The sequence below is a fragment of the Nonomuraea sp. NPDC049400 genome, from assembly GCF_044466425.1.
GTDB lineage: Bacteria > Actinomycetota > Actinomycetes > Streptosporangiales > Streptosporangiaceae > Nonomuraea.
The window spans coordinates 1-56,081 of record NZ_JBITMP010000028.1; the positions used below are offsets into that span (position 1 = coordinate 1).

Here is a 56,081-nt window from a genome sequence, read left to right on the forward strand (position 1 = left end):
CCCGCGACGTCTTCCGTATTCTCACCCACGGCCACGAACCAGCGACCAAACCCGCTTCTGACTGTTGACAAGACATAGGAGCATCCCGTTGCCCGTCTGGGTGGTCGGCCTGCTGGACCCCCCGCCCCGAGCAAAAGGTCTTCGCGGGGGAGGCGCTTCGCGCCGAAGGGCTCAGGCGTTCCTTATTCAGGCGCCTGGCGGCGCAACCCCCGCGCCTTGCGGCGCCATCGCCCGCCCCTTACCTGGTTACCGGGTTGGCCTGCTGGAGCCCACCCGAAAACCCCGCTCGCCGCGCTCGCCAGGAGGTTGCCCGCCTTGCCCGATTATCGGGTTAGCTTGCTGGATCTGGCCCCACGAACCCGCTCCGCGGCACCGAGGTCCGTACTCCCGATTTGCACCACTCCATGGGGGACATGACCGATAGTTGCGCGCTCAGGCGTCTGTCAGCTTCCGCCGTCTGCGATGGCGCAGCCGCTCCCCCAGCGCCCTAAGTCTGTCCAGCTTGAGATCCATTGGATCACCTTCGGCCGCATCGAGCAGATAAGACTTGAACAGCGCCTCCGTGTCATGCGTCATGGCAAGCCGATCCTTAAGGGAGGAAAGCGCTTGGGAACGTGTGCCGGCATCGTCCGCAGAAGCGGCCGTCTCCCTCTCCGCCTCGTTCAGCAGCTTCCCAACGGCCTGATGTGACATGCCAAGCAGGTAACCAATGTCGCGGTGAACGTAACCTCTTCGCGCCAGATCAGCCACCGTAGCTTGCGTCGCTTCTGCAGCCTTTTGTTTGACGAGAGTCGCCGCGAGGCGGGTCACCAGCGTGGCCTCCAGTTCTGTAGCCACTTCATCGTCGGCCACAGTCAATTCGAAGCCGGCGTCAATCTCGGAGACGTCCACATCCAGCATCGTGGCCACCAGGTCACGCGCCATCTCCTCAGCTTGCTCCAAGCGCTTCACCTGTGTGTGGTAGCTGCGCTTGAGGCCCGGTCCGGAGATGGTCAAAGCCCACCAGCCGTCACTCCTGCTGGCGGTGATGGTGTAGGCGTCGCGCTTGCTCACTGCTCCTCCTGCTCCTTCGCGACCTCAGCGAGGATGCTCTCCCAGTTCTCCAGGATTCCTTTCGCCGTGCGCTCGTTGACCTCCGAGTGGCGAGGTACGGGCATCGCCTCCGAACCGGCATGCCACTTGGTGTGGCTGCCGCCTTCGGTGGAGTGAACGGGTACGCCATACTCCTTGGCGAGCTTGCGCATCCGCCGCTCCAGATCCCGCTTCCTCATCATCAGTGTAGGCTACCGAGGTTGCACGATGTAAGGCAACCGAGGTTGCATAATGACCATCTGAGCTCGTTTAGGCATTCCGTTAACCATTGATCCCGTAGAGAGCTCCAGTACCGAAGATGTGATCAATCAACCCGGAGCGAATTCGCGCTTGGACGGGTTCGGGGACGCGAGCGAGATGATCTTGCGGATAGCGCTGACACCTCGAAGCATCTCCGCAGCTCAGAGCGGGCGATCCCTCATGGTGAACTGCGACGCCTGACCCGTGATCGCTCGGTCAACGTACGGTGGTGGCTGGCCACATGGCCCACCACCCCGGAAGCCTGCTGTTATCGCGGCGCCGGCGCTGCCGGCTGATGGCGTCGGTCGGCTCCGGAGTCTCCGGCAATACGTCTCGTTCTGGGCGATCTCGCATCGAGTCCTCATTCGTTGCGGCATCTATGCATGATTACCTACAGTTACGGGCATAACGCTCTCCGTGTCATAGCAGACTCCCTAGTCTGAAATACGCCTATTTGTCGGGGGACTGGAGGCGTCGGCGATGCGAAATGGCGGGACCGTACTCGTCAGCACGTTCACGGTGCTGCTGCTCCTGGCCGCAGGCTGCACCTGGGGCGGCTCCAACACGCCGTCCGAGAAGCAGCAGGAGCAGGGCCTGGCGGCCAAGCTGTCGATCATGCCCGCCGACGGCACGGAGAAGGTCGCCCCCGATACCGGGATCGGCGTCAAGGTCACCGACGGCAAGGTCACCAAGGTGACCGTCGCGGACGCCAAGGGACGCGAGGTGAGCGGGAGCGCGGGCGCGGACGGGACCTGGCGGCCCAGGTGGCCGTTGAAGCCGTCAACGGCGTACACGGTGAGCGTGCAGGCCACCGGCACGGACGGAAAGCCGGTCACGGCGCAGGCCAAGTTCACCACGCTCAAGCCGAAGCGGGTGCTTGAGAGCGGCATGTCGCCGCTGGACGGCGAGAAGGTCGGCGTCGGGATGCCGGTGCAGCTCCTGCTCTCGCAGCCGGTCACCGCGCGCCAGGACCGGGCCGCGGTCGAGCGGTCGCTGGAGGTGCGGATGTCCAAGCCGGTCGAGGGCGCGTGGAGCTGGGTGAGCGACCGGGAGGTCCAGTTCAGGCCGCGGGAGTACTGGCCGGTCGGCGAAAAGGTCACAGTGGTCGCCCATCTGGCCGGGCTGCGGGTAGGACAGAATCTGTGGGGCACCAAGGACCGCAGCCTGACCTTCACCGTCGGTCCCGAGCACATCACCAAGATCCGCAACTCGACCCACAAGGCGGTCGTGCGGGAGAACGGTGAGGTCGTCAAGACCATCCCGGTCAGCCTGGGGAAGCCGGGGGACGAGAGCTATTCCGGCATCATGATCGCCCAGGAGAAGGTCGCGGACATGCTCATGGACTCGGCCACCATCGGCAGGCCGGGCGAGTACTTCGCGCACACCAAGTGGAACGTCAGGATGACCTACAGCGGCACGTTCTTCCACGCGGCACCCTGGTCGACCGGCGCGCAGGGCAACCGCAACGTCAGCCACGGATGCGTGAACGCCAGCCCCGCCAACGCTCGTTGGTTCTACAACTTCACGCAGCGGGGGGACATCATCAAGGTCGCGGGGACGTCGCGCAAGCTCCAGTTCGGCAACGGTCCGACGCCGTGGGACAAGTCATGGGAGGACTGGCTGGCGGGCAGCGCCCTCGGCACGTCGATCAACGCCTGACGCTCGTCTCTGACGTTTGAGGGCCGGTACTGCTCGACCTGCATCACACCCGCGGCCCGTTGCCGATCAGTGTCTTGGCTCGTCCCTAGATCCAGCGCTGGCCGTCATTGAACCCGCGCGCCAGCGGCCCTGCACAGCCTGGCCTACCGATACGGCGGGCGAGCTTCCCGCCGCCGAGGTCAGGCCCGGCGGGACGAGCAGGAACTCGTCGGTAAGGGCCTGGGGTGAGAGACGTCCTCTGTACTCGCCTCAGCGGGGCACGAAGCCGCGGTAGACGACGCGCCGCCGCCAGAGCACTGGCCACTGCCGGTCCCTGATGCCGCTCAGCACACCGGCGGCCACCGCACCGGTGAGGAGGCCGCCCACGATGACACTCATGACGACCATGAAAGCGATGTCCATGACAATTCCCGGGTGAGTAGTTGAATTCTAAACTTGTCGGCGTAACAGTGCCCTGCCGCGGTCTATTCCGAGGGCTCCACGTGGTCAGCTGCAGCGCGAGCCAGCTCAGGCCACTGCAGCATCAGGCCGGGCACGTCGCCAGCAACGCCGGCTGATCGACCGGAATCCGGTCGTGGTCATGCCGAATACGTCCGTGCTCCCGTAGGGCCTGGCCAAGCGGTCGCAGGGCGGCATGACACGGCGCTGATCGTCGGGCTCCGCCCGCCGACCGGCCTGCGGCGTTCGTCCGTGAGCAGGCGCGATCGCGGGGTGGCTCGGGCGGAGCTGGATGCTCCGGGGCCGGACGACCGTCGGGACACGGCGGCCGCACCCCATGCCCAACGTCGGATCTTGCCTGGAGTGGCCGACACGGGTGGCGTTCCGTGCAGGCGGTTGACGTCACGCCGCACAGTACGCGGGCTGATGTCCAGCCCCTCGGCCAGCAGCGCCTCCGGCCAGCCCCCGCGCACCTGCAGCAACGAGAGCAACGCCAGCAGCCGCGCTGAAGTTTTCGGCATGGCCCCCACATTGGCCCCAAGTAACGGCCACACCCTGTCCGCTTCGCCTGTCACGGTGGTCACCGGCAAGGGCCGGGCGAGCCGATCGTCGTCGGTGGCGCGGGGGGAGCAAGCTCCCGCCACCGCAACGCACCGGTCCTGCGGTCGACAGGACGATCGGACGTCGATGGCGACGCGTAAGACCGCCCAGATGGCAGGAATCGAAAGGCAAGGACCGCATTATGTCCGTCAATGTTGTGACCCACCTGAACTTCCGGGGTGACGCCCGCGCGGCGCTCACGTTCTACCAGTCCGTCTTCGGCGGGGACGTGGCCGTGGTCACGTACAAGGACGCCGGGAACGTCCAGGAGACGTCCGAGGCCGACCAGGTGATGTGGGGCCAGGTGGCCGCCGACAGCGGCTTTCGCGTGATGGCCTACGACGTGCCCTCGCGCCTGTCCTGGGATCAGGGCGAGAACGCGTTCTTCGTCTCACTCCGGGGTGAAGCGACCGAGGAGATCAGCTCGTACTGGGAGAAGCTCTCCGACGGCGCGACCGTCCTGCAGCCGCTGGGGCCCGCGCAGTGGGCGCCCCTCTACGGGATGCTGAAGGACCGGTTCGGCGTCACGTGGGTCGTGGACGTCGTCAGCGAGTACAACGCGTCCTGACCCCGGAGCCGCAGGGCGGTGGGCAGCCGCCGCCCCATCCACCCCACTACTCGAAAGCAAGGACGTAGCAGTGAAGATGCGCCCCTTGGGCCGGACCGGGAACCAGGTCAGCGCCTACTGACTCGGCACCTTGATGTTCGGCCGAGTCGGGAACCCTGACCACGACGACGCGTCCGGATCGTCCGCCGGGCACTGGACGCGGGGATCAGCTTCGTGGACACCGCCGACGTGTATGGACCTCGCGGCGAATCCGAGGAGATCGTCGGCAAGGCTCTCAAGGCCGGCGCGACGACGTCGTACCGGCCGCCAAGGTCAACGGCTCGATGGGCGAGTACCCCAACCGCGGCGGCAGCTCACGGCGCTGGATGAGGAGCCTGTGGAACTCAGCACCCGTGCCTGCTGCGCGATGGCGTCAGCCTGCGGGCTCCGCGCGGTGGTGGCGGGCTTCGGGGTCAACACCTCCGGGTGGGCCTGCTCGACGCGGTCGCGCCGGGTGTACATGTCCCAGTGATGCTCGGCGAGCTCCGGATCGACGAGGTCGCCCGGCAGGCCCTGGCTCCACGACGATGCCTGGGACGGCTTCGCCTGCTACATCGAGACGCTTGCGCAGCAGGCCGGTGCCCTGCGCGCCGACTTCGCCGGCGAGGACCTGCTGTTCGTCTTCGGCGCCTACGCCCCGCTGGCGGTCCGTCAAGGACATCGCCCCGATGCCTGGGCGCCGAGGCGTCGCCTTCGCCCTGGACGGCCTGCGCGCTGAAGCCGCGCAGCCGCTCCCCACCGCCCCGCTGGCCCTGCAGCAGGTCTACGAGGTGATGCGCAAACTCACCGGCACGCCGTGGCATCGAGCAGGCACCTGCCGTACGGGTTGATGTGCACCCAGAACAGCGAAGACAGGACCCGACGGTCTTCGTTCGGTGAGCTTGCGCGCTCGCGGTCAGCTCGGCGGCGGCCTGGTTCCCCGTATTCCGGTGTCGCCCGTACAAGGACCTCATGACGCTGGGCGCCGGGCGAATGGGCACCCGACGGGCGCAGGGAGCGAGGTTTTAGGGAGCGGTCAGTACGAGAAACGGGATAGTCACCCTGATGGGGAGTTCCAGCTCGAGGTCTGCCTGGTGTACCCGATGAAGCCTGTATTCGGAGGCTACGGCATCGAGATGGAACTCCTTCACCTCGATGATCTCGTACTTCTCGTCCAGCAGGATGAGCAGGTAGAGCGGGATGCCGGCGGCGGCATACTGCGTGCGTTTGTCGGTGAGATCTTCACGGACGGTCCCGGGTGAGGAGACCTCGACGACGGCCAGGGTCTGGGACGCATCCGGCTTCTGGCCGGGGTCGTCCAAACACCTGTAGACCACCACATCTGGATGTCGGAAGGTGAACTTGGGAACCCGCCAGAGCACCACGTCGATGTCGGTCTCAACGCTGAGGCACGGGCCGCTTATCGGGCGAGCGGCTTCCAGTGAGCCGGCGAGACGACGGGCTATGCGGTTGTGCTGTGGCGCGGGTGACTCGCACTTGATCACATGCCCGTGGACCACCTCGATGCTCCTGGCGACGTCCTCCGGCAACGCTCGATACTCTGCTTCGCTCATGGCTTCGGGAAGCGACTCATACCAGGGAGGGGTTGCCACGCCGGTCTCCCTCGCTTAGGGCTGACATCGACCATCGGCTAACTGGAAGACGTGGAGCGGGTACGGGAATCGACCGCGCTGTCGGCTCGGAACCGCACCGATCACGGCCACCGTACCATCGGGAGCCTGGCCAGCGGCGACATCGGCCCGGGAGCGAACAGCAGCACCTCGCCAGAGCTTCTAAGGGAGGGCCGACTGGGTCAGGGTGCGGATGATTTCCTCGAAACGCCGCGCCTCGTTCCGATCCACGTCAAGATCAATGATCTTCCCCTGCTTCCAGGCGGTGAGTGGCTCGGCCGGCGGATGGTCGACGAGCGCGGCGATCGGTGGCACGGCCTTGGCCACCGGCTGGGCGAATACCGCCGATGCCACCCGTACGATGCTGCGAAGCGGCTGATTGAAGGGCTCGTGCAGCCCTGTCGCCACGAACACCGGGTTATAGAGCATGTACTTCGTCCGCTGAGGGGCGTAGGCCGCCCCCAGTAGCTCGCTGGCCCTGGCTCCCTGCATGGTTGCGGTGACCGCCCGGTACTTGTCCTTCAGCTGGAGGTCGTCCCAGTGGATCTGGCCGCCCTGCCCTGCGCCGCACAGGTTGATGATCACCGGTGCCGACGCGTTCTCCAGCGGGTCACGCAGTCCTTCGACCATGAGCCAGCGGTTGAGCACGTAAAGGGCAAAGGTGTGCTCGAAACCCTCCTCGGTCTCGACTCGCGTCGGGTTGAACCGGAAGGCGGCGAGTACCAACGCGTCGATCACGGGGTGCTCGGTATTGAGACGTTCCACCAGGTCGCGGGTCTGGCGGAGGGAGCTGAGGTCACATCTGACGAAGTGGGCCTTCGGCACTTCCTCACGCAGGCGCCGCCCGCCCTCCTTGCTGCTGCCCACGGCCACGACCTGATCGCCGCGCTCGGCGTAGTGGCGGCCCAGGGCTTTGCCGATGCCGCTCGTGCCGCCGGTTATCACGATGGTACGGGCCATAAGTTGAGGTCCTCCTCAAGTTGAGATGGCCCTCAAGTTAGCTAAGCTTGAGGACATGCGCAAGGACGCCGTGCAAAACCGCGAGCGCCTCCTGCAGGCGGCCCGGCAGCTGTTCGCGGATCGAGGGCTCGACGTGCCGCTCGAAGAGATCGCACGTGCAGCCGAGGTGAGCATCGGGACGCTCTACAACCGCTTCCCCGCACGGGACGCCCTGGTGGAGGCGGCCTTCGCGGACCGGGCGGCGACCGTGACTGGGCTGGCTGAGGAGGCGCTGGCGATGGCCAACGCCTGGGAGGGGTTCGTCGGGTTCCTTACCGGCGTTTGCGAACTGCAGGCGGCCGACCTCGGCTACAACGACCTCGCCGCACGGATGGCGGCGGTGGGCGAGGATCGCGGGTACGGCCTGATGCGGGAGATCCTCGAACGCGCCCAGCGGTCCGGGGAGTTGCGGGCCGACGTCACACTCGCTGACATGGCCTTCGTGGTCTGGGGAGTGGCGGCGACCGTCAGGGCCACCCGCAAGGTGGCGCCGGGAGTCTGGCGGCGACACCTCGCCCTGGCCCTGGATGGCCTGCGCGCCACCGCCGCCCAACCCCTGCCTGCCCCGCCCATGTCCACCGCGCAGGCCCGCACCGCGATGCGGGAGTGCTGACGTCTCATGGGCCCTTCGGCGCCATCGCGCGCCCGTGGCCCTGATCGTCGTGCTCTACCGCTCGGCCGGCCTGCCATGCCTCTCCCCACCACGGGAATATCGCGTCACCAGGGGAGCCAACGCCCCAGAGTCACAGGCTCGCGGGATTGTCGTCGTTGACGACAACACACATCGACCCGCCGATATGAGTTAAGGGTTATATTGGCGAGGTGGCCTGGGACGTCATTCTCCTTGAACCGGTTGAGAGCTGGTTCCTCAAGCTGTGCGAGTCCGACGTGGACACCGCAGCCTTGATCGAACAAGCCGTCGACCGACTCGCCGAGGTCGGCCCCGCACTGGGACGGCCCCTCGTCGACACCGTCGAACGTAGTGAACTCCACAACCTCAAGGAGCTTCGACCCGGCAGCCGGGGCCGATCTGAGATCCGCATGCTGTTCGTCTTTGATCCAGACCGCGCCGCGATCTTTCTTGTGGCGGGGGACAAAGCCGGACAATGGTCCCGCTGGTATGAAGAAGCCATCCCACTGGCCGAAGCCCGCTACGCCGACTATCGGGCAGAGAAGGACAAGGAGGCCGGACGATGACCACCGGACGCCGTTGGCAAGACATCAAGGCCGAGGCGCGCCGCCGCCACCCTGAACTTGCCGACCCCGAACGCCAGGCACAGGCTCGGGCGGACCTGAATGCCTACGTAGCCGGCCATCACCTCAAGGAGCTTCGCAAGGCCATCGGCATGACCCAAGCTGAGGTCGCCCAGATCCTGGGGGTATCCCAATCCCGCGTTTCTCAGATCGAGAACGGTGACCTCGCGGCCATGGAGTTGGAGACCCTCCGCGCTTACGCCACCGCGCTAGGCGGACATGTGGACATTACCGTCAGCGTCGGACCTTACTCGATCAAGGTTGCGTAGCAGCGAGCGTATGACTGGCTGACGGCCACGGTGATGACGGCCGCCCACCGCCTGCTAGTCCTTCTGGACCAGAGCGATCGCCACACCAGACGTACTGCGCTGTAGGTCGCTCATGGGTGCACGAACATGGGCACCGAGAAGAAGACGATCATTGCGATCGCCACGCAGATCAGGAACCCGACGGCCTCCCAGGCCCAGTCCAGATGCCGGTCCTTGCGGCGCCGTACCTTCTCGGGCCGGGCCCGGTACTCCGGCCGCTTCTTGGGCATCGGCCGGGCACGGACCGGGCGCGGGGCCAGGAGAGAAGGCTGTGGAGCCGGCGAAGCCGAAGGAGCCGAGGGAGCGGACAGGGCCGATGGAGCGGGCGGAGCGGGGGTGCTCTGGGGTGGCTTCTGGCGTGAGGTGCCGGCGGTCGAGGGCTTCTCGCGGGAGCCGCGCGCGGTCGAGGGCTTCTCGCGCGAGGTGCGCGAGCTGAGCGAGGTGGAGGTGACTGAGGGCTCCTCGCGCAGGGCGGCTGAGGGTTTCTCGTCGTGCGGAGGTAGCCGGTAGATCGGCTCGGTGGGCCTGGCCGGGGTGGCGGGGGTGGCCGGATCGGTGCGTCTGGAGGTCTTCGTGCGGGGGCGGAACAGCGGTGCCGCATCGCGGGTTGGCTCGTCTGTCCGCGGCGGTTGCGGAAGCGGCCGGGCCGGGCCCTTGTGCACCAGGACGTCTCTGGGCGCGAGGATGTCACCGTCGTCCGCCGCGAACGGCTTCGGGAGGTCTCTGGGTAAGAGCACGTCGCCCGTCGCGAAGGGCTCGGGGGCGTCCTTGGGTAAGATCACGTCGCCGGTGGCGAAAGGCTCCCGGCCGCCGGCGGGCTCGGGCGGATCCAGGAAGAACGGGCGCTCGTCAGGCGGCACAGAGCCCCTCCCCGCGGTAGACGGGTAGGGCCGCGCGTCGTCGAAGGCTGCCAATGGGTCCCTGAGGGGCAGGGACGAGTCCGCGGAATCGCGGAGCTTGGGCATGGGGGCCGTGGTGGCCTCGTGTTCGGTGGGCCGCGAAGCCGAGGGTGGCGTCAGGAGCTCCGCCGGGAAGAGGACCGTGCTGGTCGCCGGGTCCGGGTCGGTCATGGGGGGGTGGGGCCAGACCGGCGGGCTGGGCCAGCGGGGCTTGACGAACAGCGGGCCGGGGGCCGCCGTACGGGAGCCGAGGAAATGGATGCGGAGCGCGCCCGGCGGCTGGGGCCAGGGGAGGCGGCCGAGTACGTCGCGGAGCGGGGCGACCCCCAGAGCGCCGTACACGTCGGCGACCGGCTTGGGGATGCGGACCCCCGTCGAGGCGAGCGCCGCCCCGAGGGCCTGCCTGAAGTGGTGGCCGGCGCCCACCGACAGCTCCTCGGCGGTGTCCGGCGCGACCTCGAGCACCCATGCCAGCTCCGCCTTGCTCAGCCCGCACACCGTGCGCAGCACCAGCACCTCCCGCTGGTGCGGGCGCAGCTCGCGCAGAGTGCGCTCGACCAGCGCGGTGGCCGGGTCGATCAGGGGATCGACGGCGGGCGGCGCGTAGACGATGTCCCGCCGGTGGATCTCGCGGCGGGCGAACGCGTAGAGAGCGGCGCGGGGCGGCTCCGCGGGGGAGGGGAACCCGGCGACGCTGGAGAACAGGGCCACCAGGACGTCGGACGCGGAGCCGAGGTCGCCCAGCTGGTCGGCGCAGTACGCGAACAGCCCGGCGGCGTGGCGGTCGTAGAGCTCTGCGATCAACTCGGCGCGTTGATGCTGATCGGTGAGCGGCTGGGACACAGGGCCGGATCCTCTTGCTTTGTGCGGACGCTGAGGGTGAGGGAGGTGAGGGATGCGCGTCAGGACTTGTGGAGGTATGCGTCAGATGTTCGTGGAGGTAATCATGCCAACACACCATGGTCCGGCGCACTATCAGTTCCGGATTTGGGGTAAATATCCAGGTCAACTGAAACGCTTCAGGCGGTACCGGGGACGACAGGGCACTTCAGACCGCCGTAGTCTGTGTCTCCAAGAGATCATGCGGCGGTCGTGGCAGGGGGCTGCGACCCCTGCCACAGAAGCCTGAAGCGAGAGTTCGCGCGTGATCACATTCGACGCTGTCACCAAACGCTATCCGGACGGAACGGTCGCCGTGGACCGCCTCGACCTCGAGGCGCCCACGGGTGAGATCACCGTGCTCGTCGGCCCCTCGGGCTGCGGGAAAACGACCTCGCTCCGGATGATCAATCGCATGATCGACGCCTCCGAGGGCCAGATCCTCCTCGACGGCACGCCCGTGCAGGGCATCGACCCGCCGACGCTGCGGCGCGGCATCGGGTACGTCATCCAGCAGGCCGGACTGTTCCCGCACCGGAAGATCGTCGACAACATCGCCACCGTCCCCTACCTGCTCGGCTGGGACAAGAAGAAGGCCCGCGCCAGGGCCATGGAGCTGCTCGAACGCGTCGGCCTCGACCCCGCGCTCGCCGGGCGCTACCCGTTCCAGCTCTCGGGCGGTCAGCAGCAGCGGGTGGGCGTGGCCAGGGCGCTGGCCGCGGACCCGCCCGTGCTGCTCATGGACGAGCCGTTCAGCGCGGTGGACCCGGTGGTGCGCACGAGCCTGCAGGACGAGCTGCTCAGGCTCCAGTCGGAGCTGAACAAGACGATCGTGTTCGTCACCCACGACATCGACGAGGCCATCAAGCTGGGCGACCGCGTGGCGGTGCTGCGGGTGGGCGGCAAGCTGGCGCAGATCGCCAGTCCCAAGACGCTGCTGTCCGAGCCGGCCGACGACTTCGTGCGGGAGTTCCTCGGGCATGACAGGGGGATCAGGCGGCTGCAGTTCGTCTCGACGGACGGGCTGCGGTTGCATACTGACCTGACCGGCGCCGACGACGAGCCGTGGCGGCTCGTCGTGGACGCGGACGGCCGGCCGACCGGGTGGGTCTCCGCGTCGCGGCCCGACGAGCTGGAGCCGTACGGGACCTTCGTGCACGGGCGTGACTCCATGCGCACGGCGCTCGACGCGGCGCTGCTGTCGCCGTCCGGCTGCGCCGTGGCCGTGGACGAGCAGGGCAAGGTCGTCGGCGTGGCCACGAGGGAGGCGCTCGACGAGGCGCTCGCGGAGGCGGCAGATGGCTGACGGTCCCCCTTCCATCTGGGAGTGGATCGGGCGCAACTGGGACACCGGCCGGGTCGACAGCATCAAGAACCTGCTCATCGACCACCTGACCATGTCCCTGGTGCCGATCCTGGTCGCGCTGGTCGTCGCGCTGCCGCTGGGGCTCGCCTGCGTGCGCTGGCGCTGGCTCTACCAGCCCACCTCCGGCTTCATGAACGTCGTCTACGCGCTTCCCTCGCTCCCCGTCTTCATGCTGCTGATCTCGGTGACCGGGCTGTCGCAGGCCACCGTGATCATCCCGCTGACCTTCTACGGCATGGCCGTGCTGATCCCCGCCGTCGTGGACGGTCTGGGCTCGGTGCCCGACCACGTGCGGCAGTCGGCCGTCGCGATGGGGTTCACGCCGCTGCGCAGGCTGATCGCGGTGGAGCTCCCGATCGCCGTCCCCGTGGTGCTGGCGGGGTTGCGGGTGGTGGCGGTCTCCAGCATCAGCCTGGTCAGCGTGGGCGCGCTGATCGGGCAGGGAGGGCTCGGCGGGCTGTTCACGCGGGCGTACCAGAACCCGTTCATGCCGCCCGTGATCGTCGGCATCGTGCTGATCGTGGCGCTGGCGCTGATCGCCGACGGGCTGCTGGTGCTGGCGCAGCGGCTGCTCACTCCATGGGTACGGGCACGAAAGGGGACGGGTTCGTGAGCTGGCTGACCGCGTTCTTCGGCTGGCTGGCCGACTTCTTCGGGAACGCCGACAACTGGTCCGGCTCTTCCGGCATCCCCATGCGCCTGCTGGAGCATTTCGAGTTCTCGGCGCTGGCGCTGGTGCTGGCCGCGCTGATCGCGGTGCCGCTGGGGCTGGTGATCGGCCACACGGGCCGGGGCGAGGTGATCATCGTCGTCTCCGCGAACCTGGCCAGGGCGCTGCCCACGCTCGGCCTGCTGGTGATGTTCGTGCTGCTGCTGGGCACGGCCTCGATCTGGCCGGTGATCATCCCGCTGGTGCTGCTCTCGATCCCGCCGATCCTCGTCAACACGTTCGAGGGCATCAAGGGGGTCGATCCCGAACTGCGGGACGCCGCGTACGGGATGGGGCTGCGCGGCGGGCAGGTGCTCGGACGGGTGCTCGTGCCGGTCGCGCTGCCGCTGATCCTGCTGGGCTGCCGGTTGTCGGCGATCCAGGTCGTGGCCACGACCACCGTGGCCGCGTACACGGGACTCGGCGGCCTCGGAAGGTACGTGATCGATGGTTTCGCGACGAAGGATTACGCGAGCGTTGTCGGGGGTTCAGTACTGATTGTGCTGTTCGCCCTCGTAGTGCAGGTACTGTTCACGCTCGCCCAGAGAATGACGGTCTCCCCGGGGGTGAGCCGGAGGCTGAAGGTTCGATAGTCTCCCCTATTACCTCCCGCTTTAGAAGGGAAAATCGAAATGGGACGCAAGTACGGCATCGCTGCGGTGCTCATGTCAGCGATGCTCGGGCTGGCCGCCTGCGGTGGTGGCGGCGGTAGCACTGGAGGCAATCCGCTCGACACCTCGAGCGCGGCGCCCAGTGGTTCGGCTTCGGGCGGGGGCGGGGGCAAGGCCGTCATCGGGTCGTTCGACTTCGACGAGAGCGCGCTGCTCAGTTCCATCTACGCCCAGGCGCTTGAGGCCAAGGGCGTGCAGGTCGAGGAGAAGGTGCGCATCGGCAGCCGCGAGGCCGTGTACGACCAGGTCAAGAGCGGCGGCCTGACGATCGTGCCCGAGTACAACGGCAACCTGCTGGCCTTCATCGACCTGAAGAACACGGCAGCGACCACCGACGAGGTCAACGCCGCGCTGAAGGAGAAGCTGCCGGCCGAGCTGGAGGTCCTCGACTCCTCGCCGGCCGAGGACAAGGACAGCCTGTCGATCAGCAAGGACACCCAGACCAAGCAGTCGCTGAACACCATGGAGGACCTGGCCAAGGTCTCCAAGAACTTCGTCGTGGGCGGCCCGCCCGAGTTCAAGAAGCGGTGGGAGGCGCGCTTCAAGGAGGTCTACGGGATCGAGTTCAAGGAGTGGAAGCCCACGGGCCCGACCACCGCTGACGCGATCAAGGACGGCACGATCCAGGTCGGCAACGTGTTCACCACCGACCCCAAGATGACGGCGAACAACCTCGTGCCGCTGCAGGACCCCAAGAACATCTTCCCCGCCCAGAACGTGACGCCGCTGCTCTTCAAGGCGGGCGCGACCGACACGATCAAGACCACGCTGAACGCCGTCTCGGCGAAGCTGACGACGCAGTCCCTCCTGGACATGATGCAGAAGATCTCCGTCAACAAGGACGAGCCCGCCACGGTGGCCAAGGAATGGCTGACCTCCAGCGGCCTCGCCTGACGCATATCGGTGAGGGCCCCCTCGTCCGGGGGCCCTCATTTCCCGTTGCGCCGTGACCTACCGGAGACTGTCCCTGTGAGTGAGTTCACGGAGGCGATGGCGCAGCTCGCGGCCGGGGTGTCGGTGGTGACCGTACGCGATGGGCGCGACGACCTGGGCGCCACGGTGTCGGCGCTGATGTCGGTCTCGCTGGAGCCCCCGCTCGTGCTGGTGAGCCTGGCCGGCGGCGGCTACCTCAACGAGGTCCTGCTCCGCCAGGACCGCTGGGCGGCCTCCCTCCTGTCGTCCGGCCAGGCGGCCATCGCCAGCCGCTTCGCCACCGCCGGCCGGCCCAGCGCCCGGCTGCTGCTGGCGGGCACTCCGCACCATCGGGGCGAGCACACGGACGCGCTGGTGGTGGAGGGCGGGGTGGCCGCCCTGGAGGCCGAGACCACCAAGGTGGTCCCGGCCGGAGATCACACGCTCTTCGTCGCCGCCGTCCTCGCCGTCCCTTACGTCAACCCCTCACTCCAACCGCTGGTACGGCTCCGCGGCCGCTACCGTGCGGCAGGGACGTGATGCGCGACATCGGCCCAGGTCGAGTCGAGGGTCAGCGGATCACGTACCAGTCGGGCAGGAGAAGGGGACCCGCGGCCGGGAGGCCGAGTTCGGCGGAGAGGCGGGCGAGCGGTCCCCACGCGTCGAGCCGGATCCGGGCCAGGGCGGCGGACTTGTCCTCGCTCGACTCGGGTCCGCGCAGCCGCTCCAGCGGGTTGAGCCGAGGATAGGTGCGGACGGGGGCGTCGTCGGCGAGGCCGGTGCGCTTCCTGGCCAGGGCCAGCGCGTCCTCCAGGCCGCCCAGCTCGTCCACGAGCCCGCCGGCGTGCGCGTCAGCACCGGTCCACACGCGGCCGCGGGCCAGCTCGTGCGCGCGCTCGCGGGTGAGGTCGCGGCTCTGGGCCACCTTGCCCACGAAGTCGTCGTAGATCCGGTCGAGCCAGGCGTTCACGCGTTCCCACTGTTCGGGGGAGAAGCCGCGGGAGGTGGAGAACATGCCGGCGTTGGTGCCCTCGGCAACCATTTCCGAATTTATCCCGATTTTTTCGAGCATTTCGGAAAGGACCGGCTTGCCGCCGTACACGCCGATCGAGCCCGTCAGCGTGCCGGGCTGGGCCACGATCACGTCGGCGGCCATCGCGATGAAGTAGCCGCCGGAGGCGGCCAGGTCGCCCATGGAGACGATCACCGGCTTGACCTTGCGCGTCAGGATCACCTCGCGCCACACCGTGTCGGAGGCCACGTACGAGCCGCCGGGGCTGTCCACCCGGAACACGACGGCCTTGACGTGCTGGTCGCGCCTGGCCGCGCGGAAGGCGGCGCTGATCGTGTCGGAGCCCATCGCCCCGCCACCGCCGAGCGGGCTGCGCCCGCTGCGGCCGGTCCTGATCATGCCGGTGCCGTGGATGAGCGCGATCCCGTCCGCCGTCGGGTGCGGCAGCTTCTTCACGGCCGCGCCTCTGGCGTACCGGGACACGTACAGGAGGTGCGCGTCGTCGCCCGCCGCCTGCTTGACCTCGTCGTACACCTCGTCCCGGTACGCGAGCCGGTCGACCAGCCCGGACTCCTCCGCCTCGCCGGCGGTGAACGGACCGCGGTCGATCAGCTCGCGGACCTTGCCGGGGTCGAGCCGGCGCCCGTCGGCGATGCCCGTGATGAGGCTCTCGGTGACCGACTCGACGATGCGGCTCATGGACTCGCGGTGCGGGTCGGTCATGTGGTCCTGGGTGAAGGTGTTGACGGCGGTTTTGTACTCGTGCCGCTGCCCCGCCTCGTAGCCCACTCCCAGCTTGGCCAGCGCCCCCTTGACGAAGCGCTGCTCCAGCGCCACCCCGGTCAGCCCGACGTCGCCGCTGGGCTGCAGGTAGACGCGTTCGAAGGCGGAGGCCAGGTAGTAGGGCACCGTGCCGCCGCCGAACTCCCCGAACGTCTCGGCGAAGGCGACGGTCAGCTTGCCCGAGGCTCTGAAGTGGATCACGGCCTGGCGCAGCTCCTGCACCATGGCCAGGCCCAGCGGGTTGCTGCCGATCTTCACCACCAGGGCCTTGACCCTGGAGTCCTGCCTGGCCCGCTTGAGGCCGGACAGGACGTCGGACAGGCGCGTCTTGCGCATGGACAGCACCGCGGAGAGCGGGTCCGTCGGCGGGCCCTCGGTGAGGCCCTCTGTGAGATCGAGCTCCAGCACCAGCGGGGCCGTGCGCCGCTGGCGAAGTTTTTCCACTGTTTCGAAGATGGCCTTGCCTGCCTCCATAGATGCCACCCTAAGCGACACAATTTGAGATGCGCTCAGCTGTTTGGAAGTGGGTCCCCCGGTGACCGCTATCGCCGGGCGACGTCCCTGTAGTCGCGTAGCGTGATGTTCTCGGCGGTCCTGCGGGCCATCTTGGCGACCAGGTTCTTCCCCGGCAGATACGGCATGAGCCTGTAGTAGCGGTTGAGCAGCCCGGCCATGAAACGGCTTGACGGAATCATGAGGTTGGCGACGCCGTCGCCCATCTTCTGGCAGCCGGCCGCGTACTCACGCATCTCCTCCTCGTAGCGGGCGAACGCGACGCGGTGGTCGCCGTGCGCGGCGGCCAGCTCTCCCGCCAGGACGTACGCACCGACCACGGCGAGCCCCGTGCCCATGCCCGACAGGGAGGAGGGGCAGTAGGCGGCGTCGCCGACCAGGGCGACCCGGCCTCGCGTCCAGGAGTCCATGCGGACCTGGCCGACCGAGTCGAAGTAGAAGTCGGGCGCGTGCCGCATGTCCCGCAGCAGGCGGTCGCTCTGCCAGCCGTTGCCGGTGAAGTGCTCGGCGAGAACTGCCTGCTGCCTGGCCACGTCGCGGCGGTCGAGGTCCAGCAGCGGGGAGCCGAAGTAGAAGACGGCCTTGGCCTCGGTGTTGTGGCGGGCGCTGTACATCGCGACCAGCCTGCCCGCGGTGCGGTAGGCGTGCCCGGTGTGGTCGAGCCCGAGGTGGTTGGCCGTGGTGAAGATCGCGCAGTAGACGCCGAGGTGCTTGACGAACCGCTCCTCCGGCCCGAACGCCAGGCGGCGGGTGTTGGAGTGCAGCCCGTCGGCGCCGATCACCAGGTCGAACCTGCGGGGCGGGGTGCGTTCGAAGGTGACGGTCACGCCGTGGTCGTCCTCGGTGAGCGAGGTGATGGAGTCTCCGAAGACGTACTCGGTGTGCTCCTTGGTGGCGTCGTACAGGATGCGCGCCAGGTCGCCCCGGAGGATCTCGATGTCCCCGGCGAAGAGGTCGGCGGGCATTTCGCCCCGTGGTTTGCCCGCGCTGTCGACGTACGACATGGAGCCCATGCCGGTGCGGGCGCGTTCGAGGTCGGTCAGTATGCCCATGCCGCGCAGGATCGACAGGTGCGCCTCGCCGCGGAAGTCGACGGCGTAGCCGCCGTCGCGCAGTGCGGGGGCGCGCTCCACGATCGTGGGGTTGAAGCCGTGGCGGCGCAGCCAGTAGGCGAGCGCGGGGCCGGCGACGGAGGCGCCGGAGATCAGGACGTTGCCGTTCTTCATGACGCAGAGCCTGCTCGGGAGGGCTCACCGCCGGCTCACCCCGCGCTCACACCGCCCGGGTGAAGCTCGCACGGTAGGCCGTGGGCGTGAGCCCGACCCGGCTGACCAGGTGCTTGCGGAGGGAGTCCGCGCTGCCCAGACCGCTCTTCCCGGCGACCTGATCCATGGGCAGCTCGGTGGTCTCCAGCAGTTCCCTGGCCCGGTCCACGCGCCGGTGCAGCAGCCACTGGAGCGGGCTCAGCCCGGTCTCTGCGTGGAAGCGCCTGGTCAGCGTCCGCACGCTCACCTTGGCGTGACCGGCCAGGTCGGCCAGGGTGAGCGGGCGGTCGAGGTGCTCCAGCGCCCACGCCCGGGTGGGGGCGAGTGAGGTGCCGCGCTCGGGCGGCAGCGGCGTCTCGATGAACTGGGCCTGGCCGCCGGGCCGTACGGGGGAGACGACCGCGAGCCGCGCCGCCGCGTTGGCCACGGCCGCTCCGTAGTCGAGCCTGATCAGATGCAGGCACAGGTCAATGGCGGCCGCGGCGCCCGCCGAGGTGAAGATGCCGCCGTCCTCGACGAACAGGACGTCGGGCCGGACATCGATCGACGGGTAGCGGGCGGCGAGGTCGCCGGCCAGCCCCCAGTGGGTGGTGGCGCGGCGCCCGTCGAGCAGGCCTGCCTGGCCCAGCACGAACGCGCCCGTGCACAGCGAGGCGATCCGGGCTCCGCGGGCCGCGGCCTTCCGCAAGGCGTCGAGGACCTCCGTGGGGGCTGGCTCGCCGCCGCTGCCGACGGCGATCACGGTGTCGGCGCCCTCCATCGCCTCCAGGCCGTCCGTCACCACCACGTCGGGACCGCCGACGGTCGGCACCTGGCCGGGCCGCGCCGTGCAGACGCGCACGTCGTAGTGGGAGCCGTTGTCGAACACCATGAGCGGGATCGAGATGTCGAAGCTCAGCACGGGCGGCACGACGACGGCGGCGATGCGGTGCATGGCCAGATCCTCCGGATAGTTGGCATTCAGGCCACTATGCTACGAGGCCGCAGGTCGCCACCGTTGTAATCATGAAATTTCATGTGATCGTGGGTCGCGGGGCCGCCGCGTCGAAGACCGCTCTGCTGCTGGCCGAAGACGGCGAGCGGGTACGGATGATCAGCCGCACCGGCGGCGGGCCCGACCACCCGCTCGTCGAGAAAGTAGCCGCGGACGCGACCGACACCGATCGGCTCACCGAGCTGACCGAGGGCGCGGACACGCTGTTCACCACCGCCGCGCCGCCGTACCACACCTGGCCCGAGCAATTTTCGATCCTGTCGGCGTCGCTGCTCGGCGCGGTGCGGCGGACCGGGGCCGACTACGTCATGCTCGGCAACCTCTACGCCTACGGGCCGGTGGAGGGGCCGATCAGGCCGGACTTCCCGCTGGCCGCGACCGGGCCCAAGGGGCGGACCAGGGCGCTGGTGTGGGAGGAAGCCGCCGCCTCAGGGGTGAAGGTCACCGAGGTACGGGCCGCCCAGTTCTACGGCGGCGGGGCCGTCTCGGTGTTCAGCCTCATGGTGCAGCGGCAAGTCCTTGAAGGCAGGCTTGCCCTGGTGCCGCAGGCACTCGACGTGCCGCACAGTTACTCGGCGATCGGCGACACCGCACGCACACTGGTCGCCGCGAGCCGCAGCGAGCAGGCGTTCGGCCGGGCCTGGCACGTACCCACCGCGACCCTGTCGGCGCGGGAACTGGCCGGGCGACTCGCCGAGCTCGCGGGGGCGCCGAAGCCGCGGATGGAGGAGATGACCGAACGCGACCTGACCCTGCTCGAGTTCACCCAGCCGTTCTGGGCGGAAATGCACGAAGTGCTCGAGAAGCCTGGCCACCCCTGGGTCATCGACTTCTCCGAGACCCAGAAGATCCTCGGCGTGAGCGCCACCCCGGTCGACGACGTGCTCCGGGAAGTGATCTAGCGGTTTCCGGGGCGACGGGCGGATCACCCGCGCGCCGCTGCCACCCTTCACGACTGCCGTGCGAACAGATGGGACAACCGCTCGCTGAGCTCGTCGTAGGAGCCTTCGGCTGCGACGCGTCCTTCCTCCAGCAGCACGATGTGGTCGGCTTTTCGGATGGTGGACAAGCGGTGGGCGATGACCAGCGTGGCCCGTCCTGTGGCGGCTTGCTGGAGCGCCTCGGTGAGGCGGGCCTCGTTGTCGGGGTCGAGGTTGGCCACCGCCTCGTCCAGCACGAGCACCGGCGCGCCGGTGGCGAGCGCCCGGGCGATGGCCACCCTGGCGCGCTGGCCGCCGGAGAGGGTGGTGCCTCGTTCCCCGACGGGGAGCTCCGGGTCAATGGTGAGCTGGGAGGTGCGCAGTGCGCCCGCCACGTCGGCGTCGGGTGCTCCGAGCCGTACGTTCTGCCCGATCGTGCCGGCGAACAGGTGCACGTCCTGTGGCACCACCGTGACGTGCCGGTGCAGGTCGGCGATGCGTGGCAGTGGTACGCCACCCACCAGGATGCGCCCGTCGTCGGGGTCCCAGTGGCGCAGCAGGAGCGACACGCAGGTGGACTTGCCCGCCCCTGAGGCGCCGACCAGGGCGACGGTCTTGCCGTACGGGATGCGGAAGGACACACCGCGCAGCACGTCGGTCCCGTCCGGGGTGTACCGGAAGCGCACGTCCTCGAAGACCACATCCGGCTGGGCGGCCACCTGGAGGACCTCGCGCGGCGGGGGCACGTTGGCGGGTGCGGTGACCAACGTGTGGACCCGGTCGGCCGCCGCGCGCAGCGTGCCGTACTCCTTGAGCAGCAACGCCACCTGGGCCGCCGGTCCCAGCGAGCCGGCCGCCAGGACCATGGCCACCGGGGCGTCGGCCGGGGTTCGGATCACGGTGGCGACCAGGAGCAGCGTCCCGGCCGCCGCGACGGCGAGGAGCAGGTCGGTGAGGGCCGCCTCGAGCCCGCCACGGGCCGCGTTCGCCGCCTGGGCGCGTGCCAGCCGGCGGGTCTTGCGCGCCAGCAGGTCCCTGCGACGTTCCAACGCGCGGAAGGCCGCGAGCTCGCGCATGCCCTGGACGGTGTCGACCACGTCGGAGGTCAGCTCAGCGGTGGCGGCACGCAACTCGTCGCCGTGCCGGCGGGAGGTCTTGCGCAGCCACAGCGGCACGGTGAGCACGCAGGCGGCCAGCGGCAGCGACACGGTCAGCAGCAGGGGGTCGATCATCGCCGCGGCCACACTCGCGGCCGTCAGCACCGTGCCCGCCGTGATGAGCTGTGCCAGGGTGTGCGCGAAAAGCCACTCCAGGGTTTCGATGTCCGACAGCACGGCCGCCGACAGGTCGCCGCTGCGGCGGCCCAGCAGGCGGGCCGGGGCGATCCTGGCGACCGCGTCGTACACCTGGCCGCGCAGCCTGGCCAGCACCAGGTACGCCAGATCATGCGCGACGTAGGTCTCCCACCAGGCGGCCAGCGTGGCCACCACGACGAGCCCGCCGAGCATGGCGCCGGCCAGGTCGAGCGGCGCGCTCTGGCCGCCGATCACGCGGCCGACCAGCCAGGCGCCGGTCACGGCCGCGCCGAGCGCCGCGAGCTGGCCGAGCAGGTTCGCGGCCAGGGTGGAGACGAAGGCCCGGCGGTGCGCGCCGACGGCGCCCGCGAGCCAGCGGATGGACGGGGTCATGCCACGGTCTCCAGGATGGTTCCGTTCTCCAGGGTCACCACGTGGTCGGCCTGACGGATGGTGTCGGGCCGGTGGGCGATCATCAGGCAGGTACGGCCCCGCCGCACCTCGGACAGCGCCTGCTCGGTGCGCGCGTCCACGTGCGAGGTGGCCTCGTCGAGCACCAGGACGGGGGCGTCGGCCAGCAGTGCCCGCGCGATGGCCAGGCGCTGCCGCTGCCCGCCCGACAGCGTCGTCCCGCGCTCCCCCAGCGGCGTGTCGTAGCCGCCGGGCAGTTCGGTGATGAAGTCATGGGCGGCGGCCAGCCGAGCGGCGGCGACCAGTTCCTCATCGGTGGCTTCCGGCCTGGCCAGGCGCAGGTTCTCGGCGACCGTGCCGTGGAAGAGGTAGGTGTCCTGGGCCACGACCGCTACGGCGCCGCGCAGCGCGTCGAGTGTGAGGTCGCGCACATCAGCCCCGCCGATGGTGATGGCGCCTTGGTCGGGGTCGTAGTGACGCTGCAGAAGGGCGGCCAGCGTGCTCTTGCCCGCGCCCGACGGGCCGACCAGGGCGACGGTGCGGCCCGGCTCGACGGTGAAACCGACATCGCGGACGGCGGGCCGTTCGGAGCCCGGATAGGCGAAGGTGACCTGCTCGAAGGTGATGGCGGGTGGCCCGGGGAAGTCGCGCCGCGTTCCCCGGTCCTCGACGGCCGGGGACGCCGCCAGCAGGGCCTCGATCCCATCGACCGCCGTTATCCCGAGATATCCGGCGTGCCAGGAGTCGGAGAGGTTCTTCACCGGACGGAAGCACTCCACGGCGATCATCAAGACGGCGAACACTTCCCACGCGCTGCCCGCGGTCGTCGCGGCGAGGATGGCCGTGGCCGTGCCTGCCTGGACGAAGAACGTGCTGATCCCGGTCTCCACGAGCGAGATCCTGAGCTGGCGCATGGTGGTCACGTAGAGGGCGTGGGCCCGCCCCGTCAGCCGCGTCCCCAGTGCGCCGACGGCTCCGAACGCCCGCAGCGTCGCCATGCCCTGCATCGCCTCCAGGTAGTCCGAGGCCAGCGCGGCGAACGCGGCCCAGCGGCCGCGTCCCCGCCGCAGCAGCGTCGCGTCCCAGAACCTGGGAATGATCAGGACACTGGCCACGGCGACGGCCAGGACCGCCGCGGCCGCCGCGTTCACCGTGAACAGCCAGCCGACCAGCGCCACCGGCACGCAGAAGGTGATCACGACCTGCGGCAGATAACGGCTGAAGTACGGGTCCAGCCCTTCCACTCCGTCGACCAGCGTGGTCTGCACATTCCCCGTGCGGGCACCGGTCAGGTGCGCCGGGCCCAGCCGGCCCAGGTGGACGATCAGCCGATCACGCAACCTGGCCTTGATCAGCCCACCCGCCCACACGGTGACGGTTTCCCGGGCCCACAGGAGAGCCGCCCGTGCCGCGATCACGACGAAGGTCCAGGCCAGCAGGCGCACCGCGGCCGGGGCGTCCCCGCGTACCAGGGCGGCCAGGGCCGCGGTGAGCAGGACCGCCTGGGCGACGTACGCGGCGCTGACCGCCAGGCCCAGCCCCACACAGGCCGCGATCGGCCCCTTCACGCTGCCGCCCAGCTGCAGCAGACGGCGATGAACGATCACTCGCTGTCCTTCCCAGTCCGCGGGAGGCATGATTTGCCCCTTGATGAGAAGCGAGCGTAAATGATAACTATTTTCACCGTCTAGGGTTGATAATGGTTTTCACAACTGGAGGTCCCATGCGCCGCGGCGCTTTCTCCCTCGGCGGGCAACGCGCCTGGCCCGCGATGAGGCGATCCCTCATCACCCTGGCCTCGCTCGCCCTGGTGGCGTCCTGTGGTCAGAGCGACCCCCAAGTCGGCGCCGCGACCCCGGCGCAGCCCCAGGCCTCCGCCCCGGCCGCCGCCCCGGTCACTCCAGTCAGCGCGGCTCTGACCGTCACCGATCCGCACGGCAAGACGTTCACGCTGCCCAAGAAGCCTGAGCGCGTGGTCTGCCTGACCGGCTTGTGCGACGACGCCCTGGTCGAGCTGGGTCTGACGCCGGTGGCCACGACTCTGCCCAAGCTGCTGTCCCGCCCCGACTACCTGGGCGCGAAGGGCGCGGACGTTCCAGCCATCCCGGGCAGCTTCGGCGGCGAGGACGTCGCCAAGATCGCCGAGGCGAAGCCCGACCTGGTGATCGGCCTCGCCGGCGTGCACGACCAGCTCAGGACCGCCGTGGAGAAGTTCGCGCCGCTGTGGGTCGTGCAGGTGAAGTCGTACGAGGACTCGATCGGCTACCTGCGCGCACTCGCCCAGCTCACCGACCGCGGACAGCAGCAGGCCGCGGCGGAGAGCAGGTTCCGCGCCAAGTTCGCCGACGGGGTGAATCGAGCCAAGGCTGCGGGGCTGGACAAGAAGCCGGTGCTGGCGATGTACGGCGGCACCTCGGTGGGCGTCAACACCACCGAGGACGTGCTGGGCCACTACATGTCGCAATTCTTCGCCTACCCCTGGCCCAGCAAGGGCGGTGGCTTCGAGACCGCGCAGGCCTACAGCATCGAGGAGATCCTGGCCAAGGCGCCTCAGGTCATCTTCATCCAGTCGTTCGGGACCTCGGCCAGCGAGCACTACAAGGACAACCCGGTGTGGAAGCGCGTTCCCGCTGTGGCGGCGGGCAAGGTGTTCGAGGTGCCGACCGAACTGTGGGCTTCGGGCCGGGGCACCAGGGCGTTCGGCATCATCCTGGACGAGGCGCTCGCCAAGGCCGCCGGATGAGCGCTGCCATCGGCGTACGTCCGGGGACCGGCGCACGGCGCCCGCGCGCGCTCGCGCCGTGGGCAGCTGGGCTCGGTCTCGCCGTGGTGGCGCTGGCCGGGCTGTGTCTGGGCACGCCGTTCGTGGCCCCTCAGGACCTCCTCGTGGCTGCTCCGGACTCGATCGCGCACGTCGTGGTCTGGGAGCTGCGCGTCCCGCGCGTACTGATCGGCCTGCTCGGCGGCGCGGCCATCGGCGCGGCCGGGCTCCTCCTGCAGGAGTCGCTCAGGAACCCACTCGCCGTGCCCGAGATGCTGGGCGTCTCGACCGGGGCCGCGCTGGCGGTGAGCGTGTGCGTGGTGTGGGCGCTGCCCGTGCCGCCTTCGCTGTATGCGCTGGCGGGCCTGCTCGGTGCCGCGCTCGGCGGGCTCGTAACGCTGGCCGCGGCCAGGACGGGCCGGAGCGCCGGTGGCGTCCTGCTGATCGGCGCCGCGGTCTCGACCGGCATCCAGGCGCTGCTGCTGGCCGTGATGGCCACCGCCGACCGCCTCCAGTACGACATGCTCTTCCGCTACCTCGTCGGAAGCCTGTCCGGCCTGATGTGGGAGCAGACCTCCAGGTCCCTGCCGTGGTTCGCCGCCGCGATCCCGCTGGTCGTGCTGTGCGTTCCCGCGCTCGGCCTGCTACGCCTCGGTGACGACACGGCCGCCTCCCTCGGCAGCCGTGTGAACCGCGCCCGGCTCGGGGTGCTCGCGGTCTCCACCTTGCTGATCGGCGCCGTGACCGGTCCCTGCGGCCCGATCGCATGGGTGGGGTTCCTGGCACCGGTGACGGCCAGGCGATTGCGCCCTCACGCGGGTGTCCGGAGCTGGCTGCCGTGGTCGGCCGCGCTGGGCGCCCTGGTCACCTTGACGGCCGACCTGGCCGCGCGTCTGGCGTTCGCCCCGGTGGAAACCCCGCTCGGGGCGTGGACGGCGCTGTCCGGCGTGCTGGCAGGGGCCATCCTGCTGCGAAGGCGAACCTCCGCATGACGCTCACGCGGCTCACGCAAAAGCCGGAGTCTGGCACCCGAACGGCCGGATTCGGCCGGGTGGCCAGGGCGGCGGCCCTGCTGTCGCTGGTCGCGGCCACGCACCTGCTCGTCTCCGGCCAGCCACTCGGCGCGATCGCCGGCCTGCTCGACGGCGCCGCGGACGGCCAGACCGAGAAGATCGTGTGGGAACTCGGCGTGCCGAGGCTGCTCACCGCGTTGCTCACCGGCGCGGCCCTGGGCGTCTCCGGGTACGTGCTGCAGGCGACGCTGCGGAACCCTCTGGCCGCGCCCGAATTCTCTGGCGTCAACCCCGGCGCGGTGCTCGGCATCCTCGGCGGGCTCACCCTCGGCCTGTTCCCCGCCGACTCCGCCGCCGGGGCGCTGCTCGCCGCACTCGCCGGCGGCGCGCTCGGCGGCGGGATCACCTGGTTGCTTTCGGCGGGCCGTGACCCGGCCAACCTGGTGGTCCACGGCCTGCTCGGCAGCGCGCTGCTGGCAGGGCTGACCACGATGCTGCTGGCCTACCAGCCCAGCAAGTTCGGCAACGCGCTGCGCTGGCTGATCGGTTCGGTGGATGGACGGGTGTGGGAGCACCTGATCTTCGCCTCCTGGTGGATCGCCGGCGGCATCGTCCTGGCGTGGGCATGCTCGGGCATGCTGGCCGTCCTGTCACCCAGCGACGATCACGCCGCCTCACTCGGCCTGCACCCCGCCATCGGGCGAGCCGTCGCACTTGCCGTGGCGATCGCGCTGACCGCCGGCGCGGCCAGCCTGTCAGGGGCGATCGCCTTCGTCGGCCTGATCGCCCCGCACGTCGCCCGCAGGCTGGGCGGCCGCGTCCTCACCGCAGCCGTCATCGGAGCCATCGCGCTCGCCGGCGCGGACACGTTCGCCCAGGTCGCCGGACACCTCCTCAACGGCACGCATCGGCTCGGCGTCCCGACCGGCGTGATCACCGCTCTGGCCGGCTCCGCCGTCCTGATCAGACTGGGAAGATCTCAATGAGCGTCAAGGTTCAGGACCTGCACTTCTCGTACGCCACCCGGCCGGTCCTGGCCGGAATCGACCTCACCGTCGAGCCCGGCGAGTTCGTGGCCCTGGTCGGCGTCAACGGATGCGGCAAGAGCACGCTGCTGCGCCTGATCGCGGGCCTGCTCAAGCCGTCGTCGGGCCGGATCCTGCTCGGCGGGACGGAACTGGCGTCTCTGTCGCGCCGGCAGGTCGCACAGCGGCTGGCGGTCCTGCACCAGACCTTGCCGCCCGTCCCCGCGCTGACCGTCCGCCAGCTCGTCCGCCAGGGCCGGTACCCCCACAGGGGACCGCTGGGACTGCTGTGGGAGCCGGACTCCATGGACGAGGCACTGGAACTGGCCGGGGTCGCCCACCTCGCCGACCGCGTCCTCGACACGCTGTCCGGCGGCGAGCGTCAGCGCGTACGGCTGGCGCTCGCCGTGGCTCAAAACACCGACATCCTGCTCCTGGACGAGCCGACTGCCCATCTGGACATCCGCCACCAGCTGGAGGTCCTCCACCTGGTGCGCACCCTGCGCGAGGCCCGCGGTCTCACTGTCGTGACCGTCCTGCACGAACTGGACCACGCAGCCCGATTCGCCGAACGCATCATCGCGCTCCACGAAGGACAGGTCTGGGCCGATGGCAAACCGAAGGACGTGATCACACCAGAACTCCTGGCCGAAGTGTTCGGCGTGGCCGGCCGGGTGGTCACGGACGAATTGCACGGGGCTCCCCGCTGCCTGCTCGACGCGGCCCTCTGACTGTCCGGGACGGTGAAGTCCCGGACCCGGCTCTGCCGCCGATCGCGGCAGCCCAGCACCAAGCCCTGGACAGGCATCCGGATCCCTTGTACCGGTCGCGTGGCTGGTCGGGTTCGACGGCGCGGAGTCGCTTCGTCGCTTGGCCTCCCGGAACAGCCTGACGACCTCCGAGGTGCCGGAGGAAGGGCCTGGCTAGCCGGCCTACACGTTGGCGGGCGTCGGCCCGAACATGATCCGGCGTTGGTTGCCCGCGCTCATCCACCGGCCGCGGCCGCACGAGGAAAGACCGCACCACACACCCGCCGGCCCACCGGCATCGTCGGCCTCGACATAGCAGGATCCCAAGAGGACATCGGGCAGTGGTGCGGTGGCCTACCCGCAGGCGTGCGGGTTGTCGAAGGCGACGCGGGCCCGTTGCGCGTCAGCATCGGATTCGACAGCGGCCCGCCGGTCACTCTAGGCGTCCGCTAACCCCGATGCCGGGAAGCCCATATGCCTGCTGAGGAGACGGGGCTGTTCGCAGCAGAACCTCACAGGGACAGCAGGTGGGGCCGTCCGGCGGTACTACGGGAGCCGCGCCTGTCGGAACTGCGCGCTTCAGTGGTCGTCCCAATGGCCTTCATGCGAGGCGTGACGGTGTCCATCGTGGACGTAGTCGACGTGGTCGTCGTGCGGGACAGCCACATGCCCGCACTCCGGCCCATGCTGGTGATCATGGCTCTCATGCGTGGCGTGTGACTTCGGCTCGCACTCGTCCACATGATCGTCGTGGACGCGGTGCAGGCAACCGTCGTGGACATAGTCGACATGATCGTCATGCGGGACGGCCACGTGCCCGCAGCCGGGTCCATGCTCGTGAGTGTGGTCGACATGCTGGCGGTGTTCGGCAGTCACTGACATGTCCAGACTCCCTATCGGTTCGTCACCGAAGATCCCTTATAGGGTGCTCTGCCACATTTCAGGTTACGCCCGAAATCGTGCTACCACGGAGCCGGAGCTCCGCCGCACGATCCGTAGCAGCCGGTTGCCCTCGTCATCATCGATCTCGCGTACGCGAACTCGCTCAGCCATGCCCGCATTCTGAAGTGATCACGCCTGACGACCAGGGAGGCCGGCAGGCGTGTCTGAGGCACCTCGACTCAGTCGATAACGGCAGTGGCCTCGACCTCGACCAGCAGATCGGGTTCTCCCAGCGCGGCAACGCCCAGCAGCGTGATCGGCTTGACAGGGTCGACTCCCAGCTTTGCCGCCGCCCGAGTGACCCCCTCGCCCAGCAGCGGCATCTTGTCGGGTGTCCAGTCGACGACATAGATGGTCAGCTTGGCCACGTCATCGAAGGATCCGCCGACCCCGGCCAGGGCGGTGCCGATATTGAGGTAAGCCTGCTCAACCTGAGCGGCCAGATCCCCCTCACCGACTGGCCGGCCCTGGGCATCGCGGGCCACCTGGCCCGCCAGGAACACCAGCTTCGATCCGGTGGCGATCGACAATTGGCGGTAGACGTCGGGTTTCGGCAACCCGTCGGGGTTGACCAGCGTCACGGTCATGTCCGCTCCTTGCATATCGGCACAGCATGTTCGGCACTCACCGATAACATAGCAAAGCTATGTATTGTGGCGTCATGATGAGGACGAAGGACCCGGCGGTCCGCTCCCTGCTCATCGACCGAGCCGCGCAGATGCTCGCCGCTCGGCAGCCGGTCACACTCCGCTCCCTGGTGGCCGGAACCGGCATGTCGACCATGGCCGTTTACACCTACTTCGGTGGCATGGACGGCCTGTGGACAGCGATGCGGCAGGAAGGCTTCACCCGCCTGGCTGCCCGCCTCGCCGCAGTCGCACCATCGGAGGATCCGGTACAGGATCTGGCTGCTCTCGGCGCCGCCTACCTGTCCAATGCGCTGGCAAGTCCCGATCTCTACCGGGTCATGTTCGACGCCGGGTTCGAGCTCGAGAACGCCGAGGCCGCGGACGACACGCTGCACTGTCTGGTCCGGGCCGTCGAACGGGCCACGGCCACCGGCCGCTTTCGCGACGACATCGACCCACTGGGGCTGGCCACCCAGAGCTGGATCATCGGACACGGACTGGCATCACTGGTCGCCACCGGCCCTCTGCCCCATCAAGCGCTAGCCCATGGTGTGCCGCTGCTGACCACCCTGTTCATCAGCGCAGGCGACAACCCCGAACAATGCCGTCGGTCAGTTGAACGCGGCTGGCGCGCCCCTTGACCCTGATCGCCGCTTCGAGTCCTCCGACACGGCGTCAACGGACGCCTCGCCTCAATGACAACGACTCAGAAACGGAGGGGAGATCACCACGAGGCCCAATATGGGGCGAACGTCGCCTGATGCAGCACTAGCTAGCGGCTGTGCAGGGCCGCGTACACGTTGATGCGGGGCGTCGTGACCTCCGTCCCCGCGCTCGTGTACGTGATCGGCTTGCCCGTGCGCTTCAACAGGTCGACCAGCTGGTCCACCCCCGCGTGGCGCCGCTTCTGGTGGAGCAGGGCCAGGGCGCCCGTCACGTGCGGGGCGGCCATGGACGTGCCGTTCAGCGTCGCGTACGTGTTCCCCGTGATCGCCGCCTTGATCGCCACCCCGGGCGCGAACACATCCAGCAGCGCCCCCCGGTTGGAGAAGGTGGCGATCGCGTCCTTCTTGTCCGTAGCGCCCACCGCGACCGTGTTCGAGACGCACGCGGGCCACGACACCGCCGCGTCCCAGCCGTTGTTGCCCGACGCGACCACCGTGGCGGTGCCCTTGGCGAGGAGCTTGTCGACCTCGGCCTTGAAGTCGGCCCCGTCGCCCTCGTCGCAGGCCTCGGTGTACTGGCCGCCGCCCAGGCTCAGGTTGACGGAGGCGATGTCGTACTGGTCGGCCAGCAGGTCCGCGTACGCCATGCCGGTCAGGATCGAGGAGTCGTACGCCAGGATGCAGACCGGGCGGCCGGCGCAGTACGGGGAGTTGTCGAAGCGGCTGAACACCTGCACCGGGACGATCTTGGCCCTGGGCGCCACGCCGCCGGCCGGGAAGTCGGCGGTGGCCTGGCCGGCCGTGATGCCCGCGACGTGCGTGCCGTGGTAGCACAGACCGTACTGGGGCTGCGGGGCGCCCGTCATGCACGCGGCCGTCTCGGCGTCGGCCGCGCCGTCACCGATCTGGAACTGGCTGCCGTTCGGGCACAGCGGCGTGGAGTTGTCGGCCGGGTCGGCGGCCGAGAAGCAGGCCTGGGCGACGATGCGGTTGCCGAAGGCGGGGTGGTCGTTGTCGATGCCGGAGTCGAGGATCGCTACGGCCGTGCCCCTGCCCGTGAAGCCCTGCCGGTGGGCCCGGTCCGCGCCGATCAGCGGGATGCTCTCCACCAGCGAGGGCTCGTTGAGCCGGTCCTTGCGGATGGAGACGACGTCGGACTGTTCGGCGATCTTCTCGAGTTCGGCGCGGGTGCCGCGGTAGACGAAGAAGTCCAGCTTGCCCGCCACCTCGGCGGGTGGCTCCGCGTAGACGTTCTTCTTGTCCCGCTTGACCGCCTCCGCGCTGGATTGCACGGACGCCACCTGTGCGGGCTGTTGCACGCGGACGATGGCGCGGTGCTCGCCGCCCGCCGTGATCGCGGGGTCGATCTTGGAGTCGGGGTCGGCGAGGGCGGTGTGGCGACCAGCGCGGCCGAGGTGGCGGCTAACGCGATGGCGCCGGCCAGCAGAGACGGGAGTCTCAACTGTTCCTCCGGGGGGATCGGGGGTATTTGTTGCAGAAGTGTAGTTAATGGGGCAACTGATGTCAGAGCATCACGCGTGGGCGGCCGAGGTGGCGTGCTCGGCGTCGATCCTGGCCGTGGTCACGGAGGCGCCCGCGGCGGAGTACCGGATCGCCGCGCCCGTCCCCTGCAGGCGCTGCAGGCTCTGCGCGACCGTGGAGCCGGGGTACGCCTGCTTCATCAGCGCGAACATCCCCGTCACGTGCGGCGCGGCCATCGAGGTGCCGCTGTGCACCGCGTACGTGTCGTCGGGCGTCGAGGAGGTGATGCCCACGCCCGGCGCGAACAAGTCGAGCAGCGAACCCCGGTTGGTGAAGCCGGCCAGGCGGTCGTAGTCGTCGGTGGCGCCCACCGCGATGGCGCTGGAGAGGCAGGCGGGGGCGACGATGCCGTCCGCGAAGCCGTTGTTGCCCGCCGCCACCACGGGAGCCACGCCCAGGCTCACCAGCGTGTCGAACTCGGGCTTGACCGCGGCGGCGACCGCGTCCGCGTCACATGTCCGGGTGAACGGGCCGCCGCCGCCGAGACTCAGGTTCACCGCGGCGATGTTGTGGGTCCTGACCACCCGCGCGACGTACTCGAGCGCCAGCTTCTCGTCGGAGATGTAGCTGAGGAAGCACGGCGGGGGAGTGCGGCCCATGAGGCAGGTCGCCGCGTTGTCGATGCGGGTGAAGACCTGGATCGGCAGAATGCGCGCCTCGGGGGCGACGCCGTTGGCGGGCGCGCCCGAGGTCATCCGGCCTGCGGCGATGCCGGCCACGTGCGTGCCGTGGGAGCAGGCGTTCGCGCCCCTGACGATGCACTGGGCCGTCTCGGCGTCGGCCGCGCCGGGGCCGGTCTGGGTGTGCTGCTTGTTCGGGCAGAGCGAGACGGTGCCGTCGCGGGGGTCGGAGGAGGAGAAGCACGCCTCGTCAACGATCCGGCCGGCGAGGAACGGATGGTCCCGGTCGATCCCCGTGTCGAGAATGGCGACCGTGGTGCCCTTTCCGGTCCAGCCCGCCTGGTTCGCCCGATCCGAGTGGATGAGGGCGGTGCTGGTGTCGAGAGCGGGCATGCGCAGCTCGTCCTTGTAGACGGCCTGGACCCGCTCGTCCTGTTCCAGCTTCGCGAGCGTCGCGCTGTCCACCTCGGCGACGAAGAAGTGCGGCGAGGCCGTGGCCTCCAGGACCCGGCTGGTCGAGGAGGCCTGCTCGAGGTCCTTGGCGACGGCTTCGACGCTCTGCCCGGGCTTGACCTGGATGATGGAGCGCACCCTGGACGTCGCCCGTACCTCCGCGACGAGCGCGGGGCTGATGAGCGGCCCGTTGCCCGCGGCGCCGGACCGGGGCGCCGGGGGCTCGGTCTCGGCCAGGAGCGCCGGGGTCGCACAGAGCACGGTGGACGTCGCGACCAGCGCCAGGGCGCCGCCCAGCAGAGATCGTAGCCTCACGTGTTCCTCCAGGGTCCCGGCTCATGTACAGCCGCATACTTCCCCACCTGCGACAACAGTGATGTCAGTGGCGTATGTGGACCGGAGAAACGTTGGAGGCATCTTTGCCTCATGCGGGCTCAGAGCCCGCTACTTGATGTTCTTCGCCGCCTTCCTCAGCGCCGCGGCGGACGACTTGCCGCTCAGCCGCACCTTCTCGGCGGCGGTCAGCTTCGTGGTGCCGTTCGTGCCGTGGGCCCAGTTCAGCCAGGTCGTGAGCAGCGCGCTGTCCAGCTTGGCCTTGCTGGTCGTGGTGTTCTTCAGCACCCGGTACGCCTTGCCGAGCGAGGACGCCTTCGTCACCTCGGGGAACACCTTGCTCGTCTTGCCGATCAGCTTCAGGTAGCAGGTGAGCGTGGCGTCCGGGATCGTGCCGCTGCTGCGGTGGATCTCCACGGCCCACTTGGCGGCCGTCAGCTTCGTCGCGGCGGTGCCCCGCGTGCAGACCTGCGCGGTGGTCTTCGGGGTCGGCGTGACCGTCACGGTCACGGTGACCGTGGGCAGCGGGACCGGCGAGCTGGAGGCCGAGGGCTGCTCCGGCGCCGGGTCACTCGGGTCCTCGGGCTCGGGGCTGGGGCCGCTGCTGTCCGACGGGTCCGGCACGGGGGCGTCCTCGGCCGGCGGCGACTGCGTGATGGTCGGCTGCGGCGACGCCCCGGCCAGGGCCGCCGCCAGGTCCAGGCGCGGCGTGGTGACCTGCGTGCCGTTGGCCTGGTACGCGTACGGCCTGCCGGTGCTCTTCAGCGTGTTGATCAGATCGGCCATCGGCGTGTTCGGCGAGGCCGCCTTCATCAGCGCCAGCGCGCCGGCCACGTGCGGGGTCGCCATCGAGGTGCCGCTGAACACGGCCGTCCGGTTGTCCGGGACGGACGACTCGACGTCCACGCCCGGCGCGAACAGGTCCACGACGGCGCCGCGGTTGGAGAAGTCCGCGATGGCGTCGTTGTTGTCGTTCGCCCCGACGGCCACCGCGGAGGAGATGCAGGCCGGGTACGACGCCCCTTCGAAATACTCGTTCCCCGCGGCCACCACGGTCGCGATGCCCTTGGCCAGCAGGGCGTCGATCTTCGGTTTGAAGATCGCGCCTTCCTCGCTGGCGTCGCAGTCGGTCTCCGAGAGCTCGCCGCCCAGGCTGAGGTTCACCGCGGCGATCGGCTGGTTCAGGGTCGCCACATAGTCCATGGCCTGCCGCAGCGACGACTCGAACGCCAGCAGGCACGAGGACTCGCCGCAGACGTCCTCGTCGTTGACCCGGCTGAACACCTGCACGGCCACGATGTTCGCGCCCGGCGCCACCCCTCCGGTGCCTGCCGCGATGCCCGCGACGTGGCTGCCGTGCTCGCACAGGTTCACGCCGTTCGCCAGGCACTTCGCCGTCGTGGCGTCGGCCGAGCCCGCGCCCGTCTGGGACGTCTGGCCGTTCGGGCAGAGCGACTCGACGCCGGGCTCCACGGCGGAGAAGCAAGCCTCGTCCACGACCCTGTTCCCGAACCACGGGTGGTCACGGTCGATGCCGGTGTCCAGCACGGCCACCGCCTGCCCGCTGCCGGTGTGGCCCCTGGCCTGCGCCTGGTCGGCGCCGATCAGCTTGAGGTTGGGGCCGACGTCCACCGGCGAGTACGTCCTGTCCCGGTGGATGGACGTGACCCGCGGATCCTCGGCCAGCTCGGCCAGCTCCTCCGCGGTGCCCGCCACGACCATGAACGACTGGCTCAGCGGCTGGAGCAGCACATCCACGCTCTCGGCCGCCGCCTGGGCCGCGACGGGGGCGTTCTGCGCGGGCTCGGTCAGCTCCACGATGGCCCGCACGGCCCCGCCGTCGACGCCTAACCCCTCTTCCACCTTGGTCTGGCTTGGGGAGTCGCTGGGAGTTGGTGTCGGGTCCTCGGCGTAGGCCGGGCCAGACAGCGGCAGCAGGGCCAGCGCGATCGTGCTCACGATCAGGGGGCGAAGTCGCACGCGTCCTCCGAGGGGGATGATCTCGGAGTTTAAGGTGATTTATCGGACAGGCACAGACCTCCTGGCCGGTTTCTCACCGAACTTTCAGCGTGCGCATCTCAAGCGTTCAGGGTGTCCCCTTCGTGAGTGAGCCACACCGCGCCGAGCGGCGGCACCCGGAGCGTGGCCGAGTGCGGCAGCCCGTGCCACGGCTCGCCGTCGGCTTCGACGGTGCCCAGGTTGCCCACGCCGCTGCCCCAGTAGTCGTAGGCGTCGGTGTTGACCACCTCCGACCACTGGCCCGCGTACGGGAGGCCGAGCCGGTAGTTCTCGTGCGGCGCGCCGCTGAAGTTGACCACGCACGCCACCGCGGACCCGTCGTTCGCGTAGCGCAGGAACGAGAACGTGTTACCGGAGGCGTCGTCGGCGTCGATCCACCGGAACCCCTCGGGCCTGGAGTCCTGCTCCCACAGCGCGGCGGTCTCGCGGTAGATCCGGTTCAGGTCGCGCACCAGCCGTTGCACGCCCTGATGCCCGTCGAACTCCAGCACCCACCAGTCCAGCCCGCGCTCCTCCGACCACTCCGACCCCTGGCCGAACTCGCCGCCCATGAACAGCAGCTGCTTGCCCGGATGCGCCCACATGAACGCCAGCAGCGCCCGCAGCTGCGCGAAGCGCTGCCACTCGTCGCCCGGCATCTTGCCGAGCAGCGACCCCTTGCCGTGCACGACCTCGTCGTGGGACAGCGGCAGCACGTAGTTCTCGGAGTACGCGTACAGCAGCGAGAACGTCAGCTGATGGTGGTGGTACTGGCGGAAGATCGGCTCGTGGCGCAGATATTCGAGCGTGTCGTGCATCCAGCCCATGTTCCACTTGAACCCGAACCCGAGCCCGCCCAGGTGCACCGGGCGCGAGACCCCCGGCCAGGCAGTCGACTCCTCGGCGACGGTCGAGATGCCGGGCGCCTCCCGGTAGACGACGGAGTTCATCTCCTTGAGGAACTCGACCGCGTCGAGGTTCTCCCTGCCGCCGTAGATGTTCGGCGTCCACTCGCCCTCGCGGCGCGAGTAGTCGAGGTAGAGCATCGACGCCACCGCGTCCACCCGCAGCCCGTCGATGTGGAACTCCTTCAGCCAGTAGAGCGCGTTGGCCACCAGGAAGTTGCGCACCTCCCTGCGGCCGAAGTCGAACACGTACGTGCCCCAGTCCGGATGCTCGCCCCTCGCCGGGTCGGCGTGCTCATAGAGCGGGGTGCCGTCGAAGCGCGCCAGCGCCCAGTCGTCCATCGGGAAGTGCGCAGGCACCCAGTCCAGCAGCACGCCGATGCCGCGCTGGTGCATCAGGTCCACGAAGTGGCGGAACTCGTCGGGCGTGCCGAACCTGGCCGTCGGCGCGTAGTAGGACGTCACCTGGTAGCCCCACGACCCGCCGAACGGGTGCTCGGCCACCGGCAGCAGCTCCACGTGCGTGAACCCCATGTCGGACACGTACGAGGAGAGCTGCTCGGCCAGCTCCACGTACGACAGCCCGGGCCGCCAGGACCCCAGGTGCACCTCGTAGACGCTCATCGGCCCTTCCAGCGGCTGCTGCTCGCGCCGGTCGGCGCGCCAGGCGTCGTCCCCCCAGGCGTAGGCCGACTTGTCGACCACGGACGCCGTCAGCGGCGGCACCTCGGTGCGCCTGGCCATCGGGTCGGCCTTGTCGCGCCACACGCCGTCCGCGCCCAGGATCTGGAACTTGTACCGCTCGCCCATCCCGATCCCGGGAATGAACAGCTCCCACACGCCTGAGCGGCCCAGCGAGCGCATCGGGTAGGCGGTGCCGTCCCAGTGGTTGAAGTCGCCGACGACCCGGATGCCGCGCGCGTTGGGCGCCCAGACGGCGAACGACGTGCCCTCGACGTCCTCGTGCTTCATCACGCGGGCGCCGAGCGCCTCCCACAGCCGCTCGTGCCGCCCCTCGCCGATGAGGTGCAGGTCCACCTCGCCGAGCGTGGGCCAGTGCCGGTACGGGTCGCGCACCTCGTACGGGTCGTGGCCGGCGTACTTGACGTTCAGCGTGTAGTCGGGCACCTTGTCCAGGCCGGGGAGCGTCACCTCGAACACCCCGTGGGCCTGGTGTTTCATGTCGTGGGCCGTGCCGTCGTCCAGCACCACCCGCACCCGCTCGGCCAGCGGGCGCAAGGTGCGGAAGACCATCCCGCCAGAGGCCGGGTGCGCTCCCAGCACGGAGTGCGGATCGTGGTGCGCCCCTCCCGCGAGGCGGTCGAGCTCTGTCCTCATCGGCATGCTCCCAACCCTGCCCTATGATGACCGTCCATCCCAGGCACTGCCCGCTTTCACCGAGACAATCACCGAAAGTGCGAAATCCTGGGTTTAAAGAGGTCATGCGGATAGGCGTGCTGGCACGCCCCGGGAGCGTGGGCTCTCAGCCCGGTTGCTTGATGCTCTCGATGATCCGGGCGAAGCCTTCCGCTCCGTGGCCTGCGTCGATCTGGCGTTGGATGAGCCGTTGGACCATGGCGACCACCTCGGTGCTGATGCCCTGGTCGGCACTTGCGGCCAGGAGGTGGCCGAGGCTGGAGAACTCGAGGCTCTGTTGTCCTTCGACGGTGTAGTCCCCACCGTCGATCACTTCGGCGAACCCCTGGAAGGCGCCGGTCATGGCGGTCAGCCAAGGAGCGGCCATGGTCGCGAACTCGCCCGCCGTCACACCGGCGGGCGCAACCATGGCGGCGCCGTGCATGAATCCGGCGAACATCACGTACATGCCCGCAAGTAGGGCCAGGTCGTACAGGGACGCCAACCCGGGATCCTCCCCGAAGTAGGTTGAGGTCGCCCACAGATCGAGCAGCGGCTTGTACTGATTGAAGACCTCGGCCGATCCGCTGTAGAGGATCGATGCCCCAGGCTGGCCGATCATGTGCGGTACGGCCATGATGCCGCCGTCCAGATACGCGACCCCGGCATGTGCGGCCCAGTCGGCCAACTCCCGTGACTGAGCCGGTGACGTCGTGGTCACGTTGATCAAGGTTCGTCCGGCCAGCTCATCGGAGAGCGGATCGAGCACCTCATGGACCGACGCGTGGTCCCAGAGGCACACGATCACCAGCCGGCCGGCCAGGACCGCGTCGCCGGCCGTGGCGGCGACCTTGGCGCCCTGCGCGACGAGGTCGTCCGCCTTCCCCGGTGAGCGGTTCCAGACGGTGGTCGCGTGTCCGGCCTTCACCAGGGCGGCGGCGAGGGCGCCACCCATCGCCCCCAGCCCGAGGACGCTCACCTGGACGCTGTCGTTGGTTGTCATTTTCAGGGCTCCCCCTCGTGTTCATCGATCGGCTGAATCCTCTCGGCTGCCGGTAAAGTTGACCAGTACGGACTAATTAGTCAGGTACTGACTTGTGGGTAAGTACGGCTTGGAGGGGTGGATGGCGACATCAGCACGACGTGGTCCCTATTTCTGCGGCATCGACGCGGGGATGGACGTGGTCACCGGCAAGTGGAAGTCGCTGATCCTCTGGGAGCTGCACCACTACGGGACCCGCCGGTTCGCCGAGCTCCGACGCGGTCTGCCGGGCGTCAGCGAGAAGATGCTGATCCAGCATCTACGGGAGATGGAAGAAGACGGGCTCGTGCATCGTGAGGTGTACCGCGAGGTGCCGCCGAAGGTCGAGTACTCCCTGACGGAGCACGGCGTCTCACTCAACGCCGCCCTGGCCCCCTTGGGAGAATGGGGCGCCGAACGCATGCGGCGGATCGGGGCGGAAAAGGTCTCCGTCGACGTTGCCGCGTCAGTGCGGCGATAGCAGCGGATGCAGCTGCCCGGCTGGTGGAGGAGCTCTAGCGGGGGCGGAAGGCGGCCAGCGGGATCGAGATCCAGGTGGGCCGGTTGCGGGCCTCGTACACGACCTCGTACACCGCCTTGGACAGCTCGAACGCCCGCAGCAGCGCCGCGTCCCCGCGCGTGATCGCGCCGCCGCCCTCCATGTATCCCTCGAGGAACGCGGCGCGGTTCCGGTCGGCCCACTCCTCGGCCCGAGGCTCCAGGTTCTCGGCCTGGGAGTGGCCGGCCAGCAGGTGCCTGGCCGCGTAGTCGAACGAGCGCAGCATCCCCGCCACGTCACGCAGCGGCGAGTACAGCGCCCTGCGCTCGGCCAGCGGCTGCCCCGGCTCGCCCTCGAAGTCCAGCACCACCCAGTCCGTCGGCGTGCGCATGACCTGGCCGAGGTGGTAGTCCCCGTGGATCCGCTGCACGGGGACCTCGTGGGTGAGCAGTTCCACCTGGTGGTAGGCCTCCTCGATAACGCTCACATGACCGCGCAGCTCGGGCACCTCCGCCACCGCCCGGCCCAGCTTGCGCCTGAAGGCCTCGGCCATCCGCTTGACCTCGTGCGACTCGACGACGTCGGTGGGGAAGGCCGCGGCCAGCTCGTGGTGCACCCGCGCGGTGGCGACGCCGAGGCGCAGCGACTCGGCCGCGAAGTTCCCGCCCGCCTCGGCTGCGGGCACCTCGGGCAGCGACGCGTACAGGTCGCGCACGCTGGTCAGGGCGAGGTCCCAGCCGTCGTTCGCGGTGGCCAGGAACTCCTGCGCGATCGCGAGCGTGGTGTCCGTCCCGTCGAGGTCCGTCTCGATCCACCCGTACGGCTGCGCGATGTGCGGCGCGCCCCTGGCCGCCAGCGCGGTGATGACCTCCAGCTCCGGGTTGACGCCGGGGATGAGGCGGCGGAAGAGCTTGCAGATGTACAGGTCCCCATACACGAGCGAGGTGTTGGACTGCTCGGCTCCCAGCACGAGGCTGCGCTGGGCGGTGTCGATGGTGACGCCGGGCACGTGGCGCATGCGCAGGCCGTTGTCGGTCTCGTCACGGGCCATGCCGTCGAGCAGCCAGCTCGTCCGGTCGGGGTCGTGGACGGCGTCGTACAGGTAGACGTCGCCCAGCGTGCCGATGAGCGCGTGCGTCAGGCGGTCGGGGAACTCGGTGCGCTCGCCGAGCAGGATCTGGTAGCGGTCGCGCGAGCCGTCCTGCCACACGGCGACGATCAGGTGTCTCAGCCCGTGCGTCAGCTCGACGTCCGATTCGATCGACAACTCGTCGATCGGGCGCCCCTTGCCGCCGAACCAACGCTGGCGTCCGATCCATGCGGCAAGGAGCTCATCAAGCACGTCCTACTCCTCCTGGGTGATCGCCGGCGGGAGAGTGAACCAATAGAACCCATGCCCAGGAAGCGTCAAAAGATACGGAAGTTCGCCAATTGCCGGGAATGGGACTCCACCCATGGTCTCAACAGGCGAGACGCCGATGAATCTCCGCAGGTCGAGCTCGACCGGCTGCGGGAAGCGTGACAGGTTGTTCACGCAGAGCATCCGGTCGTCCCCCAGCTCTCGGACGAACGCGAGCACGCTGGGGTTGGAGGAGTTGAGCTCGGCGTAGCCGCCCACGCCGAACACCGGGTGGCGCTTGCGGATCTCGATCATGCGCCTGGTCCAGTGCAGCAGCGAGCCGGCGTTCTTCTGCTGGGCCTCGACGTTGATGCCCTGGTAGCCGTAGATCGGGTCCATGATGACCGGCAGGTAGAGCCTGCCGGGGTCGCAGTCGGAGAAGCCGGCGTTGCGGTCGGGGTCCCACTGCATGGGCGTGCGCACACCGTCGCGGTCGCCGAGCCAGATGTTGTCGCCCATGCCGATCTCGTCGCCGTAGTAGAGCACGGGGGAGCCGGGCAGCGACAGGAGCAGCGCGGTGAACAGCTCGATCTGGTTGCGGTCGTTCTCCAGCAGGGGCGCCAGGCGGCGGCGGATGCCGACGTTCGCCCGCATGCGGGGGTCCTTGGCGTACTCGGTGTACATGTAGTCGCGTTCCTCGTCCGTGACCATCTCGAGCGTCAGCTCGTCGTGGTTGCGGAGGAAGATCCCCCACTGGCAGTGTTCCGGAATCTTCGGCGTTTGCGCCAAAATTTCGGAGATGGGGTAGCGAGACTCCCGGCGTACGGCCATGAAAATGCGGGGCATCAGCGGGAAATGGAAGGCCATGTGGCATTCGTCCCCGCCGCCCACCGGATCACCGAAGTACTCCACCACGTCCGACGGCCACTGGTTGGCCTCGGCGAGCAGCACCCGGTCGGGGTAGATCCGGTCCACCTCGGCCCTGACCCGCTTGAGGTACTGGTGGGTCTTCGGCAGGTTCTCGCAGTTGGTGCCCTCCTCCTCGAAGAGGTAGGGCACCGCGTCCAGCCTGAACCCGTCGATGCCCAGGTCCAGCCAGAAGCGCAGGACCTCCAGCATGGCCTCCTGCACGTCCGGGTTCTCGTAGTTGAGGTCCGGCTGGTGGTGGAAGAAGCGGTGCCAGTAGTACTGGCCGCGCACCGGGTCGTAGGTCCAGTTGGACGTCTCGGTGTCGATGAAGATGATCCGGGCGTCCTGGTATCTGTCGTCGGTCTCGGACCACACGTAGAAGTCGCCGAACGGCCCTTCCGGGTCGTGCCGGGACGCCTGGAACCACGGGTGGGCGTCGCTGGTGTGGTTCATGACGAGGTCGGCTATGACGCGCATGCCGCGTTTGTGCGCCTCGTCCACGAGCCTCACGAAGTCTCCAAGATCCCCGAACTCGGGCAGGATCTTCATGAAGTCCGCGATGTCGTAGCCGCCGTCACGTAGCGGCGACTCGTACAGCGGCAGCAGCCAGAGGCAGTCGACCCCGAGCCACTGGAGATAGTCGAGCTTGCTGATGAGCCCTCTGATGTCGCCGGTCCCGTCGCCGTTGGAGTCGGCGAAACCCCGGATCAGGACCTCGTAGAAAACCGCGCGTTTGTACCAGTAAGGGTCGCGCGGCTTTTCCTCGTCAAAGGTGTTGGGAATGGGTGTGGTGGAGCTCATGAGCCACCCCACGAGGGGCTCATGACGGAGGCGCTTTCACACACGTTTGAAGACTCCCCGCTGAATTCAGTTCTACCGTGGCGCGGCTCGTACGGTGAGAATGTGGGCAGGCTGGATGTGGGGGTCGAGGCGGACGTAGTTGCTCTGCCGCCAGCGGTACGACTCGCCCGACAGCTCGTCGTCGACGACGAACTCGGCGTTCCAGTCGAGTCCGATGGCTGGTAGGTCAAGGTCAACGGTCGCCTCGTGAGTGTGGTGCGGATCCAGGTTGATGACCGCCAGAACCACGTCGCCCAGCCCGTGCCTGCGTGTGGCCGGGTCATAGGCGCCGGGAAGCCGCTTCGAGAAGCAGACGATGTCCCCTTGGTCGACCCTGTGGAACCGTAGATTACGCAATTCCTGCAATGCAGGATGCGCTCTTCGGAACAAATTCAGATGAGTGATGAAGGGGGCCAGGCTCCATCCCTCACGTTCGGCCGTAACCCAATCACGAGGTTTGTACTGATATTTCTCGCTATCTAGGTATTCCTCGCTACCGGGGCGTACCGGGATGTTCTCGAAGATTTCGTACCCGGAGTAAACCCCCCACGTGGGGGAGGCGAGCGCGGCCAGCACCGCCCTGATCTTGAAGGCGGGCACGCCGCCGTGCTGCAGGTACTCGTGCAGGATGTCGGGCGTGTTCACGAACAGGTTCGGCCGCAGGTAGGCGGAGGTCTCATGGGCCAGCTCCGTGAGGTACGTCTCCACCTCCGCCTTCGTGTTCCGCCACGTGAAGTACGTGTATGACTGGTGGTAGCCCACCTTGGCCAGCGTGCGGAGCATCGGCGGGCGGGTGAACGCCTCGGCCAGGAAGATCACATCCGGATCGGTCGTGTGGATGTCGGCCAGCAGCCGCTCCCAGAACCCGACCGGCTTCGTGTGCGGGTTGTCCACCCGGAAGATCCGCACGCCGTGGTCCATCCAGTGCCGCAGCACCCGCTTGACCTCCGCGTAGATGCCCTCGGGATCCTTGTCGAAGTTGATCGGGTAGATGTCCTGGTACTTCTTCGGCGGGTTCTCGGCGTACGCGATGGAGCCGTCCGCCCTGATCGTGAACCACTCGGGGTGGTCCTTCACCCACGGGTGGTCGGGCGAGCACTGGAGCGCGAAGTCGAGCGCGATCTCCATGCCCAGCTCCTTGGTGCGGCCCACGAACGCGTCGAAGTCCTCGATCGTGCCCAGATCGGGGTGCACGGCGTCGTGGCCGCCGTCCTCGGAGCCGATGGCCCACGGCGAGCCCGGCTCGTCGGGCTCGGGGCTGAGCGTGTTGTTGCGGCCCTTGCGGAACGTCGTGCCGATCGGGTGGATGGGCGGCAGGTAGACGACGTCGAAGCCCATCTTGGCGATGGCGGGGAGCCGCTTGGCGGCGGTCTGGAAATTTCCGGACTTGGAGATGCCGAGCTCGTTGACGACCGAGCCTTCCGACCTGGGGAAGAACTCGTACCACGAGCCGTACAGCGCCCTGCGCCGGTCCACCCTGATCTTGTGGGACTTGGACCTGGTCACCAGCTCCCGGAACGGGTGCGACTCCAGCAGCGCGGCCGTCTCAGGAAGCTGCGCGATCGAGAGCCGGGCCCTGGGGTCCAGCTGCTCGTCACGCAGCGTGGCGGAGACCGCCAGCAGGGCCGCCCGGTGCCCGCAGGCACTGTCGCCGTTGCCGTTGCCGCTCTGGCCCTTGGACCCGTTCCCGTTCTGGCCCTTGGCGCCGTTCCTGGGCTGGTCGTTCGGGCAGTCGGCGGCGCGTACGGCCTTGGCCGCCCGCTCGAACAGCCGGGCGCCTTCCTCGCACATGAGGTCGACGTCCATGCCGCGCGGGATCTTGATCTCGGCGTCATGCAGCCACGTGCTGATCGGGTCGCTCCACGCCTCGACGCGGAACAGCCAGTCACCCTCGGCGGGCAGGGACACGTCCGCGCCCCAGCGGTCGGTGCCGGGGGCGAGCTCGCGCATTCCTCTCAGACGCCCGCGCTGACCGTCGGGCGAGGTGAGCACCACGCCCGCGGCCACGGCGTCATGGCCCTCTCTGAACACGGTCGCCGAGACCTGGAAGGTCTCGCCGGCGACCGCCTTTGCGGGCCACTGCCCGCAGTCGACGACGGGGGAGATGTCCGTGATGGGAATTCGTCCGATCATCGCATTCAAGGGTTTGCGGCGGCGCGCTCGGCGCCACCGGAGGCTTTCCGTGTCGATGCAGCTCTGGTGGGCTGCTGTTCGCTTCCCGCCATAGGCACGATCCTTGCATGTAAATTGTGGACAGCAGTGGATAGACCTCCCGAGTGTGCCCGCGGGAGAGCCAACAATGAGGAAAGTTGCCCCAATAGTCCCTCTTCATGCCTTGTCCCGGAAGGGGTTTGAACGGTCTTGATGAGGGTGAAGGACTCAGAGGTCCCTCCTAGCCCGTAGGGTGCAGAAACGTGAGAGCTATCCGCCGGTTTACCGTCCGCACCGTCCTGCCCGCGGAGCTGGCCGCCCTCGGCGAGCTCGTGCATAATCTCCGTTGGTCGTGGCACCCGGAGACGATGGATCTCTTCGCGGAGGTCGACGCCGACCTCTGGGAGCAGGTCGGGCACGACCCCGTGGCCCTGCTCGGCGCGGTCAGTCCCGCCCGGCTCAGCGAGCTGGCCGCCGACCGCCGCTTCCTGCGCCGCCTCGCCGACGCGGCCGACGACCTGCGCGAATACATGACCTCGCCGCGCTGGTACCAGACGCTGCCCGAGGGAGCACGCGCCATCGCGTACTTCTCCCCGGAGTTCGGCATCGCGACCGCGCTGCCGCAGTATTCGGGCGGCCTGGGCATCCTCGCGGGAGACCACCTGAAAGCGGCCAGCGACCTGGGCGTGCCGATCCTCGCGGTCGGCCTGCTCTACCGCCACGGCTACTTCACGCAGTCGCTGTCGCCCGAGGGCTGGCAGCTGGAGCACTACCCGTCGCTCGACGCGGGCGGGCTGCCGCTCACCCTGCTGAAGGACCCCGAGGGCGAGCCGGTCAAGATCCGCATCGCGCTGCCCGGCGAGCGTGAGCTGCACGCCCAGGTGTGGGTGGCGCAGGTGGGACGGGTGCCGCTGCTGCTGCTCGACTCCGACGTGGCCGACAACGACACCGCCGCCCGCGACGTCACCGACCGCCTCTACGGCGGGGGCACCGACCACCGGCTCATGCAGGAGCTGCTGCTGGGTGTGGGCGGCGTGCGTGCGATCAGGGCGTACTGCAAGATCACCGGCCACGCCGAGCCCGAGGTGTTCCACACGAACGAGGGGCACGCCGGATTCCTCGGCCTCGAGCGCATCCGCGAGCTGACCGAGGCGCGGCTCTCGTTCGACGAGGCGCTGGAGGCCGTTCGGGCGGGCACGGTGTTCACCACGCACACGCCCGTCCCCGCGGGCATCGACAGGTTCCCCGTGGACATGATCGAGCGCCACTTCGGCGGCCCGAACGCCTGGCCGACCGTGCCCGTCGAGCGGATCCTGGCGCTGGGCGCTGAGGCCGATCCCGGCCGGTTCAACATGGCGGTCATGGGCATGCGGCTGGCCCAGCGCGTCAACGGCGTGTCCCAGCTGCACGGCGAGGTGAGCCGGGAGATGTTCAAGGACCTCTGGCCGGGCTTCGACCTCGACGAGGTGCCGATCGGGTCGATCACGAACGGCGTGCACGCGCCCACCTGGGTCGGCAGGGAGCTCATGGAGCTGGCCGGGCGGGAGCTGCCCTCGCTGCTCGAGCGGGCCCGCGGCTGGGAGGGCATCCAGAAGATCTCCGACGCCGACATCTGGCGGATCAGGGGCACGCTGCGCCAGCGGCTGGTCGAGGGCGCCCGGGCACGCCTGCGCACCTCGTGGCGCGGGCGGGGCGCCTCCGATGCCGAGCTCGGCTGGATCGACGACGCGCTCGACCCCGAGGTGCTGACCATCGGCTTCGCCCGGCGGGTGCCGTCGTACAAGCGGCTCACGCTGATGCTGCGCGATCCCAAGCGGCTGACCGAGCTGCTGCTCGACCCGGACAAGCCCGTGCAGATCGTGATCGCCGGCAAGGCGCACCCCGCGGACGAGGGCGGGAAGAAGCTGATCCAGCAGATCGTCAAGTTCGCCGACCAGGCGAACGTCCGCCACCGCATCGTCTTCCTGCCCGACTACGACATGGCGCTCGGCCAGCTCATGGTCCAGGGCTGCGACGTCTGGCTGAACAACCCGCTGCGCCCGCTGGAGGCGTCCGGCACCTCGGGGATGAAGTCCGCGCTGAACGGCGGGCTCAACCTGTCGATCCGCGACGGCTGGTGGGACGAGTGGTACGACGGCACCAACGGCTGGGCGATCCCGACCGCCGACGGCGTGACGGACCCGGACCGGCGGGACGAGCTGGAGGCCGCCGCCCTGTACGACCTGATCGAGCATGAGGTGTCCGACCGGTTTTATGACCGCGCCCCCGACGGGCTGCCGCGGCGCTGGATGGAGATGGTCAAGCACACCCTCACCTCGCTGGGGCCGAAGGTGCTGGCCGGCCGGATGCTGCGGGACTACGTGGTCGACCTGTACAGCCCGGCCGCCGCCTCGGCTCGCGCGCTGTCGGCCGACTCGTACGCACCGGCGAAGGCGTTCGCGGCCTGGAAGGTCCGGGTCGCCCAGGCCTGGCCGGGGGTGCGCGTCGAGCACGTCGAGGCCTCGGGCGTGGGGGACACGCCGGAGGTGGGCGCCTCCGTCGAGCTGCGCGCCACGGTCGCGCTCGGTGACCTGGAGCCCGGCGACGTGCTGGTCGAGGCGGCCTACGGCAAGGTCGGGCCGCACGACGAGCTGGTGCATCCGGCGTACGCGAAGCTCACCGTCGCGTCGACGGATGACGACGGCCGGGCTCACTACACGGGCGAGGTCCCGCTCGACCGTACGGGAGCGTTCGGCTACACCGTGCGGGTCGTGCCGTACCACCCGCTCATGGCCACTCCCGCCGAACTCGGGCTCATCGCCGTGCCGGAGGAACCTGTGGGCATGACGAACGGCACATTGCGTTAAACGCAGGTGGGGTCAAGGGCACATCGCGGTAAACGGACGGCATAATCAGGACGTGGACGACAGCGGCAACGGCCTGCGGGCCGACACTCTGGTGGCCACGGTTCGCGGTGTGCTGCCGTCCCTGACGCCGGCCGCGCAGACCGTTGCCCGGCTCATCCTGGAGGACCCGGCGACGGTGGCCAGGAGCACCATCACCGAGCTCTCCGCCGCCTCCGGCACGAGCGAGGCCACGATCGTGCGCACTGCCAGGCTGCTCGGGTTCGCGGGATATCCGCAGCTCAGGCTGGCCTTAGCGGCGGCCGCCGCGCAGCCCGACCGGCTCGTGCCCGGAGACCTGGCGCCCGACGACCCGCTGTCGGAGGTCATCCAGAAGGTGGCCCGAGCAGAGTCCGAGGCGATCAACGACACCGTCGCCCAGCTGACCTCCGAGCGGCTGGGGCTGGTCGTGGACGCCATCGTGGGCGCGCGGCGGATCGACGCGTACGGGGTGGGCGCCTCCGGGCTCGTGGCCGAGGACGTCGCGCAGAAGCTGCTGCGCATCGGGCTGTCCAGTCACGCCTTCCAGGACGCGCACCTGGCGCTGACCAGCGCGGTGCTGCTCAAGGAAGGGGACGTGGCGATCGGCATCAGCACGTCGGGGGAGACGCCCGACGTGATCGAGCCGCTCATCCGGGCCAAGGAGGCGGGGGCCACCACGGTCGCGATCACGAACAACCCGCGCTCGTCCATCGCGGAGCTGGCCGAACACGTGCTGATCTCCGCCGGGCGCGAGACGGAGTTCCGCCCCGGCGCCCTGGCCAGCAGGATCAGCCAGCTCCTCGTCGTCGACTGCGTGTTCGTCGGCGTCGCCCAGCGCACGTACGACTCCTCTCAGGAGGCGCTCGCGAGCACCAGGCGCGCCGTCAAGGAGTTCACCCGGAGAACGACACCTGCACGTCGTCAGCCTTGACGAACATCACGCGGTGGCCGAACTGGATCTGCAGATACTTCGTCTTGCCCCGGACCACCTTGTGGTCCTGGTCCATGGTGAACGTGACCGCCCGGTAGTACTCCGCGGCCGCCGGTCCGGAGAGGGTGTACTTCTCGCCTGCCGAGAACGTGTACTGCAGCGGGGTCACCGCCTGGTACGGGATGTCGGCAGGGTAGGCCTCCTGCTCGGGGTACGCCCTGCCGTACACCGGGACCGTGGCCTTGCCGGGCTTCGGCGTGACCACGAGGCCCGCTGACGGGACCGCGGTCGGGGCGCTCGCCGGGTTGTGGAACCAGGCCTTCTGGCCGAGGTACCAGATCGCCGTCCAGTCGCCCTGGCGGTCGGCCACGGCGAAGCGCTGGCCGGTGGTGGCCCTGGCGCTGTGGTCGTACACGCTGTAGAGGGAGTCGCCGGTCGGGTGCTTGCCGATGTCCTTGACCAGCGGCGCGTCCTGCCTCGGCTCGGTACGCAGCCAGACGGTGCTCGCGGGGAGCGGCGGGCAGGCGGCGCTGGGGTTCTTGCGGTCGCAGCCGTAGAAGTACGGCTTATTCGTTGCGAAGTCCGGCTTTATCATGACCGAGCCGGACCTGGGGCCGCCGAACTGGTGCAGCGGGGCGCCGATCAGCTGGAAGTAGTGCGCCCAGTCCCAGAACGGGCCAGGGTCCTCGTGCATCCCCCGCACGGTCGTGGGCAGGGTGCCGGGGACGTTGTCGTGGCCGATGATGTGGGCGCGGTCGAGCGGCACGCCGTGCTTGAGCGCCAGGTAGCGGACCAGCCGGGCGCTCGACCGGTACATCGCCTCGGTGTACCAGGTGCTGCCCTCGGCCAGGAAGCCCTCGTGCTCGATGCCGATGGACTTGGCGTTGATGTACCAGTTGCCGGCCTGCCAGGCGACGTCCTTGCTCTTGATGTGCTGGGCGATGTGACCGTCGGTGGAGCGCACCGAGTACTGCCAGCTGGCGCCGTACTTGGGGTCCTGGTTGAGGCGGATGGAGGGGGCGAAATATCCCTCCATGTCGTGAATGATGATGTATTCGATCTTCTGGCTGAACGGCCGGTTCGCCAGGTCGTAGTGCCCGTAGTCGTCGGGGGGCAGCTCCTGGTACGCGGAGGGGATCCACTCGCAGGAGATGGAGGCCGGGCACTCGACGCCATCGGTCCGCTCGTGGCGGAGGCCGAGCTTCTCGAGCCACTTCTCGATCTTCTCGAGGCCGGGCACGGCGGGCAGCGCGACCCTCTCCCCGTCGTCCGTGGTCCGCGCGGCGCCTTCCTTGATCGTCGCGAACACCTCGTCGGCGAAGAACCTGGCCGCCCCGGCCTCCTCGGCCCCGGAGTACTTGGCGACGGCTCCGTACCACTCGCTCGGGTTGTCGCTCAGCGGCGCGCCGAGTGACTTCTGGTAGTCGGCGAGCAGCGCGGCGCCACCCCGGATGTTGGCGGCATCGTCGCTCCGCAGCCGCTCGTGACTCTCCCCGGTGAGCTCGGCGGCCCGCTCCATGGTGCGGAGGGAGGCGGGAATGACGGTCTCGGCGGAGGAGGGCTCGGGGCTGGGCAGAGGCCGGCTCTCATCCCCTCGGGCATCCTCGGTGCCTTCGCCGTGATGATTGGAGGTGGTGAAGGCGGCGGCGTCGGTCAGATGCATGGGACCGAACCCGGCGGTGTTGGACGGCTGCCCGGCATGGGCGTCCCACCGCGACTCGAGGTACGACACACCAAGGAGGATGCTCTCGGGCACCTTGAACTCTTGGGCGGCGGCCGCGAAGGCCTGCTGACGGCCGACCGGCTCTTCGGCGTGCACCGCTGAGGTGACGGTTAAGGGCAAGAGGGCGACCACGGAGATCGCCAATAGGCGGCGCATGAACCACTCCTTGGACTGGGGGGCCACGTAAGTGGGATCAGCGTCTCAACATTTTCCTTCTCGCGCGAGATCTTTGCGAAGCTATTCTTCACCCCTTAACACTGTGGTAGCCGGACCAGGGCAAACACCACATCCCGTCGCCCATGCCGGTGATGTCTTGCTCGAAGACCGCCTCGGGGACAGCGGATGTCAGAACTCCCATGCCTCCGGTTTCGGCGGCGACCAGATGATCGACACGATCTGGAGCGCTGCTGTCGCGAGTTGTCGGTCACCGTCGATGTGAGTGCGTTCGACCGCTTGCGCGGGGGTGATGCCACGGGTGCACAGCCGCCAGGCGGTGTCTACGTCGAGGTAGAGGTTCACAGTGGGCTGCTGGTGCGCTCGGGGTCGCAGCCTCCAGCGGTCGGAGCCGTGCGTGCAGGTCCAGACTCCTCCACTTGGCCCGGTCACGTTCACCTGGACAGTGGTGCCTTCCGGGGCGGTGACGTCGCGCAGCGTGTGGGGCAGTGCCCGCAGGAAGGTGTCGAGGACGGGGCCGAGGTAGTGCGGGCCGGTAAGCCCCGTCCGACCTGTCGCGTCGCAGATCTGCTGGTGGTGAGTCCAGTACTCGGTGTATTCCCGGGCCACGTCCAGCCAGTACGGAACAGGCTCAGGACCGGCCCAGCGCACCGGTCCGCCAAGGGTGTCCAGATCGACGGTCTGCCAGAACTCCACGATCTGGTTCCCCATGGCCGAGAGCAGCTCGATGAGCATCGGCGGGCTGATGCGGCGGGCTGCGGTCACCCACTCGTCATTGATCCGGTCGAGGAAGCCGGGGAACGCCTCGCCGTCTTGAGGATGCAGCACATGGTAGCCGTCGCGGTGCATTGAGAGGCGTCCGATGTGGTCGCCGAGCACGTGCGCGGCGACGTCTTTGACGCTCCAGCCCGGACAGATGGTGGGACGCGCCCACTCGCCGTTGTCGAGTCGGCGCAGCAGGTCGATGAAGGCTGCCTGTTGCTCGGCGAGCAGTGGCCGGACGTCGATGGCGGGCCCCAACCAGGAGGTATCGGTCATCGTTCACTCTCCGAGATCGGCGACGGTGACGCTGATGTGGGTACCCAACGGGGACGCGGATTTTCCTGGTACACGAACTCAAGGGTCCACGGCGGGCTGGACGGTCAGGTCGACCTGGCCCAGGCCGGTGCCGCGCTGCTCTTCCAGGAAGAGGATCGCTCCGTTCAGGGTGGGCAGCCCGGCTCCGATCTCCGTGTGGATCGAGTCGAGGCCCGCGTCGCGGCGCGCTGCGAGCCCGGTGTGTCGGCGGTTTCGGGTGGACCGTACGCGGTGCCCGTGTGACGCTCGCCCCATGCCCGACTACTACCGCGACCTGTCCGCCGACTACCACTGGATCTTCCCCGACGAGATCGTCAAACCTCCCGGCGTGATCGGCGGCACCTCCACCGACAGCCGGGAGCTCATCGAGGCCGTCGTCGAGGCCCTGCCGCCGGGCGCCCCCGTGCTGGACTGTGCCTGCGGCATCGGTACGGACGCCATGGCGCTGGCGTACGCCGGGTTCCAGGTGACCGCGACGGACGGCAGCCCCGCGATGGCGGCGGAGGCGCGCCGTCGCCTGCCCGCCGGGGTGGAGGTGCTCACCTCCAGGTGGGAGGACCTGCCCGCCGTTGTGGCCGGGCGGTTCGAGCTGGTGCTGTGCCTGGGCAACTCCCTGGTCCACACGGGGTCGCACAAGGCCATGGTGGCCGCGCTGGCGGGCATCCGGGAGATGGTGTCACCCACCGGCACGCTGATCGTCGACTCCCGCAACTGGGAGCTGCTCTACCGGGAACGGTCCCAGATCGTGGCCGCCGACCGGGTGCGCGAGCGGGACGGCGTGCGCTGCACCTGCGTGTACGTCTGGACCTTCCCCGAGAGCTTCGGCGAGCCGTGCCTGGCGGAGCTGCTGTTCTTGGCGGAGCACGCGGACGGCAGCCTCATCCACCGGCGCCATGCTCTCGAGTTCCAGCCGTTCACGCCGGCCGAGCTGGAGGCGCGGCTCGTCGAGGCCGGGTTCGCCGTCGCCGGCTCCTCCTACCGCCATGACGCCCAGCGGTACGCGGTCGCAGCGACCACGGGTTAGGGGACGAGCACGACCTTGCCGGTTGTCGCCCTGGTTTCGAGGGCGGCGTGGGCGGTCGCGGCCTGCGCGAGCGGGAACGTCTGCACGGCAGGCGCCAGCGTGCCCTCGGTGGCCGCCGCCAGCGCGCGGACCTCGTACTGCGGCCTCGTGTCCGGACCGCTGATCAGCAGCATCAGGGCGTTGGTGACGGTGAGGCCCCGCTCCTCGACCGTCTGGGGGTCCGGCCGGAAGTCCTGCTGTGAGGCGTTGCCGATGGTCACGTACCGGCCGCCGTCGGCCAGCAGTTCGAACGCGGCGCGCGCCTTGTCGCCGCCGACCCCGTCCAGCAGGGCCGTGACCGCGCGGCCACCCAGCTCCTTGGCGACGCTCTCCTCCCAGGAGGGCTGGTCGTAGTCGACGGCGATGTCCGCGCCGAGCTCCCGTACGGCCGCCACCTTGGCGGGGCCGCCGGCCGCGCCGACCACCTTGGCGCCGAGCCCGTGCGCGTACTGGACGAGCAGGCGCCCGATCCCGCCGGCCGCCGAGGTCACCAGCACCACGTCGGACGAGGTCAGCTCGGCCACGTCCAGGAACTGCAGCGCCGTCACCCCGGTGACGATCATGGCCACGGCGGTCTCGTAGCCGATGGTGATCGGGTGAACGGAGGCCACGTCCGCCACCGCCAGCTCCGCGTAGCCGCCGGGCTTGCCGTACGCGGTCACCACATCCCGCCCGATCCAGGACGGATCGACCCCCGGGCCCACCTCATCCACGCGTCCCGCCACCTCTCCGCCGAAGATCGTCGGCAGCTCTGGCTGCGGCGGCAGCGACTCACTGGCCTGTCCTGACCGCAAGATCGTCTCGACCAGGTGTACGCCGGCCGCCTTGACCGCGATGCGCACCTGGCCCGGGCCGGGCACGGGATCGGGGACGGTCTCGTAACGCAGGTTCTCGGCGGGGCCGAAGGCGTGCAGGACGACGGCATGCATGGTGCTCTCCCGAAGACAGCGGTCAACTTGTGCTTCGAGCCTGCAACCTCAACCAAGCTTGATGTCAAACTTGATCAAGTTCTTGGTGGCCGTCGCGCGATGATTCGGTCAGCACCGGACGCCAGCGTTCGGCTGTCTTGATCATGTCCTGTGAGGTGCGGTCGAGGAATACGCTCACGTGCTCGAGCCGCGCGCCGACAGGCGTGGTGCGGCCGAATATCCTGACTCCTTCGCGGGCGGATTCCGCCAGTGCGAGATTTCGCTGAATGCTCGCCATGAAAGCCCGGTACCAGATGTCGTCGTCGACGACGTAGAGCTCGCGCCGCCATCGCGGGTCGCGTACGCGCCTGATCAGTTGCTGCTCCTCCAGGTATGCCACGGCGGTGGAGACCGAGGCCGGACTGACCTGCAGGCGCCGGGTGAGCTCCTTGGCCGTGAGCGCGCCGGTGTCGGTGGTGTGCAGGCAGGCCAGGACCCTGGACGTCATCCGGGGTAGGCCCGTCTGCATCAGCAGGTCGACCTGCCGCTCGGTGTATTCGCGTACCGCCTCGGGGTCGCGCCCGTACGACGTGGTGCCGGTCGGCGGCGATGACTGCGAGGGCTGCTTGCGGCGGCGGGCACGTCGCTCGGTCGCCTGGTGTGCCCGGTCGGCCCGGTACGCGTCCGGGCCGCCGTTGCGGCTGACCTCCCGGCTGATGGTCGAGGTCGGCCTGGACAGGCGCCGGGCGATCTCCGCGTAGCCGAGCCCCTGCGACAGGCCCGCGGCGATGTCACGGCGGTCCTGTTGGGTCAGCCTGCCTCCTGCCATCGGCACTCGCCTCCTGTCTGCTGGATCCGGTGCCTCAGTATTGCGTTCAACCATAGCCCATTGCAACAACCGTGTCGGGTATGTGTTGCGTTCGTTCGCACGGTCGTTGCAATCTTTCAGTGCCTCTACCTGGGTTTCTGGCCATCTTAGGCGTAGGGGTGCTTTGACAGATTCACTGAATGCAACGTAGCTTTTGGGGCAGTCTGAACACGTACTATCGCGAAATACGGCCTAGGAAGGAATGGACATGACCCTCACGGCGCCCACCAGCGTGACCGCGAGATCGCTGGCGCCGGATCTGGCACGCGGCGTCATGCTGCTGCTGATCGCCCTGTCGCACGCGCCCGCGTTCGTCGACAACTGGCACGCCGGGCCCGCCGCGCTCGATGCCGCGGCGAAGTTCATCAAGTCCCTGCTCGCCGACAACCAGGCCCGCGACATGTTCGTGTTCCTGTTCGGCTACGGGCTCGGACAGTTGGCCCACCGTCAGCAGGCCAGGGGCAGCGACTGGACCTCGGTCAGGAAACTGCTGCGGCGCAGAGCGCTCTGGCTGATCGTCATCGGCTTCGTGAACACGGTGGTGCTCGTGCCGATCGACATCATCGCGGTGTACGGGCTGACCCTGCTGGTGCTCGCTCCACTCGTGCGAGCGCGGGACTCGGTGCTGTGGTGGACGAGCCTGGTGACGCTGGTTCCCGCGACCCTCCTGCTGGCCTGGCAGACCGTGGCGGCCCAGGCGGGGCCCGTCACCGGGGCGGGGTTCATGGAGCACACGCTTGGCGCGCACCTCGTCGCCAACATCCCGTCCTGGCCGGTGGAGACAGCCGCCGGCATCGTCATGGTGGTGCCGGGCATGCTCGTGGGCCTCTGGGCTGCCAGGCGCCGGATCCTCGACGAGCCCGAGCGGCACCTGCCGTTGCTGCGCCGGATCAGCTTGATCTTCATTGGCGTGTCCATGGCCGGCCGGCTTCCCGCGGCTCTGCTCGCCGCCGGCGTGTGGACGACCGGCTCGGCCCCCGTCAGCTGGGCGGTCGCCGTCGCGCACGACCTGACCGGATACGCGGGCGGCATCGGCATGGCCGCCGCCGTCGGGCTCCTCGCGGTCAAGGTCCGTGGTGGCCGCGTCACCACGGCCCTGGCGGCGCTGGGGCAGCGGTCGCTGACGTTCTACCTGTTCCAGGCCGTGATGTGGATGGTGCTTTTCTACCCGTTCACCCTGAGCCTGCACGACGACCTGAGCATCGCCGCCACCTTCGGGGTCGCCGTCGGCATCTGGCTGCTGTCGGTCGTGCTTGCCGAGTGGATGCGCGTCGCCGGGCGCCGGGGCCCGGCAGAGGTGTTGCTCCGCCGGATGTCATACCGCCGGCGCCAAGCGTAAGACCGGGCCGCGATGTCCCGCAGGTGAGTGGCACTGTCAGCCCTAGGAACGGCGGGGTACTCCCTCAGAGGACGAACATGCCGGAGATTGTCGACGACAACCCGGTACATGAGATGAGAGAAGTGAAATGTCGAGCGATATCTCCGGCGGGGCTCTCACGCTTGCGGACGGCCTCACCCTCAACCGCATGGGGTACGGCGCCATGCAACTGGCCGGTCCCGGCGTCTTCGGACCGCCCAAGGACCGCGACCAGGCCGTCGCCGTGCTCCGCGAAGCCGTCGATCGGGGCATCAACCACATCGACACCAGCGACTTCTACGGGCCCGTCGTGGTCAACGAGCTCATCAGGGAGGCCCTGCACCCGTACCCGGAGGAGCTGCACATCGTCACCAAGGTCGGTGCACGCCGCGGCGAGGACGGGAGCTGGATCCACTCCCTGGACCCCGAGGACCTCAAGGCCCAGGTGCACGAGAACCTCGAGCACCTCGGCGTGGACGTCCTCGACGTCGTCAACCTGCGCCTGCGCTCGCACGAGGGAACCACCGAGGAGTCCATCGCGGAGGAGTTCGGCACCCTGGCCGAGCTGCGGCAGCAGGGCCTGATCCGGCACCTCGGCCTCAGCGGCGCCTCCGGGGTCCAGCTCACCGAGGCACAGGGCATCGCGCCCGTCGTCACCGTGCAGAACCTCTACAACCTGGCCAACCGGCAGGACGACGCCCTCGTCGAGCGGTGCGCGGCCGAGAACATCGCCTTCGCCGCGTTCTTCCCGCTCGGCGGGTTCACCCCGCTCCAGTCGGAGACACTCGCCGACGTGGCCGCCCGCCTGGGCGCCTCGCCGCAGCAGGTGGCCCTGGCCTGGCTGTTGCGGCGTTCGGCCACCACAGTCCTCATCCCGGGGACCTCGTCCGTGGCCCATCTGCGCGAGAACATCGCCGCGGCGGACCTGGTCCTGCCCGCGGACGCGGTCGCGGAGCTCGACACCATCGGCGGGTGACCGGATGCCGGGAAACGGCGGGCGGTGTCCGGCCGCCGGGCGGCTACAGGACGAATTTGAGCGAGGGCCGCTGGTCGCCCAGCTCGTGGCGGCGGCTGACGCGTCCGGCGACGGCGCGCTCGACCACTCCGCCGCTCCTGCGCGTGGTCGAACGCCTCTCCGGCCGGTCGTAGCCGCACCCTCGGCGGCGGCGATGCCCGACGACACCCCGGGCGCGGCGCCGGTCGCGACGCGGCGAGCAGGCAGGGCTAGGGGAGCCGCTGGCGGTAGACGGCCCTGGCGCGCTCGTAGAGGTCCAGGTGGTCGTCCAGCTGCGCGGCGCTCTCGAAGGTGCCGTACTCCCGCAGCAGCACCTCCAGCCGGTCCAGCCAGGCCAGGCACCAGCGCACGTCCGCCGCCCTGGCCACGTGCTCGCCCGCGACGTCCACGTACACCGGGCTGGTGTGGGCGTACGCGCCGGCCGAGTGCATGCTGCGCGGGTGCGCGCCGCCCGAGGCGATCGCCACCACGTACGTCGGCTCGTCCACCGCCATCGACGCGACCAGCCGCCCGGGCGGTCCCTGCGCGAGCACGCCCGCCGCGGTGCGGATCTCCAGGGACTCGACCTCGGGCCCGATCGAGGAGACCACGATCTCCACCCGCTGCCCTGGCGCCAGCTCCAGCGTGTCGCCCGGCCCGTGGCCGTTCACGGTGAGCTCCAGCCACGGCCCGGTGGTGGCGAAGGTGCGGCCGAGCAGGACCGCCTCGGTGAAGGACTCGGCGGTGAGCGGGCCCGCGACGTTCGCGTACACCCGCTCCCACCCCGGCGGGCTGGAGGCGGTGCCGCGGCGGCAGAAGGAGAGCACGGCGTCGGTGCCCGCGGTGACCGCGAGCCTGTTGCCCGCGCCGATCAGGCGGCGGTACACGGCGGCGGTTGCCTGGACGGAGGAGTGGTTGAGCACGTCGAGGGTGTCG

General features: G+C 69.1%; 53 protein-coding genes (1 of these 53 running past the window's edge). 26 read left to right on the plus strand and 27 right to left on the minus strand.

Annotation, left to right across the window (positions count from 1 at the left end):
* Nucleotides 1-432 precede the first annotated feature (432 nt).
* Nucleotides 433-1,053, minus strand: coding sequence for a hypothetical protein (locus ACIBVN_RS35510; protein ID WP_397144044.1), 621 nt, complete (start codon nt 1,051-1,053; stop codon nt 433-435).
* The gene (locus ACIBVN_RS35515; RefSeq protein ID WP_349450737.1) at nt 1,050-1,274 is read right to left on the minus strand and encodes a hypothetical protein; all 225 of its coding nucleotides are present in this window, start codon (nt 1,272-1,274) and stop codon (nt 1,050-1,052) included. The genes ACIBVN_RS35510 and ACIBVN_RS35515 overlap by 4 nt, the downstream gene beginning before the upstream one ends.
* 538 nt (nt 1,275-1,812) lie before the next feature.
* On the opposite strand from ACIBVN_RS35515, the gene ACIBVN_RS35520 reads away from it, so the two are divergent.
* Nucleotides 1,813-2,991, plus strand: a complete 1,179-nt coding sequence (locus tag ACIBVN_RS35520) for an Ig-like domain-containing protein (protein ID WP_397144047.1) — start codon at nt 1,813-1,815, stop codon at nt 2,989-2,991.
* Between the two features lie 249 nt (nt 2,992-3,240).
* Here the strand turns inward: ACIBVN_RS35520 and ACIBVN_RS35525 are convergent, their stop codons facing one another.
* Nucleotides 3,241-3,393: a hypothetical protein gene (locus tag ACIBVN_RS35525; protein WP_397144049.1), complete on the minus strand. Its 153-nt coding sequence runs from the start codon at nt 3,391-3,393 to the stop codon at nt 3,241-3,243.
* A 176-nt stretch (nt 3,394-3,569) separates the two neighbouring features.
* Nucleotides 3,570-3,950 carry an HTH domain-containing protein gene (locus ACIBVN_RS35530; protein ID WP_397144051.1) on the minus strand — a complete coding sequence of 127 codons (381 nt, stop codon included), beginning with the start codon at nt 3,948-3,950 and terminating at the stop codon, nt 3,570-3,572.
* Between the two features lie 221 nt (nt 3,951-4,171).
* Between ACIBVN_RS35530 and ACIBVN_RS35535 the strand changes: the two genes are divergently transcribed.
* From ACIBVN_RS35535 to ACIBVN_RS35550, 4 genes are all read left to right on the plus strand, one after another.
* Complete coding sequence (locus tag ACIBVN_RS35535; protein ID WP_397144053.1) at nt 4,172-4,597, plus strand: VOC family protein; 426 nt, start codon at nt 4,172-4,174, stop codon at nt 4,595-4,597.
* A 213-nt stretch (nt 4,598-4,810) separates the two neighbouring features.
* The gene (locus ACIBVN_RS35540; RefSeq protein WP_397144055.1) at nt 4,811-4,966 is read left to right on the plus strand and encodes a hypothetical protein; all 156 of its coding nucleotides are present in this window, start codon (nt 4,811-4,813) and stop codon (nt 4,964-4,966) included.
* A gap of 7 nt (nt 4,967-4,973) precedes the next feature.
* Nucleotides 4,974-5,108, plus strand: coding sequence for a hypothetical protein (locus tag ACIBVN_RS35545; RefSeq protein WP_397144057.1), 135 nt, complete (start codon nt 4,974-4,976; stop codon nt 5,106-5,108).
* Between the two features lie 196 nt (nt 5,109-5,304).
* A complete protein-coding gene (locus ACIBVN_RS35550) occupies nt 5,305-5,466 on the plus strand; it encodes a hypothetical protein (protein ID WP_397144059.1) in 162 nt (53 codons plus the stop codon).
* Between the two features lie 174 nt (nt 5,467-5,640).
* On the opposite strand, the gene ACIBVN_RS35555 is transcribed toward ACIBVN_RS35550, so the two are convergent.
* Both ACIBVN_RS35555 and ACIBVN_RS35560 read right to left on the minus strand, forming a co-directional pair.
* Nucleotides 5,641-6,228 carry a Uma2 family endonuclease gene (locus tag ACIBVN_RS35555; RefSeq protein WP_397144061.1) on the minus strand — a complete coding sequence of 196 codons (588 nt, stop codon included), beginning with the start codon at nt 6,226-6,228 and terminating at the stop codon, nt 5,641-5,643.
* 180 nt (nt 6,229-6,408) lie between these two features.
* Nucleotides 6,409-7,206, minus strand: coding sequence for an SDR family NAD(P)-dependent oxidoreductase (locus ACIBVN_RS35560; RefSeq protein ID WP_397144063.1), 798 nt, complete (start codon nt 7,204-7,206; stop codon nt 6,409-6,411).
* A 55-nt stretch (nt 7,207-7,261) separates the two neighbouring features.
* Between ACIBVN_RS35560 and ACIBVN_RS35565 the strand changes: the two genes are divergently transcribed.
* From ACIBVN_RS35565 to ACIBVN_RS35575, 3 genes are all read left to right on the plus strand, one after another.
* Entirely contained in the window at nt 7,262-7,858 is a 597-nt protein-coding gene (locus ACIBVN_RS35565) for a TetR/AcrR family transcriptional regulator (protein WP_397144065.1), read from the plus strand.
* A gap of 209 nt (nt 7,859-8,067) precedes the next feature.
* Nucleotides 8,068-8,442 carry a type II toxin-antitoxin system RelE/ParE family toxin gene (locus ACIBVN_RS35570; protein WP_397144067.1) on the plus strand — a complete coding sequence of 125 codons (375 nt, stop codon included), beginning with the start codon at nt 8,068-8,070 and terminating at the stop codon, nt 8,440-8,442.
* A complete protein-coding gene (locus tag ACIBVN_RS35575; RefSeq protein WP_397144069.1) occupies nt 8,439-8,768 on the plus strand; it encodes a helix-turn-helix domain-containing protein in 330 nt (109 codons plus the stop codon). Before ACIBVN_RS35570 ends, ACIBVN_RS35575 begins: the two co-directional genes overlap by 4 nt.
* A gap of 110 nt (nt 8,769-8,878) precedes the next feature.
* Here the strand turns inward: ACIBVN_RS35575 and ACIBVN_RS35580 are convergent, their stop codons facing one another.
* Entirely contained in the window at nt 8,879-10,549 is a 1,671-nt protein-coding gene (locus tag ACIBVN_RS35580; protein ID WP_397144071.1) for a hypothetical protein, read from the minus strand.
* 301 nt (nt 10,550-10,850) lie between these two features.
* Between ACIBVN_RS35580 and ACIBVN_RS35585 the strand changes: the two genes are divergently transcribed.
* The 5 genes from ACIBVN_RS35585 (at nt 10,851) to ACIBVN_RS35605 (ending at nt 14,783) form a co-directional block, all read left to right on the plus strand.
* Complete coding sequence (locus tag ACIBVN_RS35585; RefSeq protein ID WP_397144073.1) at nt 10,851-11,891, plus strand: ABC transporter ATP-binding protein; 1,041 nt, start codon at nt 10,851-10,853, stop codon at nt 11,889-11,891.
* Nucleotides 11,884-12,564 carry an ABC transporter permease gene (locus tag ACIBVN_RS35590; RefSeq protein ID WP_397144075.1) on the plus strand — a complete coding sequence of 227 codons (681 nt, stop codon included), beginning with the start codon at nt 11,884-11,886 and terminating at the stop codon, nt 12,562-12,564. Before ACIBVN_RS35585 ends, ACIBVN_RS35590 begins: the two co-directional genes overlap by 8 nt.
* Nucleotides 12,561-13,253: an ABC transporter permease gene (locus ACIBVN_RS35595; protein WP_397144077.1), complete on the plus strand. Its 693-nt coding sequence runs from the start codon at nt 12,561-12,563 to the stop codon at nt 13,251-13,253. Before ACIBVN_RS35590 ends, ACIBVN_RS35595 begins: the two co-directional genes overlap by 4 nt.
* A gap of 39 nt (nt 13,254-13,292) precedes the next feature.
* Nucleotides 13,293-14,225: an ABC transporter substrate-binding protein gene (locus ACIBVN_RS35600; protein ID WP_397144079.1), complete on the plus strand. Its 933-nt coding sequence runs from the start codon at nt 13,293-13,295 to the stop codon at nt 14,223-14,225.
* A 75-nt stretch (nt 14,226-14,300) separates the two neighbouring features.
* Nucleotides 14,301-14,783 (plus strand): flavin reductase family protein, encoded by a 483-nt coding sequence (locus ACIBVN_RS35605; protein WP_397144081.1) that lies wholly within the window; start codon nt 14,301-14,303, stop codon nt 14,781-14,783.
* Between the two features lie 31 nt (nt 14,784-14,814).
* Here the strand turns inward: ACIBVN_RS35605 and sppA are convergent, their stop codons facing one another.
* The 3 genes from sppA to ACIBVN_RS35620 form a co-directional block, all read right to left on the minus strand.
* Entirely contained in the window at nt 14,815-16,512 is a 1,698-nt protein-coding gene (gene sppA, locus ACIBVN_RS35610; RefSeq protein WP_397144082.1) for a signal peptide peptidase SppA, read from the minus strand.
* Nucleotides 16,513-16,580: 68 nt separating this feature from the next.
* Complete coding sequence (locus ACIBVN_RS35615) at nt 16,581-17,777, minus strand: FAD-dependent monooxygenase (RefSeq protein ID WP_397144084.1); 1,197 nt, start codon at nt 17,775-17,777, stop codon at nt 16,581-16,583.
* A gap of 46 nt (nt 17,778-17,823) precedes the next feature.
* Complete coding sequence (locus tag ACIBVN_RS35620) at nt 17,824-18,750, minus strand: GlxA family transcriptional regulator (protein WP_397144086.1); 927 nt, start codon at nt 18,748-18,750, stop codon at nt 17,824-17,826.
* A gap of 71 nt (nt 18,751-18,821) precedes the next feature.
* On the opposite strand from ACIBVN_RS35620, the gene ACIBVN_RS35625 reads away from it, so the two are divergent.
* Nucleotides 18,822-19,712, plus strand: coding sequence for an NAD-dependent epimerase (locus ACIBVN_RS35625; RefSeq protein ID WP_397144088.1), 891 nt, complete (start codon nt 18,822-18,824; stop codon nt 19,710-19,712).
* Between the two features lie 47 nt (nt 19,713-19,759).
* Here ACIBVN_RS35625 and ACIBVN_RS35630 read toward each other — a convergent pair whose 3' ends face one another.
* Together ACIBVN_RS35630 and ACIBVN_RS35635 are read right to left on the minus strand one after the other, a co-directional pair.
* Nucleotides 19,760-21,418, minus strand: coding sequence for an ABC transporter ATP-binding protein (locus tag ACIBVN_RS35630; protein ID WP_397144090.1), 1,659 nt, complete (start codon nt 21,416-21,418; stop codon nt 19,760-19,762).
* Entirely contained in the window at nt 21,415-23,043 is a 1,629-nt protein-coding gene (locus ACIBVN_RS35635; RefSeq protein WP_397144092.1) for an ABC transporter ATP-binding protein/permease, read from the minus strand. Before ACIBVN_RS35635 ends, ACIBVN_RS35630 begins: the two co-directional genes overlap by 4 nt.
* Before the next feature lie 116 nt (nt 23,044-23,159).
* On the opposite strand from ACIBVN_RS35635, the gene ACIBVN_RS35640 reads away from it, so the two are divergent.
* From ACIBVN_RS35640 to ACIBVN_RS35660, 5 genes are all read left to right on the plus strand, one after another.
* Nucleotides 23,160-24,179, plus strand: coding sequence for an ABC transporter substrate-binding protein (locus tag ACIBVN_RS35640; RefSeq protein WP_397144094.1), 1,020 nt, complete (start codon nt 23,160-23,162; stop codon nt 24,177-24,179).
* Nucleotides 24,176-25,189 (plus strand): FecCD family ABC transporter permease, encoded by a 1,014-nt coding sequence (locus ACIBVN_RS35645; protein WP_397144096.1) that lies wholly within the window; start codon nt 24,176-24,178, stop codon nt 25,187-25,189. The genes ACIBVN_RS35640 and ACIBVN_RS35645 overlap by 4 nt, the downstream gene beginning before the upstream one ends.
* Nucleotides 25,186-26,196, plus strand: coding sequence for a FecCD family ABC transporter permease (locus tag ACIBVN_RS35650; protein ID WP_397144098.1), 1,011 nt, complete (start codon nt 25,186-25,188; stop codon nt 26,194-26,196). The genes ACIBVN_RS35645 and ACIBVN_RS35650 overlap by 4 nt, the downstream gene beginning before the upstream one ends.
* Nucleotides 26,193-26,966, plus strand: a complete 774-nt coding sequence (locus ACIBVN_RS35655; RefSeq protein WP_397144100.1) for an ABC transporter ATP-binding protein — start codon at nt 26,193-26,195, stop codon at nt 26,964-26,966. Before ACIBVN_RS35650 ends, ACIBVN_RS35655 begins: the two co-directional genes overlap by 4 nt.
* Before the next feature lie 759 nt (nt 26,967-27,725).
* Entirely contained in the window at nt 27,726-27,863 is a 138-nt protein-coding gene (locus ACIBVN_RS35660) for a hypothetical protein (RefSeq protein ID WP_397144102.1), read from the plus strand.
* Nucleotides 27,864-28,105: 242 nt separating this feature from the next.
* Here ACIBVN_RS35660 and ACIBVN_RS35665 read toward each other — a convergent pair whose 3' ends face one another.
* Nucleotides 28,106-28,513, minus strand: coding sequence for a RidA family protein (locus tag ACIBVN_RS35665; protein ID WP_397144104.1), 408 nt, complete (start codon nt 28,511-28,513; stop codon nt 28,106-28,108).
* 74 nt (nt 28,514-28,587) lie between these two features.
* On the opposite strand from ACIBVN_RS35665, the gene ACIBVN_RS35670 reads away from it, so the two are divergent.
* A complete protein-coding gene (locus ACIBVN_RS35670; protein ID WP_397144106.1) occupies nt 28,588-29,196 on the plus strand; it encodes a TetR/AcrR family transcriptional regulator in 609 nt (202 codons plus the stop codon).
* A 131-nt stretch (nt 29,197-29,327) separates the two neighbouring features.
* Here the strand turns inward: ACIBVN_RS35670 and ACIBVN_RS35675 are convergent, their stop codons facing one another.
* The 5 genes from ACIBVN_RS35675 to ACIBVN_RS35695 form a co-directional block, all read right to left on the minus strand.
* Complete coding sequence (locus ACIBVN_RS35675; protein ID WP_397144108.1) at nt 29,328-30,512, minus strand: S8 family peptidase; 1,185 nt, start codon at nt 30,510-30,512, stop codon at nt 29,328-29,330.
* A 240-nt stretch (nt 30,513-30,752) separates the two neighbouring features.
* Nucleotides 30,753-32,150, minus strand: a complete 1,398-nt coding sequence (locus ACIBVN_RS35680; protein WP_397144110.1) for a S8 family peptidase — start codon at nt 32,148-32,150, stop codon at nt 30,753-30,755.
* 129 nt (nt 32,151-32,279) lie between these two features.
* The gene (locus ACIBVN_RS35685; RefSeq protein WP_397144111.1) at nt 32,280-34,148 is read right to left on the minus strand and encodes a S8 family peptidase; all 1,869 of its coding nucleotides are present in this window, start codon (nt 34,146-34,148) and stop codon (nt 32,280-32,282) included.
* Between the two features lie 98 nt (nt 34,149-34,246).
* A complete protein-coding gene (gene glgB / locus ACIBVN_RS35690; RefSeq protein WP_397144291.1) occupies nt 34,247-36,409 on the minus strand; it encodes a 1,4-alpha-glucan branching protein GlgB in 2,163 nt (720 codons plus the stop codon).
* A gap of 145 nt (nt 36,410-36,554) precedes the next feature.
* The gene (locus tag ACIBVN_RS35695) at nt 36,555-37,430 is read right to left on the minus strand and encodes an NAD(P)-dependent oxidoreductase (RefSeq protein ID WP_397144113.1); all 876 of its coding nucleotides are present in this window, start codon (nt 37,428-37,430) and stop codon (nt 36,555-36,557) included.
* A gap of 121 nt (nt 37,431-37,551) precedes the next feature.
* Between ACIBVN_RS35695 and ACIBVN_RS35700 the strand changes: the two genes are divergently transcribed.
* The gene (locus ACIBVN_RS35700; protein WP_397144115.1) at nt 37,552-37,929 is read left to right on the plus strand and encodes a winged helix-turn-helix transcriptional regulator; all 378 of its coding nucleotides are present in this window, start codon (nt 37,552-37,554) and stop codon (nt 37,927-37,929) included.
* A 34-nt stretch (nt 37,930-37,963) separates the two neighbouring features.
* Here ACIBVN_RS35700 and ACIBVN_RS35705 read toward each other — a convergent pair whose 3' ends face one another.
* The 3 genes from ACIBVN_RS35705 to ACIBVN_RS35715 all read right to left on the minus strand — a co-directional run bounded on the left by ACIBVN_RS35705 (nt 37,964) and on the right by ACIBVN_RS35715 (nt 43,168).
* Complete coding sequence (locus tag ACIBVN_RS35705; protein ID WP_397144117.1) at nt 37,964-39,289, minus strand: aminoglycoside phosphotransferase; 1,326 nt, start codon at nt 39,287-39,289, stop codon at nt 37,964-37,966.
* A gap of 3 nt (nt 39,290-39,292) precedes the next feature.
* Complete coding sequence (gene treS / locus ACIBVN_RS35710; protein WP_397144119.1) at nt 39,293-40,996, minus strand: maltose alpha-D-glucosyltransferase; 1,704 nt, start codon at nt 40,994-40,996, stop codon at nt 39,293-39,295.
* Between the two features lie 72 nt (nt 40,997-41,068).
* Nucleotides 41,069-43,168, minus strand: a complete 2,100-nt coding sequence (locus tag ACIBVN_RS35715) for an alpha-1,4-glucan--maltose-1-phosphate maltosyltransferase (protein WP_397144121.1) — start codon at nt 43,166-43,168, stop codon at nt 41,069-41,071.
* A gap of 281 nt (nt 43,169-43,449) precedes the next feature.
* On the opposite strand from ACIBVN_RS35715, the gene glgP reads away from it, so the two are divergent.
* Both glgP and ACIBVN_RS35725 read left to right on the plus strand, forming a co-directional pair.
* Complete coding sequence (gene glgP / locus ACIBVN_RS35720; RefSeq protein WP_397144122.1) at nt 43,450-46,032, plus strand: alpha-glucan family phosphorylase; 2,583 nt, start codon at nt 43,450-43,452, stop codon at nt 46,030-46,032.
* A gap of 52 nt (nt 46,033-46,084) precedes the next feature.
* Nucleotides 46,085-46,981, plus strand: coding sequence for a MurR/RpiR family transcriptional regulator (locus ACIBVN_RS35725; protein WP_397144124.1), 897 nt, complete (start codon nt 46,085-46,087; stop codon nt 46,979-46,981).
* Here ACIBVN_RS35725 and ACIBVN_RS35730 read toward each other — a convergent pair.
* The 3 genes from ACIBVN_RS35730 to ACIBVN_RS35740 form a co-directional block, all read right to left on the minus strand.
* Entirely contained in the window at nt 46,944-48,860 is a 1,917-nt protein-coding gene (locus ACIBVN_RS35730; protein ID WP_397144126.1) for an N-acetylmuramoyl-L-alanine amidase, read from the minus strand. The two genes, ACIBVN_RS35725 and ACIBVN_RS35730, sit on opposite strands and share 38 nt — an antisense overlap.
* A 189-nt stretch (nt 48,861-49,049) precedes the next feature.
* Nucleotides 49,050-49,916: a maleylpyruvate isomerase family mycothiol-dependent enzyme gene (locus ACIBVN_RS35735; RefSeq protein WP_397144128.1), complete on the minus strand. Its 867-nt coding sequence runs from the start codon at nt 49,914-49,916 to the stop codon at nt 49,050-49,052.
* Between the two features lie 78 nt (nt 49,917-49,994).
* A complete protein-coding gene (locus tag ACIBVN_RS35740) occupies nt 49,995-50,210 on the minus strand; it encodes a hypothetical protein (RefSeq protein ID WP_397144130.1) in 216 nt (71 codons plus the stop codon).
* On the opposite strand from ACIBVN_RS35740, the gene ACIBVN_RS35745 reads away from it, so the two are divergent.
* Nucleotides 50,209-50,979, plus strand: a complete 771-nt coding sequence (locus tag ACIBVN_RS35745) for a class I SAM-dependent methyltransferase (protein ID WP_397144132.1) — start codon at nt 50,209-50,211, stop codon at nt 50,977-50,979. The genes ACIBVN_RS35740 and ACIBVN_RS35745 overlap by 2 nt on opposite strands.
* Here ACIBVN_RS35745 and ACIBVN_RS35750 read toward each other — a convergent pair.
* Together ACIBVN_RS35750 and ACIBVN_RS35755 are read right to left on the minus strand one after the other, a co-directional pair.
* Nucleotides 50,976-51,947, minus strand: coding sequence for a zinc-binding dehydrogenase (locus ACIBVN_RS35750; protein ID WP_397144134.1), 972 nt, complete (start codon nt 51,945-51,947; stop codon nt 50,976-50,978). The two genes, ACIBVN_RS35745 and ACIBVN_RS35750, sit on opposite strands and share 4 nt — an antisense overlap.
* Nucleotides 51,948-52,011: 64 nt before the next feature.
* Nucleotides 52,012-52,755, minus strand: a complete 744-nt coding sequence (locus ACIBVN_RS35755) for a helix-turn-helix domain-containing protein (RefSeq protein ID WP_397144136.1) — start codon at nt 52,753-52,755, stop codon at nt 52,012-52,014.
* Between the two features lie 247 nt (nt 52,756-53,002).
* On the opposite strand from ACIBVN_RS35755, the gene ACIBVN_RS35760 reads away from it, so the two are divergent.
* Nucleotides 53,003-54,133, plus strand: a complete 1,131-nt coding sequence (locus ACIBVN_RS35760; protein WP_397144138.1) for a DUF418 domain-containing protein — start codon at nt 53,003-53,005, stop codon at nt 54,131-54,133.
* Nucleotides 54,134-54,260: 127 nt separating this feature from the next.
* Nucleotides 54,261-55,127: an oxidoreductase gene (locus ACIBVN_RS35765; protein ID WP_397144140.1), complete on the plus strand. Its 867-nt coding sequence runs from the start codon at nt 54,261-54,263 to the stop codon at nt 55,125-55,127.
* 248 nt (nt 55,128-55,375) lie between these two features.
* Here ACIBVN_RS35765 and ACIBVN_RS35770 read toward each other — a convergent pair whose 3' ends face one another.
* Nucleotides 55,376-56,081: the final stretch of a CehA/McbA family metallohydrolase gene (locus ACIBVN_RS35770; protein WP_397144142.1), read on the minus strand. Its footprint extends 1,301 nt past the window's final position; only the last 706 of its 2,007 coding nucleotides appear in the window; its start codon lies off the right edge, out of view — the gene reads right to left on this strand; it ends in the stop codon at nt 55,376-55,378.

Bases quoted from the DNA above. Each gene is read 5' to 3' on its own strand.
- glgB (WP_397144291.1), bottom strand. From the start codon at position 36,409: ATGAGGACAGAGCTCGACCGCCTCGCGGGAGGGGCGCACCACGATCCG.
- ACIBVN_RS35630 (WP_397144090.1), bottom strand. From the start codon at position 21,418: ATGACCCCGTCCATCCGCTGGCTCGCGGGCGCCGTCGGCGCGCACCGC.
- ACIBVN_RS35655 (WP_397144100.1), top strand. From the start codon at position 26,193: ATGAGCGTCAAGGTTCAGGACCTGCACTTCTCGTACGCCACCCGGCCG.
- ACIBVN_RS35625 (WP_397144088.1), top strand. From the start codon at position 18,822: ATGAAATTTCATGTGATCGTGGGTCGCGGGGCCGCCGCGTCGAAGACC.
- ACIBVN_RS35535 (WP_397144053.1), top strand. From the start codon at position 4,172: ATGTCCGTCAATGTTGTGACCCACCTGAACTTCCGGGGTGACGCCCGC.
- ACIBVN_RS35740 (WP_397144130.1), bottom strand. From the start codon at position 50,210: ATGGGGCGAGCGTCACACGGGCACCGCGTACGGTCCACCCGAAACCGC.
- ACIBVN_RS35700 (WP_397144115.1), top strand. From the start codon at position 37,552: ATGGCGACATCAGCACGACGTGGTCCCTATTTCTGCGGCATCGACGCG.
- ACIBVN_RS35745 (WP_397144132.1), top strand. From the start codon at position 50,209: ATGCCCGACTACTACCGCGACCTGTCCGCCGACTACCACTGGATCTTC.
- sppA (WP_397144082.1), bottom strand. From the start codon at position 16,512: ATGGAGGCAGGCAAGGCCATCTTCGAAACAGTGGAAAAACTTCGCCAG.
- ACIBVN_RS35530 (WP_397144051.1), bottom strand. From the start codon at position 3,950: ATGCCGAAAACTTCAGCGCGGCTGCTGGCGTTGCTCTCGTTGCTGCAG.
- ACIBVN_RS35695 (WP_397144113.1), bottom strand. From the start codon at position 37,430: ATGACAACCAACGACAGCGTCCAGGTGAGCGTCCTCGGGCTGGGGGCG.
- ACIBVN_RS35525 (WP_397144049.1), bottom strand. From the start codon at position 3,393: ATGGACATCGCTTTCATGGTCGTCATGAGTGTCATCGTGGGCGGCCTC.
- ACIBVN_RS35650 (WP_397144098.1), top strand. From the start codon at position 25,186: ATGACGCTCACGCGGCTCACGCAAAAGCCGGAGTCTGGCACCCGAACG.
- ACIBVN_RS35640 (WP_397144094.1), top strand. From the start codon at position 23,160: ATGCGCCGCGGCGCTTTCTCCCTCGGCGGGCAACGCGCCTGGCCCGCG.
- ACIBVN_RS35575 (WP_397144069.1), top strand. From the start codon at position 8,439: ATGACCACCGGACGCCGTTGGCAAGACATCAAGGCCGAGGCGCGCCGC.
- ACIBVN_RS35565 (WP_397144065.1), top strand. From the start codon at position 7,262: ATGCGCAAGGACGCCGTGCAAAACCGCGAGCGCCTCCTGCAGGCGGCC.
- ACIBVN_RS35615 (WP_397144084.1), bottom strand. From the start codon at position 17,777: ATGAAGAACGGCAACGTCCTGATCTCCGGCGCCTCCGTCGCCGGCCCC.
- ACIBVN_RS35515 (WP_349450737.1), bottom strand. From the start codon at position 1,274: ATGATGAGGAAGCGGGATCTGGAGCGGCGGATGCGCAAGCTCGCCAAG.
- ACIBVN_RS35590 (WP_397144075.1), top strand. From the start codon at position 11,884: ATGGCTGACGGTCCCCCTTCCATCTGGGAGTGGATCGGGCGCAACTGG.
- ACIBVN_RS35750 (WP_397144134.1), bottom strand. From the start codon at position 51,947: ATGCATGCCGTCGTCCTGCACGCCTTCGGCCCCGCCGAGAACCTGCGT.
- ACIBVN_RS35715 (WP_397144121.1), bottom strand. From the start codon at position 43,168: ATGATCGGACGAATTCCCATCACGGACATCTCCCCCGTCGTCGACTGC.
- ACIBVN_RS35520 (WP_397144047.1), top strand. From the start codon at position 1,813: ATGCGAAATGGCGGGACCGTACTCGTCAGCACGTTCACGGTGCTGCTG.
- ACIBVN_RS35735 (WP_397144128.1), bottom strand. From the start codon at position 49,916: ATGACCGATACCTCCTGGTTGGGGCCCGCCATCGACGTCCGGCCACTG.
- ACIBVN_RS35665 (WP_397144104.1), bottom strand. From the start codon at position 28,513: ATGACCGTGACGCTGGTCAACCCCGACGGGTTGCCGAAACCCGACGTC.
- ACIBVN_RS35560 (WP_397144063.1), bottom strand. From the start codon at position 7,206: ATGGCCCGTACCATCGTGATAACCGGCGGCACGAGCGGCATCGGCAAA.
- ACIBVN_RS35620 (WP_397144086.1), bottom strand. From the start codon at position 18,750: ATGCACCGCATCGCCGCCGTCGTCGTGCCGCCCGTGCTGAGCTTCGAC.
- ACIBVN_RS35755 (WP_397144136.1), bottom strand. From the start codon at position 52,755: ATGGCAGGAGGCAGGCTGACCCAACAGGACCGCCGTGACATCGCCGCG.
- ACIBVN_RS35600 (WP_397144079.1), top strand. From the start codon at position 13,293: ATGGGACGCAAGTACGGCATCGCTGCGGTGCTCATGTCAGCGATGCTC.
- ACIBVN_RS35730 (WP_397144126.1), bottom strand. From the start codon at position 48,860: ATGCGCCGCCTATTGGCGATCTCCGTGGTCGCCCTCTTGCCCTTAACC.
- treS (WP_397144119.1), bottom strand. From the start codon at position 40,996: ATGAGCTCCACCACACCCATTCCCAACACCTTTGACGAGGAAAAGCCG.
- ACIBVN_RS35670 (WP_397144106.1), top strand. From the start codon at position 28,588: ATGATGAGGACGAAGGACCCGGCGGTCCGCTCCCTGCTCATCGACCGA.
- ACIBVN_RS35660 (WP_397144102.1), top strand. From the start codon at position 27,726: ATGATCGTCGTGGACGCGGTGCAGGCAACCGTCGTGGACATAGTCGAC.
- ACIBVN_RS35765 (WP_397144140.1), top strand. From the start codon at position 54,261: ATGTCGAGCGATATCTCCGGCGGGGCTCTCACGCTTGCGGACGGCCTC.
- ACIBVN_RS35645 (WP_397144096.1), top strand. From the start codon at position 24,176: ATGAGCGCTGCCATCGGCGTACGTCCGGGGACCGGCGCACGGCGCCCG.
- ACIBVN_RS35550 (WP_397144059.1), top strand. From the start codon at position 5,305: ATGCCTGGGCGCCGAGGCGTCGCCTTCGCCCTGGACGGCCTGCGCGCT.
- ACIBVN_RS35760 (WP_397144138.1), top strand. From the start codon at position 53,003: ATGACCCTCACGGCGCCCACCAGCGTGACCGCGAGATCGCTGGCGCCG.